Source organism: Gemmata obscuriglobus (assembly GCF_008065095.1).
In the GTDB taxonomy this organism is placed as follows: Bacteria; Planctomycetota; Planctomycetia; order Gemmatales; family Gemmataceae; genus Gemmata; species Gemmata obscuriglobus.
In genome coordinates this window covers 2238287-2295957 of record NZ_CP042911.1, presented here as the reverse complement: position 1 = coordinate 2295957, position 57671 = coordinate 2238287, and the positions used below count along the sequence as shown (strand labels likewise).

The 57671-nt window shown below is 66.2% G+C and carries 46 protein-coding genes and 2 pseudogenes (1 of these 48 cut by a window edge); 22 read left to right on the top strand and 26 right to left on the bottom strand.

The genetic code is table 11. The annotated features are described in order from the left end of the window. Positions 1 to 61: 61 nt before the first annotated feature. From GobsT_RS09685 to GobsT_RS09670, 4 genes are all read right to left on the bottom strand, one after another. Positions 62 to 1507 (bottom strand): KamA family radical SAM protein, encoded by a 1446-nt coding sequence (locus tag GobsT_RS09685; RefSeq protein ID WP_010036402.1) that lies wholly within the window; start codon positions 1505 to 1507, stop codon positions 62 to 64. Between the two features lie 314 nt (positions 1508 to 1821). Next, positions 1822 to 3522: an ArnT family glycosyltransferase gene (locus GobsT_RS09680; protein ID WP_010036406.1), complete on the bottom strand. Its 1701-nt coding sequence runs from the start codon at positions 3520 to 3522 to the stop codon at positions 1822 to 1824. Positions 3523 to 3750: 228 nt separating this feature from the next. Continuing rightward, positions 3751 to 5034, bottom strand: a complete 1284-nt coding sequence (locus tag GobsT_RS09675) for a Glu/Leu/Phe/Val family dehydrogenase (protein WP_010036409.1) — start codon at positions 5032 to 5034, stop codon at positions 3751 to 3753. A 212-nt stretch (positions 5035 to 5246) separates the two neighbouring features. Further along, positions 5247 to 7586 (bottom strand): DUF6311 domain-containing protein, encoded by a 2340-nt coding sequence (locus GobsT_RS09670; RefSeq protein WP_010036411.1) that lies wholly within the window; start codon positions 7584 to 7586, stop codon positions 5247 to 5249. A gap of 61 nt (positions 7587 to 7647) precedes the next feature. Here GobsT_RS09670 and GobsT_RS09665 point away from each other — a divergent pair, with 61 nt between their 5' ends. Both GobsT_RS09665 and GobsT_RS09660 read left to right on the top strand, forming a co-directional pair. Beyond that, complete coding sequence (locus GobsT_RS09665) at positions 7648 to 8502, top strand: SDR family oxidoreductase (protein ID WP_010036413.1); 855 nt, start codon at positions 7648 to 7650, stop codon at positions 8500 to 8502. A 148-nt stretch (positions 8503 to 8650) separates the two neighbouring features. Next, the gene (locus tag GobsT_RS09660; protein WP_010036415.1) at positions 8651 to 9760 is read left to right on the top strand and encodes a 3-keto-disaccharide hydrolase; all 1110 of its coding nucleotides are present in this window, start codon (positions 8651 to 8653) and stop codon (positions 9758 to 9760) included. 126 nt (positions 9761 to 9886) lie between these two features. On the opposite strand, the gene GobsT_RS09655 is transcribed toward GobsT_RS09660, so the two are convergent. The 4 genes from GobsT_RS09655 to GobsT_RS09640 form a co-directional block, all read right to left on the bottom strand. Next, entirely contained in the window at positions 9887 to 11641 is a 1755-nt protein-coding gene (locus tag GobsT_RS09655; protein ID WP_010036418.1) for a Gfo/Idh/MocA family protein, read from the bottom strand. A 122-nt stretch (positions 11642 to 11763) separates the two neighbouring features. After that, on the bottom strand, positions 11764 to 13155 hold the full coding sequence (locus GobsT_RS09650) for a DoxX family protein (RefSeq protein WP_010036420.1): 1392 nt from the start codon (positions 13153 to 13155) through the stop codon (positions 11764 to 11766). Next, complete coding sequence (locus GobsT_RS09645) at positions 13152 to 14279, bottom strand: FAD:protein FMN transferase (RefSeq protein ID WP_010036423.1); 1128 nt, start codon at positions 14277 to 14279, stop codon at positions 13152 to 13154. The genes GobsT_RS09650 and GobsT_RS09645 overlap by 4 nt, the downstream gene beginning before the upstream one ends. Before the next feature lie 147 nt (positions 14280 to 14426). Continuing rightward, positions 14427 to 15866 carry a DUF4912 domain-containing protein gene (locus tag GobsT_RS09640; protein ID WP_081471499.1) on the bottom strand — a complete coding sequence of 480 codons (1440 nt, stop codon included), beginning with the start codon at positions 15864 to 15866 and terminating at the stop codon, positions 14427 to 14429. Positions 15867 to 16363: 497 nt separating this feature from the next. Between GobsT_RS09640 and GobsT_RS09635 the strand changes: the two genes are divergently transcribed. From GobsT_RS09635 to GobsT_RS09580, 12 genes are all read left to right on the top strand, one after another. Then, entirely contained in the window at positions 16364 to 16768 is a 405-nt protein-coding gene (locus GobsT_RS09635) for a hypothetical protein (RefSeq protein WP_148087679.1), read from the top strand. Beyond that, a complete protein-coding gene (locus GobsT_RS09630) occupies positions 16765 to 17001 on the top strand; it encodes an AtpZ/AtpI family protein (RefSeq protein ID WP_010036431.1) in 237 nt (78 codons plus the stop codon). Before GobsT_RS09635 ends, GobsT_RS09630 begins: the two co-directional genes overlap by 4 nt. Positions 17002 to 17099: 98 nt before the next feature. Continuing rightward, on the top strand, positions 17100 to 17978 hold the full coding sequence (locus GobsT_RS09625) for a F0F1 ATP synthase subunit A (protein ID WP_010036434.1): 879 nt from the start codon (positions 17100 to 17102) through the stop codon (positions 17976 to 17978). 197 nt (positions 17979 to 18175) lie between these two features. Continuing rightward, positions 18176 to 18388, top strand: coding sequence for an ATP synthase F0 subunit C (locus GobsT_RS41000; RefSeq protein WP_050790231.1), 213 nt, complete (start codon positions 18176 to 18178; stop codon positions 18386 to 18388). A 42-nt stretch (positions 18389 to 18430) separates the two neighbouring features. Next, positions 18431 to 19021, top strand: a complete 591-nt coding sequence (locus GobsT_RS09615; protein ID WP_010036438.1) for a F0F1 ATP synthase subunit B family protein — start codon at positions 18431 to 18433, stop codon at positions 19019 to 19021. 148 nt (positions 19022 to 19169) lie between these two features. Then, positions 19170 to 19778: an ATP synthase F1 subunit delta gene (atpH, locus tag GobsT_RS09610; protein WP_010036441.1), complete on the top strand. Its 609-nt coding sequence runs from the start codon at positions 19170 to 19172 to the stop codon at positions 19776 to 19778. Then, positions 19768 to 21492 (top strand): F0F1 ATP synthase subunit alpha, encoded by a 1725-nt coding sequence (gene atpA, locus GobsT_RS40835; RefSeq protein ID WP_010036445.1) that lies wholly within the window; start codon positions 19768 to 19770, stop codon positions 21490 to 21492. The genes atpH and atpA overlap by 11 nt, the downstream gene beginning before the upstream one ends. A 63-nt stretch (positions 21493 to 21555) precedes the next feature. Then, on the top strand, positions 21556 to 21822 hold the full coding sequence (locus tag GobsT_RS09600; RefSeq protein ID WP_010036447.1) for a hypothetical protein: 267 nt from the start codon (positions 21556 to 21558) through the stop codon (positions 21820 to 21822). Between the two features lie 26 nt (positions 21823 to 21848). After that, positions 21849 to 22754, top strand: a complete 906-nt coding sequence (gene atpG / locus GobsT_RS09595) for an ATP synthase F1 subunit gamma (RefSeq protein ID WP_010036451.1) — start codon at positions 21849 to 21851, stop codon at positions 22752 to 22754. Positions 22755 to 23095: 341 nt separating this feature from the next. Further along, positions 23096 to 23581, top strand: a complete 486-nt coding sequence (locus GobsT_RS09590; RefSeq protein ID WP_010036453.1) for a DUF1569 domain-containing protein — start codon at positions 23096 to 23098, stop codon at positions 23579 to 23581. A 34-nt stretch (positions 23582 to 23615) separates the two neighbouring features. Further along, complete coding sequence (gene atpD, locus GobsT_RS09585) at positions 23616 to 25055, top strand: F0F1 ATP synthase subunit beta (RefSeq protein WP_010036454.1); 1440 nt, start codon at positions 23616 to 23618, stop codon at positions 25053 to 25055. 91 nt (positions 25056 to 25146) lie between these two features. Beyond that, complete coding sequence (locus GobsT_RS09580; RefSeq protein WP_010036456.1) at positions 25147 to 25566, top strand: FoF1 ATP synthase subunit delta/epsilon; 420 nt, start codon at positions 25147 to 25149, stop codon at positions 25564 to 25566. Between the two features lie 55 nt (positions 25567 to 25621). Here the strand turns inward: GobsT_RS09580 and GobsT_RS09575 are convergent, their stop codons facing one another. The 5 genes from GobsT_RS09575 to GobsT_RS09555 all read right to left on the bottom strand — a co-directional run bounded on the left by GobsT_RS09575 (position 25622) and on the right by GobsT_RS09555 (position 32267). Continuing rightward, positions 25622 to 26293, bottom strand: coding sequence for an RNA ligase family protein (locus tag GobsT_RS09575; RefSeq protein ID WP_010036459.1), 672 nt, complete (start codon positions 26291 to 26293; stop codon positions 25622 to 25624). A 342-nt stretch (positions 26294 to 26635) separates the two neighbouring features. Further along, positions 26636 to 28588, bottom strand: coding sequence for a 2,3-oxidosqualene cyclase (locus GobsT_RS09570; RefSeq protein WP_010036461.1), 1953 nt, complete (start codon positions 28586 to 28588; stop codon positions 26636 to 26638). A gap of 9 nt (positions 28589 to 28597) precedes the next feature. After that, entirely contained in the window at positions 28598 to 29914 is a 1317-nt protein-coding gene (locus GobsT_RS09565) for an FAD-dependent oxidoreductase (RefSeq protein ID WP_157506598.1), read from the bottom strand. Between the two features lie 337 nt (positions 29915 to 30251). Next, entirely contained in the window at positions 30252 to 31256 is a 1005-nt protein-coding gene (locus tag GobsT_RS09560; RefSeq protein ID WP_081471972.1) for a Kelch repeat-containing protein, read from the bottom strand. A 42-nt stretch (positions 31257 to 31298) separates the two neighbouring features. Continuing rightward, positions 31299 to 32267 (bottom strand): DUF1559 domain-containing protein, encoded by a 969-nt coding sequence (locus tag GobsT_RS09555; RefSeq protein ID WP_033199914.1) that lies wholly within the window; start codon positions 32265 to 32267, stop codon positions 31299 to 31301. A gap of 332 nt (positions 32268 to 32599) precedes the next feature. Here GobsT_RS09555 and bfr point away from each other — a divergent pair, with 332 nt between their 5' ends. Continuing rightward, complete coding sequence (bfr, locus tag GobsT_RS09550) at positions 32600 to 33085, top strand: bacterioferritin (RefSeq protein ID WP_010049679.1); 486 nt, start codon at positions 32600 to 32602, stop codon at positions 33083 to 33085. Here bfr and GobsT_RS09545 read toward each other — a convergent pair. Beyond that, entirely contained in the window at positions 33043 to 33348 is a 306-nt protein-coding gene (locus GobsT_RS09545) for a (2Fe-2S)-binding protein (RefSeq protein WP_081471971.1), read from the bottom strand. The genes bfr and GobsT_RS09545 overlap by 43 nt on opposite strands. A 156-nt stretch (positions 33349 to 33504) precedes the next feature. Between GobsT_RS09545 and GobsT_RS09540 the strand changes: the two genes are divergently transcribed. The 3 genes from GobsT_RS09540 (at position 33505) to GobsT_RS09530 (ending at position 36923) form a co-directional block, all read left to right on the top strand. Further along, positions 33505 to 35193, top strand: coding sequence for a sigma-54-dependent Fis family transcriptional regulator (locus GobsT_RS09540; RefSeq protein WP_081471970.1), 1689 nt, complete (start codon positions 33505 to 33507; stop codon positions 35191 to 35193). 209 nt (positions 35194 to 35402) lie between these two features. Then, on the top strand, positions 35403 to 36440 hold the full coding sequence (locus GobsT_RS09535) for a DUF1559 domain-containing protein (protein WP_010049675.1): 1038 nt from the start codon (positions 35403 to 35405) through the stop codon (positions 36438 to 36440). Positions 36441 to 36512: 72 nt separating this feature from the next. After that, the gene (locus GobsT_RS09530; protein WP_148087678.1) at positions 36513 to 36923 is read left to right on the top strand and encodes a hypothetical protein; all 411 of its coding nucleotides are present in this window, start codon (positions 36513 to 36515) and stop codon (positions 36921 to 36923) included. A gap of 106 nt (positions 36924 to 37029) precedes the next feature. Here the strand turns inward: GobsT_RS09530 and GobsT_RS09525 are convergent, their stop codons facing one another. The 5 genes and pseudogenes from GobsT_RS09525 to GobsT_RS09510 form a co-directional block, all read right to left on the bottom strand. Continuing rightward, positions 37030 to 38475 (bottom strand): glycoside hydrolase family 10-like protein, encoded by a 1446-nt coding sequence (locus GobsT_RS09525; RefSeq protein WP_010046417.1) that lies wholly within the window; start codon positions 38473 to 38475, stop codon positions 37030 to 37032. A gap of 10 nt (positions 38476 to 38485) precedes the next feature. Beyond that, positions 38486 to 39400: pseudogene (locus GobsT_RS40995) on the bottom strand (N-acetylglucosamine kinase); the annotation flags it as partial. A gap of 90 nt (positions 39401 to 39490) precedes the next feature. Then, a pseudogene (murQ, locus tag GobsT_RS40990) lies at positions 39491 to 40369 on the bottom strand (N-acetylmuramic acid 6-phosphate etherase); the annotation flags it as partial. A 62-nt stretch (positions 40370 to 40431) separates the two neighbouring features. After that, positions 40432 to 41964, bottom strand: a complete 1533-nt coding sequence (locus GobsT_RS09515) for a sodium:solute symporter family transporter (protein ID WP_010046419.1) — start codon at positions 41962 to 41964, stop codon at positions 40432 to 40434. Between the two features lie 38 nt (positions 41965 to 42002). Further along, a complete protein-coding gene (locus GobsT_RS09510) occupies positions 42003 to 43175 on the bottom strand; it encodes an exo-beta-N-acetylmuramidase NamZ family protein (protein WP_010046421.1) in 1173 nt (390 codons plus the stop codon). A 158-nt stretch (positions 43176 to 43333) separates the two neighbouring features. Here GobsT_RS09510 and GobsT_RS09505 point away from each other — a divergent pair, with 158 nt between their 5' ends. Continuing rightward, positions 43334 to 46804: a response regulator gene (locus tag GobsT_RS09505; protein ID WP_010046423.1), complete on the top strand. Its 3471-nt coding sequence runs from the start codon at positions 43334 to 43336 to the stop codon at positions 46802 to 46804. A 13-nt stretch (positions 46805 to 46817) separates the two neighbouring features. Here GobsT_RS09505 and GobsT_RS09500 read toward each other — a convergent pair whose 3' ends face one another. Continuing rightward, positions 46818 to 47189 (bottom strand): hypothetical protein, encoded by a 372-nt coding sequence (locus GobsT_RS09500; RefSeq protein WP_010046424.1) that lies wholly within the window; start codon positions 47187 to 47189, stop codon positions 46818 to 46820. A gap of 82 nt (positions 47190 to 47271) precedes the next feature. On the opposite strand from GobsT_RS09500, the gene dapF reads away from it, so the two are divergent. Both dapF and GobsT_RS09490 read left to right on the top strand, forming a co-directional pair. Further along, positions 47272 to 48114, top strand: coding sequence for a diaminopimelate epimerase (dapF, locus tag GobsT_RS09495; protein WP_010046429.1), 843 nt, complete (start codon positions 47272 to 47274; stop codon positions 48112 to 48114). After that, entirely contained in the window at positions 48111 to 49910 is a 1800-nt protein-coding gene (locus GobsT_RS09490; RefSeq protein ID WP_148087677.1) for a glycosyltransferase family 87 protein, read from the top strand. Before dapF ends, GobsT_RS09490 begins: the two co-directional genes overlap by 4 nt. Positions 49911 to 50004: 94 nt before the next feature. Here the strand turns inward: GobsT_RS09490 and trpC are convergent, their stop codons facing one another. Then, on the bottom strand, positions 50005 to 50805 hold the full coding sequence (gene trpC, locus GobsT_RS09485; protein ID WP_010046434.1) for an indole-3-glycerol phosphate synthase TrpC: 801 nt from the start codon (positions 50803 to 50805) through the stop codon (positions 50005 to 50007). Between the two features lie 265 nt (positions 50806 to 51070). On the opposite strand from trpC, the gene GobsT_RS09480 reads away from it, so the two are divergent. Continuing rightward, the gene (locus tag GobsT_RS09480; protein WP_010048156.1) at positions 51071 to 51520 is read left to right on the top strand and encodes a hypothetical protein; all 450 of its coding nucleotides are present in this window, start codon (positions 51071 to 51073) and stop codon (positions 51518 to 51520) included. Positions 51521 to 51610: 90 nt separating this feature from the next. On the opposite strand, the gene GobsT_RS09475 is transcribed toward GobsT_RS09480, so the two are convergent. The 5 genes from GobsT_RS09475 to GobsT_RS09455 all read right to left on the bottom strand — a co-directional run. Beyond that, complete coding sequence (locus GobsT_RS09475; RefSeq protein WP_010048157.1) at positions 51611 to 51976, bottom strand: TIGR03066 family protein; 366 nt, start codon at positions 51974 to 51976, stop codon at positions 51611 to 51613. 331 nt (positions 51977 to 52307) lie between these two features. Next, entirely contained in the window at positions 52308 to 52724 is a 417-nt protein-coding gene (locus GobsT_RS09470) for a PIN-like domain-containing protein (protein ID WP_010048158.1), read from the bottom strand. A 9-nt stretch (positions 52725 to 52733) separates the two neighbouring features. Continuing rightward, positions 52734 to 53534 (bottom strand): DUF433 domain-containing protein, encoded by an 801-nt coding sequence (locus tag GobsT_RS09465; protein ID WP_109571180.1) that lies wholly within the window; start codon positions 53532 to 53534, stop codon positions 52734 to 52736. A 291-nt stretch (positions 53535 to 53825) separates the two neighbouring features. Then, on the bottom strand, positions 53826 to 56750 hold the full coding sequence (locus GobsT_RS38710; protein ID WP_010048161.1) for a sulfatase-like hydrolase/transferase: 2925 nt from the start codon (positions 56748 to 56750) through the stop codon (positions 53826 to 53828). Between the two features lie 60 nt (positions 56751 to 56810). Continuing rightward, a protein-coding gene (locus GobsT_RS09455) for a DUF1501 domain-containing protein (RefSeq protein WP_010048162.1) crosses the window boundary here: on the bottom strand, positions 56811 to 57671 show its 3' portion. It continues 429 nt past the right edge of the window; the window shows 861 of its 1290 coding nt (coding positions 430-1290); its start codon lies beyond the right edge, outside the window — the gene reads right to left on this strand; the stop codon is at positions 56811 to 56813.

The following is a 57671-nucleotide window of genomic DNA, read 5'->3' as shown; positions in this document are numbered from 1 at the left end:
CGGACCCGGGAACCAACGAACCCCGGGCGCCGCCCGGGGTTCGGCTGAGGCACGGCTGCGGTCAGCCGTTGGACGCGATGTTCCCGTTGCCGTTCCCGCTGTTCAGGAGCGGGAGCGGAATGATCGGCCGCATCGCCGCGCCGTCGCTGTTCGCGTCTCGCTCGCCGCCCCCACACCCGTCGCGCACTACCCGCGGCTTGCGCCGCGCCATGCGCTCGTTGCCCTCGGGGATCAACGACCCCTTATCACCCTGGAGCAACCCGCTCACGCCCTTCGTCGTGGTCGGCTGGCCCGCGGACATCGGCTTGTCGTCGGCCTTATACCGGACGATCATCCCCTCGTAGTTCCGCAGCACCACCACGTCGTCGGACATGGAGATGAGGTAGTTCGGCAGGATCGGGATCTTGCCGGAGCCCTGCGGGCCGTCCACCACGTAGGTCGGGATGCCGATCCCGGACATGTGCCCGCGCAGCCCCTCCATGATCTCGAGCCCCTTCCACACGCTCGTGCGGAAGTGCCCGGCGCCGGTCACCGGGTCGCAGTGGAACAGGTAGTACGGCCGCACCTTCGCCCGCAACAGAGCGCGGAACAGCGACCGCATCGTGCCCACGTCGTCGTTCACGCCCTTGAGCAGCACGGTGTGGTTGTTGATCGGCACCCCGGCGCGGAGCAGCGACTTGCACGCCCGCACCGCCTCGGGGGTCACCTCGCGCGGGTGGTTGAAGTGGGTCTGAACGTACACCTTCTCGGCCGAGCCGAGGAGGTCGATCAGTTCCGGGTCGTAGAGCCGCTGCGGGAGCGTGACGGGGACGCGGGTGCCGACGCGGATCACGTCGACGTGTTTCATCGCCTTCAGGCTTTCGAGGTAGTACCGCAGCTTGCCCATCGGCAGCGTGAGCGGGTCGCCGCCGCTCACGATCACGTCCTTGATCTCGCGGTGCTCGCGCACGTACTGGATCATGCGCTCGTCGTCGGCGCTGACCCCTTCCCACCCGCCGCGCGTGAGCGTCGCGCGCTTGCGGGTGCAGTACCGGCAGTACATCGTGCAGTTCGGGGTGGTGACCAGCAGCGCGCGGTCACTGTAGCGGTGCGTCAGCCCCGGGACCGGTGAGTCCTTCTCTTCTTCGAGCGGGTCGTCGAGTTCGTGCCCCGAAGCGCTTTCCGCCTCCAGGGGCGACGGGACCGACTGGAGCCGGATCGGGTCGTTGGGGTCTTCGGGGTCGATCAGGGAGAAGAAGTACGGGGGGATGGCGAGCTTGTACTCGCTCTCCAGTTCGCCGAGCGCTTCGAGCTCTTCTGGGGTGAACGACAGAAGGGTGCGCAGTTGGCGGACCGAGCGGATGGAGTTCTGGGTCTGCCAGCGCCAGTCGTCCCACTGGGCGTCGGGCACGTCCTTCCAGAGCGGGTGCCGGCGCGGCTGACTCGGGGGCTCTTCGTCCTCGAACCCGCTCGCGGCCGGTGCGACCGCGCGCTCGATGAGCGGGTGTCGGGCGTCGGACTCGAACATACGCCGGGTGACTCCAGGGGTCCACCAGTCCCGGGCCGGCGCCACGCGGCGGCCGGCTTCTCGGGTGCGCCCCGCACCCGGATCGGGTCCGAGCGAGAACGCTTTAAGAACGAATCGTAACGCGGGGTCTCTGAAAAACAAGTTGCACGCCGAGCGAAACCGTGCGTGTTCGGCGCTTTTTTCGCGCCCTCATCACTACACCCCTAACGGTTCCGCGCGCCCCGTCCGTAACCTCTCGCCCCGCTTCACACGAACGAGGTTGACGCAGTCAGATATCCCATCCGCACAGAAGTATCAACACGAACGCGCGAGTATTATTCGAGCGCCGGCGACCCGTTTTGCCCGTCGCGGAAGTCGTACAGGGTGAACGTCGCCGTGCGGGCGACCGGGCGCCGCGCCTTCAGGCACCCGAGCGCCACCACCTTCTCCGGCGGCGCGTCCGGGTGCAGTGACGCCACCGTGTGCCCCACCGCCAGCACCCGCGAGCCTACCGCTGCACGAAGTTCTCGTTCGTTTGTGATCGCGGGCTTGAACGATTCCGGCGAGAACTTCTGAAACGGCGGCTGATTCACCGCCGGATCGGTGCCGAAGTACCAGACACAAATGGGCGGCTCCCCGTTGGCCGCGTGCCACTCCTTCAGTTCCGGCAGCCCGTGCCCCCAGTCCACGTTCGAATCGGTGACGAGCCGGTACCCTTCCTTCGGCCCGCCGTGCGCCTGGTTGATGTACCCAAGACCGTGCGGCCACACCCACAGCGACGTGGCGGCCAGCGCCAACACCGCCGGTGCCGCGAGCCGCGTCGCGCACCGGGGGTACCCGCGTGCCAACGCGACCGCGAGCGCGACGTACCCGATCGCCACCACCGGGAACGCGAGCCGCACGCCGATCTGGAGCTTCGCCGTTAGCAGCGCCGCGAGCAGCAGCAGCGCCGCGAACGTCAACGGGTTCGCGACCGCACGAGCCCGCAGCAGCGCGACGAGCGCCAGCGCAAAAATCGGGAGCGGCACCTTCATGAGCAGCACGTGGGGGAAGTACCACCGGTAGCTCTCGGGGTAGTAAACGCCGTCGAGGAACGTGGGCCGCCCCTGGGCGTTGTGCCACCACTGGAACGCGAACGCGCACGCGGCGTAGGGCACTTGCCCCGATCCGATCCCCTCGGCCCACTTCGCGTACCGCTCTTTCAGCGGCTCGCCCGCGGGAACGCTCGCGGCCACTTTCACGAAGGGCTTGTCGTCCTCGTCCGGTACACCCAGGAACGCGAACGCGAACGCAATTCCCACGGCGAGCACGCCCGCGGCGTTGAGCACCGACCGCAGCACCGCACCCGCCACTTTTCGCCCCCACGCCTTCAGATCACCGCCCGACGGGCGGGACAACGCCCCGGACGCGCACCGGAAGCACACCTCCAGCACCACGAGGATGATGCCGCCGTAGAGCAGCGCGGACAACTTCGACACCGCCGCCACACCGAACCACAGTCCCGGCAGCAGCAGCCGCTTCCAGCAGCCGCCGGTCTGCCCTGCGTACACGGCGCGGGTGTACGCCATCAGCGTGGCGCACACGCAGATGTCGGTGGTAGCGACCGACGCGTGCCCAAGGAAGTTGGGATCGGTAGCGAGCAGTCCGGCGGCGATGCGCCCGGCCCACGGGCCGCCGACAGCCCGCCCGAGGCGCCACCCCGAGAAGATGAGAAGCCAGAACCAGCCCAGCGTGACGGCTCGTGCCCACCGCAGCTTTTCGATTTTCGATTCGCCGGGACCGAATTTTTCACCCGTCCGGCATTCGTACACGAACAGCGGCAGGGTGAGCGCATCGATCGGGAGCGGCATTACGCCGTTGACCGCGCAACTGCCGTGCGCCCACCCGCGCCAGCCGCCGTCCTCTCGAACCCAGCCGCGCCAGGCGTCCATCCCGGCGTCGAGATAGAACGGCTCGTCGTAAGTTACGCCGAGCTTCGGCGCGGCCGTGAGGCACCACGCCGCCGACCACGCGGCCAGCACCGCGAGCCAAACCACGTCGGGCCACCGGGACGGATGTGGCGAAGACGAGGAGGGGGTCGCCGCAGACGGAGTCGGGCCGGCGCTCAACATCGGTCAGGTCCGAGAGACAGGCGTGGGGCTTCACATGAAGCGCGAAGTGATGATACGAGTGGGACGAATAAAAAGGCAGCGGCCGACGAACGCGAAGGGCGCGGATCAAGCCCCCTTCGCGTTTATCGGCCAACCGTCTGCTTTTTGTTTTGCTTACGGGTAGAGCCCGCGCTTCTGCTTCTCGGTCGCGACTTTTTGCACCCCCAAGCTCAGCGCCGCGAGGCGGTTCCCGAAGTTCCGCGCCTTCGCCTCGGCCCGCACCCGGTGGAACGCCCGCAGCATCTGCTTCTTGAGCTGCGAGTTGACCTCCTCCTCGTCCCACATGAACTGGGCGAGGTCCTGCACCCACTCGAAGTACGACACCGTCACGCCGCCGGCGTTGCACAGGATGTCGGGGATGACGAAGATGTCGCTGTTCGAGATGATCGCATCGGCTTCAGGGTCGGTGGGGCCGTTGGCGGCCTCGGCGAGCACCCGGCACCGGAGTTGACCGGCGTTCTCGGCGGTGATGACCCGCTCCAGAGCGGCCGGGACCAGGACCGTGCAGGGCGTGGTGAGCAGCTCCGCGTCCGGGATCGCTTCCGCTCCCGGAAACCCGACGATGGTCTTGCGCGGGTTCCGGGCCGCGTAGTTCAGCAGTTGCGGGATGTCGATCCCGCGGGCGTTGCGGATCGACCCGTACCGGTCGCCGACCGCGACCACCTTCACCCCGAGTTTGACCAGTTCCTCGCAGGTCACCGACCCGACGTTGCCGAACCCTTGCACGACGGCCGTCGCGGTCTCGGGGCGGATGTCGAGTTCGTTGAACGCCTCCGTGATGCAGTACACCACCCCGCGCCCGGTCGCCTCCTTCCGCCCGACGCAGCCGCCGAGTTCCACCGGTTTGCCGGTGACGATCTCGGGGCACGCGTACCCCACCTTCATGGAGTAAGTGTCGTAGATCCACGCCATGGTCTGCTCGTCGGTGCCCATGTCGGGCGCCATCACGTCGACCCGCGGCCCGATGATGTTCTGGATCTCGTCCGTGAACCGCCGGGTGAGTCGCTCCTTCTCCCCGCCCTTGAGTTCGGCGGGGTCCACCGCGATGCCGCCCTTCGCCCCACCGAACGGCAGGTTCATGATCCCGCACTTCCAGCTCATCCACATGGCCAGCGCGGCGACTTCGCCCAGGTCCACGTTCTTGGCGTACCGGAGGCCCCCTTTGCTCGGACCGCTGGTGAGCGAGTGCTGAACGCGGTACCCGACAAAGGTCTCCGTCCGCCCGTCCTCCATCCGCACCGGGATGGCGACGACCTGCGACCGCTTGGGCGTCATGAGACGGTCGGTGAGGCCCGGATCGAGGCTGATGGCGCGCGCGACGTTCCGCAACTGCTGGCACGCCATCAAGTACGTGGGCGACGTAACGAACGGATTCGAGGCCGGGTTTCCCGGGGGCATAGCGGACATGTGCGTACCTCAGACGGAAGGAGAGGAGGACCGTAGCAGGCACTACGGGATTATACGTTGCGAGCGGGTCGGACTTTCATTCGCCGCCGGCCGGTTTCCTCTCCGAAGTGCTTCCGAAGGAATGAGTTTGCGCGCGTGAGCAAACAAACTGGGCGGGAAGCGAAAAATGGCAGCGGCTCCGGCAGCCGGCCGCCCCTCTCCTATTACTTCTCCACGATCCGGAGGTGTCGGATGGAATAGCAAATCTTCCGGTGGTCAAACGGCACGTACGACTCCGGCGGCGTGCACCGGATTCGGAGCGTCGAGCGCCCCGGCGGCAGCTCGATGTTGTGGAACGCGTGCCCGTACCCGTCGGTCTTACGTTCGAGGTCGAACTCCGGCCACTGGAGCCCGGGCATCCCGCTGAACGAGAAGTGGAACACGCCGTCCACCTCCACTCCAAGGGTGAACGAAAAGTCGATCCGCCGGGTGCGGTCCGCCGGGTTCACGAACATGAGGTGCGCGTCGTAGCTGCCCCACCGGATCTGTTCGTTGTCGTCCACCTGGTCGTACACGATGAACCCCTTCAGGTACAGCGGGGCGATCCACTCCCGCTCCTGCGTCGCCTGCTGCTCGAACGCCGTAGGTCCGACGAGGTCGCGGTACGCGTCGCGGTACGGGCGCAGGTCGAGGAAAAACTGCCGCCCGTCTTCGTGAGCGACCTCCGGCAGCGTGAGCCCCTTCTTGCGCACGAGGTCCGCGTACAGCGTGTGAACCCGGTCGATCGGGTTGAACGCCGACGCCGGCTCGCTCCGCGCCGGGTCCGCCTTGCGCGGGAACCCGCGGCTGTCGATGAACAGGCCGTCGAACCCGCGCACCACGATCCGCCGGAGGAACTCCTCCGGCGGCTGGAACGCGACGTCCTTCAGCCACATGTCGGTCTCGCGCCGCTTCACCGTCCCGAAGCTCCAGCTCAGGGTGTCGGTCAGGAGGTACCCGCGGGCGTGCTCGTAGGCCGCGACCCGCTGCACGGGCGGGCTCTCCGGGTACGCCACATACGGAAGACAGAACACCCGCGCGCCGGGGCACTTCTCTTCGACCTTGCGGAAGAACCGCTCGTCCGCGCGGAACCGCTCAGCATGGTCCCGCACCATCGCCATCCCGTGCGGGTTGAACCAGTTCCAGCCCCACGGCGTCTGGTCGAAGTAGCCCAAAACGAGCAGCGCCGCGAGCGCCGGGTAGCGGAGCCGCCTCGCCCGCGCCCCCGTCCGGGTGAGCAGGAACCGGTCCGCCCACCACACGCTCATGAAGATGCACAAGAACCCGATGTACACGCTGATCCGCGCGTACGCGCGGATCTGGGCGGTGACCAGCAGGTTAAACAGCGACCCGAGCCCGCCCACGGTGCCGAGCAGCACCAGGAACAGCACCAGCGCCGCGAGCGGGGCCTCCGGCCAGCGCCGCCGGCGCGGGAACAGTGCCAGCACCAGCAGCCCCACCAAGCCGCCCCCGCCGACCGCCCCCAGTGACCCGCCGCTCTCGCCGTCGGCCGGCCGGTTCGCCGCGTACAGCGCGCGGAGCCGCGACAACTTCGCGACGTTGTGGTCGGTCGCCGGGAGCACCAGGTGCGAGAGCTTGAGCGCGTACAGTTCGGCCTCTTCGGGGCCGCGGTCGGTGATCGGGTTCACCCCGTTGCGGGCCTGGTACGCCGCCGTCGGATAGTGATACGCGACCCCGACCGCCACCACCGGCGCGATCACCCACGCCGCCGCGGCGACGGCCTTCCAGGTGTGGAACATCACCACCGCGTACAGGCCCACGAACGCGTACACCGCGCACGCGAAGAACGCGTAGTACGCCCCGGCCGACGCGGTCAACGCGCCAACGACCAGGGTCCACAGCGCCCCGGGTGCGAACGGCCGGAACCGTCGGGAGCCGTCCGGCGCGAGCGGGAACAGAAGCAGTTCGCCCTTACAGATGGCAAGCGCCGGCACCAGCGACAGCGGCACGACCCAGTACGCCGACAAAAAGAAGTGGTACTGGAACCGCTCCTGGTGGTACGGGAGGAACGCGTACAGCAGCGCGCCAACCGCCGCGGCCGGGAGCGACAGTTTGAGCCACCTCAGCACCGCCATCCCGGTCAGCGCGGTAAGCGGGTAGGTGAGCAGGTAGTACAGGTTGTACGCAAGGAACACGTCGGACGTGAGCCGCCCCAGCACCCACAGGAACGCGAAGTGCAGATAGTCAATGACCGGGAAGTCGTACAGCTCCTGCCCCCCCGGCGCGCCCAATCGGTCGTTGTGCCAGTGGGTGCCGTGCAGGATGATGCTCTTCACCCACGGCAGGTACAGGAGGGAGTCGAGGTCGTAGTAAAACGGTGCCCCGAGGTCCTGCTCGGCGATCCGCAGCCCGGCCGACACAAGAACCAGAGCCAGCAGCGCGGTACCCGCGTACCACGCGAGCCGCTCGCGGCGTGACGGCACCGCAGCAAGATCGGCCGGGGCAACCGGTTCGATCACGGAGAGAAGCGAGGCACTGGGCTCGGTCGCGGACGGCTCGGACATTCCGGGTCTCAAAGGCCGAAGGCTAGCTGGCACTCCGAATAGTTAGTGCAAGAGGCGCCTAATGTCACCCCTGGTTCATACGTCCGAGCCGCGCCTGATCATCGGGTGCGGGTATTTGGGCCGCGTGGTCGCAGCGCGCTGGCTCGCGCGCGGGCACCGTGTCGCGGCCCTCACTCGCAGCAACGCCGAAAAACTACGAACCGTCGGCGTCGAACCGATTACGGGCGATGTGCTCGATCCCACAAGCCTTCGCGCGCTGCCGACCGCGTCCACCGTGCTGTACGCCGTGGGCTTCGACCGCACCGCCGGGCGGCCGATGCACGAGGTGTACGTGACCGGGCTGGCAAACGTCCTCCGCGCGCTCCCGCCGTGCTCCCGGTTCGTTTACGTTTCCAGTACGAGCGTCTACGGCCAGAGCGACGGCGGTTGGGTGGATGAAACGAGCCCGACCGCGCCGACCGAAGACTCCGGCCGGGTCGTACTCGAAGCGGAGCAACTCCTGCGGACACACAAGCCCGATGCGATCGTCCTCCGTTCGGCCGGTCTGTACGGTCCGCACCGGCTCCTGCGCCGACAACCGGTTCTGAACGGCGAACCGCTGATCGGCGACGCCGACAAGTGGTTGAACCTGGTTCACGTATCGGACGCGGCCGACGCCGTACTGTTCGCGGAAGGAAAGGGCCACCCGGGCGAAACGTACAACCTCGCGGACGGCGTGCCGGTCACGCGCCGGGACTTCTACACGCGGCTCGCGGAGTTACTGAACGCGCCAGCCGCGAAGTTCGAGCACAAGCCGGAACCGGGCGCGCCGAACCGCCGCATCAACGCCTCGAAATTCCGCGACCTGGGTTGGGCGCCGCAGTACGCCAGCTACCACGACAGCTTGACCGCGGCCGTCGCGGACACAACGATGTAGCCCTTTGCTTCCCCTGGGACCGCGGGCGTCCCGCCCGCTGCGACGCGGGTGATGTCGCAAGACACCAATTCGCCCAACAATACAGGCCGTTCCATAGCGGGCGTCCCGCCCGCGGTCCCAGGGAACAGCCACCTTCCCGGAGACCTTCATGTTCCGACTGCTCACCGCACTCGCTCTACTCGCGAGCGCATCACCCGCGTTCGCAGCCGACGCCGATCAACCGAAGCCGAACACACTCACGACAAAGGAGATCGCGGACGGCTGGGTGCTGCTGTTCGACGGCGAGACCAACTTCGGGTGGAAGATCGAAGGGGCCGCGGAAGTGAAAGACGGGGTGCTGATTCTTGGGAAGGGCAAGAAGACGATTGCGCATCCGTCGGCAACGTTTCCGCATTTCGAAACGCACATTGAATGGCAAGGAAAGGGAATTGCTCACACCGGCACGTACCAACTCACGATCGACGGACCAACTGCGGGTAACGACACCAATCGGTGGGCCGGCCTTCATCTGCAACGAGACCGACGACCGGGTATGGGGTACGCAGGGTACGAGGTGTCAGGCGGCCTCTGTTCTGACAAACAGGTCAAGGAACCTCGCCCCGAAGCCACGACCGCACCCGTGTTGATTGAAACCGATGGGAAAAACGAAGTCCGGATTCGGACCGCGAAACTTCGGCCCGATCACGCGACTCTGCTCTTCAACGGCAAGAACCTCGACGGCTGGAAGGTGAACACGGCTGACCCGAAGCGGGCGGCGTCGAAATGGGCGGTGACAAAGGACGGCGAACTCTCCGTGAAGAACGGTCCCGGTGATCTCGTCACCGAAAAGGAGTTCGACAACTTCGTGCTTCAGTTCGAGTGCAAGACGCTCGGAAAGGCCCTGAACAGCGGGATCTTCTTCCGCTGCATCCCGGGGCAGTACCAGAACGGGTACGAGGCCCAGGTTCAGAACGCCTACAAGGACGGCGACCGGACCAAACCGGCCGACTTCGGCACCGGGGCCATCTACCGGCGCATCGCGGCGCGGAAGGTGGTCAGCAACGACAACGAGTGGTTCACGATGACCGTCGCCGCCAACGGCCGGCGCATCTCGACGTGGGTGAACGGTTACCAAACGGTCGATTGGCTCGACGAGCGCAAGGAGAGCGACAACCCGCGTCAGGGCTTCCGGGCCGCGAAGGGGCCGCTTTCGATCCAGGGCCACGACCCGACCACGGACATCCTGTTCCGTAACATTCGAATCGCTACGCTGCCGTAGTCTCGGTCGCAGGTCAGTCGGAAGTCGGAAGGCCCGAAAGTCGTGAAGTCGAAGACGCCCGGTATGGATGTCTTCGACTTCACGATTTTCGGGCCTTCCGACTTCCGACTGACCTGCGACTTCCGATCAAGCCTTCTTCGCGTGCTTGTCTTCGGGGGTAGCCGCCTCGTCCACTTTGAACCACGCGTCCTCGAACACGATGCGTTCTTTCTTGGCCATCGCCATGTTGGACGTCAGCGCAAGGATCGCGTCGGCCATTGCGACTTCGCCGTGGCACCGCGGGATGATGTCCTTGTGGACGAACTCGCCCTTCTCGTTCTTCGTGTAATCGACCTTCCCGCCGCGCTTCTGCCACTCGCGAACGCAGTAGGCGAAGTGCTCCATCTCGGTGCGGTAGCCGCGCACCGGTGTGTCCCACGCGCTGGCGCCGGGCGCCTTGCTGATTGCCGCGCCGCCCCCGCCGCCCCAGGTCGAGGTCGATTCCATCGCGGCCTTACCGCCGCCCGCGCCGCTCACCGTCACACGGGTGTCACGCCCACCGCTCCCGGCTTTACCGGGCTCCGGTTCCTTGTAGAGGTACACCTCGGCTTCTTTCGAGATGATCATGGTGCCGCGGCTGCCCATGATGCACTCGCCGTAGTCTTCAAAGCTGTTGGTGTTGAACGACGAGTACGTCACGATGACGATGTCGCTCTCGTCCTTCCCGCCTTTGCCCGCCTTCGGGTGCTTCGGCCCGGGGAACTCGAACGTTACGAACACCCCGTCATCGCTCTCGCGGTCATTCTTGCCGGGACCGTAGAAGAACTTCCCGCCGATCCCGCTCACCGCGATCGGGTGAACGTGCCCCAGAATGATCGACGACGCGTCGAGTTGGTGGCTGCCGAGTTCGGCCATCAGCCCGCCGCCGGTTTTCTCGTACAGACGCCACCGCACGAGCTCGGTGACGCTGTCGTACCCGCACTCCTTGAGCTTCGCGGCGCCGCCGTCGGCAAGGAACGGCTCGGCGTCTTGCTTCAGCACCGGCTTGCACCACCCGTCGCGCAGCTCGGGCGGCTCGAATTTCTTGCCGTTGATGTCAAGGCCGGTGGCGAACTTCTCCTTCTCGGCGGCGGTGGCGCTGAACGGCCACGAGTTGTTGCGCGGCCACTGCGCCCGGATGTGTTTGATGTCACCGAGTACGCCGTTCTGAATCACCTCAAGGGCATGGGCGTACAGGGTGCTGTAGTGGCGCTGGTGGCCGACCGATAGCAGCAGCCCGCGGTCCTTGGCGTACTTGATCATCTCCTTGCACTTGCCGATAGTGCGCGCCATCAGCTTCTCGCACAGCACGTGCAGCCCGGCGTCCATGCACGCCTTGGCGATCACGTCGTGCGTGTGCAGCGGGGTCGCGATGATGACCGCTTCTAGCCCGAGGGACTTCGCGTCCGCGAGCAATTTGCTCACGTCGTCGTAGCGCTTGATGTTCTTGGCCGACGCCTTGCCGTATATGTTGTTGAGCCCCTTCCGCGGGCCGTTCTTCTCGCCCTCGAAGATCCGGTCCAGGTTCGACGGGCGGATGTCGCACACCGCGACGATTTCGTTGAACTCGGGGTTGTGGTCGCCGACCAGCACCCCGCCCTCGTCCCCGGTGCCGATAAGGGCGGTGCGCACCGCCCGGCTCCCCTTCCACGAGCTGTACCCGTAATACACGGCGGCCGACACCGGCACCACGGCGCCCGCCGCGAGACCGGCCTTGAGAACGTCCCGGCGATCTGGCTTATTTGGGTCGGTGCCGCCGGTGACCATCGAATTCATCTTACCGGCGCGGGCGAGGTCACCGGTCACTTGCTCGAAGTTCGCCTTACCGGCGGCCTTCTGCTCGGGTGTCAGGTCGAGAGCCATATTCCGAAGCTCCAGGGAAGGTTCGCGGTGCCCCCAGCGGAGAAGCGAGAGGGCGGACGATCGGCGGTGCGGCTAATGTTGGGCGTCGGGGCGGCGCGGTCAAAGCGGTCCTGGGCAAGGCACTAAGCCGGACGTTCGGGTTTGTACTTGCAGAACGGCCGCAGCACGATCGCGTCGAGCCCGAGCCACCGGCCGGTCGGGTAGGACGCGAGTACGAGCAGCGCCAGCGCTTCGATCACGTTCTTGTTGACGAACACCGGGTTGCCCTCGGTGCCGGGCGGGAGCGGGTACCACGGGAACGGCGGGTGCGCAAGGTACGTCGTCACCAAGAACCCGCACGCGAGCAGGCACGCCAGCCGGGTCAGCAGCCCGAACATCACGCACGCGCCCACACCCACCAGAAACCACATTGTAACCTTATCCATCAGTTGTCCGCGACTCGGTTCGGCAGGTATTTCGACGATCTTGCCGGCCGAAATCGTTTTCCGAAGGTCGGCCGCGTAAGTGTTCGCGTCCCGGGCCAGATCGGCTTCCGTACTGATGAGGCTCTGACGCAGTTCGGCGATCCGCTTCACGTCGGTGCCGGTCCCGTTACCGAGCCCGTCCGCCTGCGGCGCCTCCGCGGCGTGAAGAGAGGCGCGAAGCGACTCGAGGTAATCGAGCCGTTGCGGGGCGTTACGGGGGACGCCACCGGTCACGAACTTCACGGTCACGTCCGCCGCGTCGACACCGTACACCCATCGGGCGTAAGCGGCCTTCGCTTCGAGGATGCGTTTGGGCGCCAGATCGGCGAACTTCTCCCCCCGCTCCTTCGCTTCCTTTTTGGCCTTCTCGGCGTCCGCCTGAATCTTCTTGCGTGCCTTCTCGGCGTCCGCCTTGATCTCGGCTTTATTGGCCTCGGTCTGGCGGGCCTGTAGCCCGCGCTGCACGGCGCCCCACAGATCGGGACCGTCCCACCGAACCGAGTTTACGCGAACGCTCTCGAGTGCCTTCTCCTCGGCGGCTTTAGCATCCTTCAGCGCCTTCTCGGCGGTCTTGTCCGCGTCTTTCGCGTCCTGCTCCGCTTCGAGTTTGATGCCTTCCTCGGTGGCTTTGAGCACGGCGTCCGTATCGAACGCTTTCGCCACGGCCTCGGGGCACGCCGCGGCCTGCTGCTCGGTGCTCAGGTTCTTGAATTCGGCGGGGCTGATCTCTTTTGGGGCCTTCACTTTTGCGGCAATATCGGCCGCCGGGTCTGAGAACTCGCGCCGCATCTTCTCACCGATCGGCCCCGGCGCGACCTTGAAGTACGGCTCGCTGCTGAAGGGGCGGTTGGTGTCGGTCGGGCCGGTGTACGTCGAGTGGATCTTGTGGAACCCCTCGAACATGAAGTGCCAGCCGATCGCCAGCCGCAGGGCCAGCAACAAAAAGACGCGGGGCGACCAGCGGTTTGTGGCGGTCGCAACGATGAGTGAGAGCACCGTTCCGATAAGCCCCGCGTAAACCACCGCGGCCAGGGTCGGGGTCAGGTTCATTGCGAGTGATCCACGTGAGCCGTTGGAGAGAAGGCGCCAGGAGCGATGTTGAAGGCCAAAAGACCGCTCTGGCCCCCTCTCTCTGAATCAAAGGGTGAGCAAGGCACATCGCTCGCCGGGGACGAGCGCGGCGCGGATTCGGACTTCTCTCCCTTTCGACCGGGGAGAGACATCAAGCGGGTCGATTCATCCGGCAGCACCACCGCCCCGAGCGCCGGTCGCAATCGCGTCAGCGATTCCGCGCCGGAAGCTCCGAGCACGAACGCGGCCGTTGACATCGCGTCGGCCTCAGCAGCCGTGGGGGCAATCACGCTCGTGCTCGCAGTGCCCGAAGCCGGCCACCCGCGACGCGGGTCGAGCAGGTGCCCCAGTTTTTGTCCTTTGTACTCAAAAAATTGGAAGGTGGCCGCCGAGGTGCCCAACCCGGCGTCGCGAAGGTACAGCGTGCCAAGTGAGGCGTTCGCTTCATATGGGTGTTGAAGGTCGATCGGCCAGCCCCGCGTGTCTCCTGGAGGGAACCCGATCGCGAAGGCGCTACTGCCGCCCGCGTGCAGCAGCGCCGACCGCACCCCCCACTTCACGCGAAGCAGTTCCGCCGCGCGATCCAGCGCATAGCCCTTGCCGACTGCGCCGAAGTTCAGTTCCAACCCGCGCACGCGAAATTTTACTGCCAGGCGAGCCGGATCGAGCAGGACGTGCCGGGTGCCACTTGCACGCATCGCCTCGTTACGCGCGGGTTGTGTGGGAACACTGGGTTCGCGACGAAAAAAGCCCCATGCCTTCGTCAGCGCACCGGTGGCGATATCGAACGCGCCCCCCGTTTCCTTCGTCCACCCCGCGCAACGTGAGAGCAACGCAAACAGGTGCGACTCGACCTCAACGAAACCGTCGGCCGCAGTTTGGTTCAGTTGAGATACTTCGGAGTCGTCGCGGTAAACGGTGAGTTGAGCCTCGAGTTCGTCGATGAGGTCCAAAGCGTCTTCGGCCGCTGCAACGGGATCATGGTGTGTGCCGACGGGAATCGCGACCTCGAACCGGGTCGCCATCGCGCGCCGCGACACCCGCACGAGAGCAAACTCGCTCGGGACTTCTGGCTGGTCGGAGAGGAAAAAATCAACAACCATAAGAACCCAACAGATTGGCCGCGAAGGAAAGCAAAAAAGCACAAAAAGGAATCAAGGCAGAGTTGAAGAAATTCAAGCTCTTGTCCTTGGTTCTCTTTTGTGCTTCTTCGCGGTCATTCCTCTTCTGTCTCTCCTGCAGCGCGGCGATCAAACCTCGTTCATCTGGTCGTGAATCATCGGGTCAAGGTGCTTGGTGTTGCGTTCGACCGCGAGCACGATGGTCCGCTCTTCGACGCCATCGGCACTGGCGGCGACGGCGGGGATGATTTGCCGGCTGTCCGGAAGGTTGAACGTCATCCGGAAGGTGCCGTCGGAACTCAGTTTGATCGGGTCGTTGTTGAGCGTCAGGTGCGCGGACGGGTCGGTACGGCCGAACACGATCAGCTTCGCGTCGATCTCGAAGAAGAACTTTTTCACACTGCCCGGCGGGATCGCACCGGTGCCGAACGCGGTCTGCTTCGGCGGCCCGAGCGGTCGACCGAGGCGCTCTTCGTACAGCTCACGCAGTTCGGAGCTGCCTGACGACTCGAACCCGGTGGACATCGCCAAAATGCGTTCGGCCTTCCGCTTCGCGTCGTCGTCGTCCCACCCACCGAGGTCGAACCCTTCACCGGCCTCCCCCGTGCCCGCCTTCGGCGGCGTCACCACGTTCGACCGGGCCAAGACGTAGAAATCGCCGCGGCGGGAGACGTATCCGATGTCGGCACGGTACGCGCGGCCGACGCCCGAGACATCAATGTACCACGTCTGCCCAGTCCCCTGGATCGTCACGTCTTTGACAGGGGTTTCGCTGGTGCTGGTGGTGTCACCGCTCGTCACATCAAACAATCGGATAATGAGTTTCGCACCGTGCCAGTCCTGACGAAGAGCCGCCTCGGCACGCTGCATGGAATGAGTGGTCAGCTCCCAATACGCATTGAGCCAGTAGGGATTCGGAACGGTCAGAAAGATACGATCTTTGGTGGCCGTGTTCAGAGAGCGGGCCGCTTCTTTTGAGGTATCTCGTGTTGGAAGCAGTGACTTCGTCGCAGTCTTGGCAGGCGTAGTGGTTTTCTGAATCAGCGGCTTCGTGACTGCCGGCGGAACGGGCTTGTGACTGCCGTTCGTCGTCGCCTTTGTAACAGGCGAGGCGACAGTCGGAGTCGGTTTAGTTTTGGCAGGAGCAGGCTTCGGAGTCGGAGCAGCCTTTGCGACAACTTTACCCTTGTCGGCCGGCTTCGGGGTGGGTTTGACTTTCTTCGCCTTTGTCACCTTCGCCGCCACTTTTGCCACCTTCACCGGGGGCTTAGCGGACTTCGGAGGCGATTTATCCGGCACGGAGCTGGAGCTTTTAGGCGCCGACTTTTTAGCGAGCGCCTTGATGAGAGAGGGTTTGTCCATCGCTTCCCATCCGCGAACGCCGTTTCGCTTGGCCAAATCGGCCAGTTCCTTCTTGGACCGGTCGTTCAACGTGCCAGCAGTCTTCATCGGCGAGCCACTCCCCCGCGTCGCGTGAGCGGTTGTGGAACGTTGTTCTTCGGGAGCATCCGTGCCGGCGCAACCGCGAACCTCGGACCCATATCGGGTTCGAGTAGCCCGGCCGGGCATTCTAAGGGCCGTCAATGTCCGGCCATGGGCCGAACCGCTGAGTAGAAGCGGCCCCTCTGTCGACCGAGCAGGCGAGACCGGAACCGAGGCAGTGTGGTGGGCCTATTTCGACTCGTTTCCGAATTCAGGAAAACGGGCGAAAAGTCCGGGTGCTGAGCGTCCCTAACTCGTTGCTCATCTTAGAAAAACACCGACTACGCTGTCAACGTGATTCTGTCGCCGGAACTGGTTCCGGCGACAGATTTTGCCGCGAGATGTCAGAAACCAGGCCGGCCGATCGCACAAAAATCAGGCACACAGAACGCACTCGTCTAGCACAAGCATCACAAGCCAGTTCGCGACAACCGTCTACGCGTCGAGCATAAACCCGTGTCTTTGAAAGCTCCGAAGCAATGGCGCCACGCTTGTGAAATTTTTCACGAGATGCGGATTGACTTTGTCACCCCCCTGCTCACAATACGCCCGTAGTTGAACGAATTCCGACCAGGACGCGCGACGTGCGACCAGCCCGAAAGGTTGTCGCTCTGGTAGCCGGGAGCGCACTCGGCGCCGCTACTGGGCTGGTGGTAGCCGAACAGCTCGAATGGGCATCGGGAACAGGAGCGGCGCTAGCAGCAGCGGTTGCAACCGCGATGTGCGTGACAACGGCAGTGGCCACACTCGTGTTCGCGGAGAAGGTGTTCGAGCGGGCACCGCTGCTTGGTCCCATGGCAGTGCTGCTCGGAACAGGGATGCGGATGACCGTGGCGGTCGTCGGGGTCGTGATGCTCGGTCAGGCTCTCAAGCCTCACGGCATCCCGCCGGACCAGTTCGCCAGATGGGTCGCGTACTTGTACATCGTCACTCTCGCACTCGAATGCGGGTTATTGATGACCGGCCGTCAATCGGGAGGGACGCGGTGAGCCGATCTCCGGGCGGGCGAGACGCCAGCGACTATCGCGGGCTCGCTATCGCCGGCACCGCGGTTATGGAATTAGTAGCCCCGATCGTCATCGGGGTCTGGCTCGATCAGCGGTTCGGTTGGTCTCCTTGGGGACTGGCAGTTGGCGGGGTTGTCGGATTCGCCGGCGGCATCGCGCATCTGCTGTTCATGATGAAGCAGGCCGACCGACAGAAGCCCGGTGGCTCCAACTAACGGTTGATTCGGTCTGGCGGAACGAACCTTACTTGAAACGTGCCCAGACTCGGGCACCCGGGCAATGAAAGCCCGAGCGGACCAGAGGATCGCAGAACATGGCCGCAAACGCGCTCGAACACGTTCTCGACCATGAAAAATGGCTCGGGCCGTTCTCCAAGTATCAAGTTCTACTGGTGGTTGCGGCCGCCTGCGTTGCGATCCCGTACATCTTGCTGGCCCGCCGCACCCAGGACGGAACGCCGCCGCGTGGGCCGTTCTGGAATTTCCTCGAAATGCTCCTGCTGTTCATCCGGGACGAAGTCGCCCGGCCGAACATCCACTCGGGGCATGAACACCACCACGACGAGCACGACGAGCCCCACGGGATCTCGGCGGCTATCGCGGACCAGACGCACCCGCACCCGCCGGTCGCGCAGCCGCACGTCCACTACGCGGACCGCTACGTGCCGTTCCTGTGGACGCTGTTCCTGTTCATCCTCGCGTGCAACCTGCTCGGCATGGTACCGTTCCTCGGCTCCCCTACGGCCGAATTGAGTATCACGCTTGTGCTGGCGCTCAGCGTGTTTCTCGTCACGCATGTGTCCGCCGTCCGCAAGTTGGGTGTCGGCAAGTACGTGATGTCGTACATCCCGCGACTGAAGGCCGACAACCTGCCGATGACGATCTTCCTGACGGTCGCCATCGTACCGCTGATCGCCGCGATTGAGGTGATGGGGGCGTTCATCAGGGCCGCGGTGCTCGCGATCCGTTTGTTCGCGAACATCTTCGCCGGCCACGTCGCCCTCGGTGCGATCCTGCTGTTCGCCGTGGCCGACCCGATCCAAGGCGGGCTGTCGCCGGGCGGCACCGTTGCGGCGGTCGTGATGGCGACCGCGCTGAGCGTGCTGGAACTGTTCGTCGCGTTCCTCCAGGCGTTCGTGTTCGTACTGCTGTCGTCGATCTTCCTCGGAATGCAACTGAACCCGGAACACTAACCCGTAGCCGCCCGGCCGCGAGTCGGGACACGCTTTCCACCCCGTTTGAAAGGGACCGTCAGATGAAGTTCGCTTACCGGTTCGCGCTCGCCCTGATCGCTCTGGCCGCCTTCGCCGCCGTTCCGGCCCTCGCGGCCGATCCGGCCGCTCCCGCGACCACCACCGCGGCCGCTTCCAACAACAGCCTCGGCGCTGGGATCGGTGCGGGTATCGGTGCCGGCCTCGCCATCCTCGGCGCCGGCCTGGGCATCGGCCTCATCGGGTGGTCGGCCCTGTCCGCCATCGCCCGCCAGCCGGAGCAGAAGGGCGCGATCCAGGTCAACATGATCGTGCTGGCCGCGCTCGTCGAAGGTGCCGCCATCATCGCCCTGCTGGTGATTTGCTTCGGCCTCGTCAACAAGATCTCCTAAGCGACCGGCCCCGAAACTGTGTCCGACGAGAGGTGGCAACACATGACGACCACATTCATCCGGGCGGCTTGCGCGACCGCGGCCGTCCTCTTGTTGCCGACTCTCGCGCTGGCGGCGTCCGAGGGCGGCGGTTCGACGAACGTGCTGAAACCGGACCTCGTGAACTCGATCGTCACCGTGATCGTGTTCGTGGCTCTGCTGGCGATCCTGTACGCGTTCGCCTGGGGGCCGATCCTTAAAGGCTTGCAAGCCCGCGAGGCGGCCCAGTTCCAGGCCATTGAGGACGCCAAGAAGGCCAAGGAAGACGCTGCGGCTCTGCGTTCCAAATTGGACGCCGAGTTGGCGGCAGCGGCTCAGCAGGCCAAGGCCATTGTGGACGAGGCCCGGCGCGACGCCGAAGTGTTGAAGAAGACGCTAGCAGAAGAAGGGCGCAAGGAAGCCGAGGCCGAGCGAGAGCGGGCACGGCGGGATGTCGCCATCGAGCGTGACGCGGCCCTCAAGGACGTGTACACCAAGGCCGTCGAACTTGCGACCCTCATGGCAACCAAGGCGGTTCGCCAGCAAGTGACCGTCGACGCCCAAAGCGAACTGGTGAGCGCCTCCATCGCGGAACTCAACGCGACCAAGGCATGACCGGGCGAAAACCCAGGGGCACACGCCCCTGGCTACAAGGGGCCGGCCCGTCTTGAACTCCGAAAGCGTTCTCCGGGTTCAGGGCGGCAACTGTCTTGTGGCACCAGCGGCGTGAGTGTCTGGACCGAAGCGAACCGGAACCGCGATCATGGCAAACGTCGAAGTCAAACACGAAACCGTTCTCGACGCCGGCACGACTAAGTCGCGACTGGCACGGGTGTACGCCGAGGCGCTGCTCGCGTCGGCCCAACAGGTGTCCCCCGCGGCGCCCACTGAACTGGCCGCCGAACTGACCGCGTTCGTCGATGCCGTGGGCGCGGACGCGACCGTTGCGAACATGCTCGTCAGCCCCGTGGTCGGCAAGAAGGTTCGTGCCGCCGCCCTTGAAACGGCGTTGAGCGACCGCGCGTCGCGCACGCTCCGCGGTCTGATCGCGACGCTGCAACAGAACAACCGCTTGGCCCTCCTCCGGCCCGTCGCGGCCGCGTACCGGCGGCTCATCGCGGAGCAGGCGGGCCAGGTGCCGGTGAAAATCACCGCCGCGGTCCCGCTCACCGACGACCAGATGGCGAAGCTGACCGAGAACCTTAAGAAGCTGCTGAAACAAGACCCCGTGTTGAACGTGCGGGTGGACCCCGACCTGCTCGGCGGGCTGGTGGTGCAGGTCGGCGACTCGGTCGTCGACACCTCGGTTCGCACGCGACTCCAGACCCTCCGGACACTCTTGCTCGACAAGGGCGGTAGCCATGGCAACTAAAATCAACGCCAGCGAAATCATCAGCGTCCTGAAGAACTCGATCTCCACCTTCGACCGGAAGGTGGAGACCCGGGCCGTCGGGCAGGTGCTTGAAGTCGGCGACGGCATCGCGCGCTGCTACGGCCTGTCCGAGGTGATGGCCGGCGAGCTGGTGGACTTCCCGCAGGCCGGGGTGAAAGGGCTCGCGTTCAACCTCGAAGAGAGCTCGGTCGCGGTCATCATCCTCGGCGACTACCTGAAGGTCACCGAGGGGATGGAGGTCCGCACCACCGGCGAGCTGCTGTCGGTGCCGGTCGGCGAGGGCCTCATCGGCCGCGTCGTGGACCCGCTCGGCAACCCGCTCGACGGCAAGGGGCCGATCCAAACCACGAAGCGCCGGCTCGTTGAGTCGCCCGCCCCCGGGATCGTCGACCGCCAGCCGGTGAAGCAGCCGCTCCAGACCGGGATCAAGGCCATCGACGCCATGACCCCGGTGGGCCGCGGGCAGCGCGAGTTGATCATCGGCGACCGCAAGACCGGTAAGACCGCGATCGCGCTCGACACCATCATCAACCAGAAGGAAGAAAGCGTCGTCTGCGTGTACGTCGCGTGCGGGCAGATGGAGTCGAAGGTCGCCGGCGTCGTCGAGATCCTGCGCAAGACCGGCGCGATGGATTACACCATCGTCGTGGTCGCCAGCGCCGCCGACGCCGCCCCGCTCCAGTACCTCGCGCCGTACGCGGGCACCGCGATGGCCGAGTACTTCATGTACGAGCAGGGCAAGGACACGCTTTGCGTGTACGACGACCTCTCGAAGCAGGCCGCCGCGTACCGCCAGCTCTCGCTGCTGGTGCGTCGCCCTCCGGGCCGCGAGGCGTACCCGGGCGACGTGTTCTACTGCCACTCCCGGTTGCTCGAGCGGTCCGCAAAGCTGGCCGAGAAGTACGTCATCCTCGACGCCTCGACCGAGGACAAGGACGCCGCGGCCCATTGGGGCATCAACAAGGCCGGCAAGCCGACCGAGCGGCGCGGCCCCGGCGACACCGGTATGGTGTACGTCGGCCCGGGCGACCGCGGCGGGCTGGAGCAGGCCAAGCACGACCTCAAGAACTTCCCCGGCGCGAAGATCGCGAAGATCGCCGGCAGCGGCGGCTCGCTCACGGCGCTCCCGATCATCGAGACGCTCGAAGGCGAAGTGTCCGCGTACATCCCGACCAACGTGATCTCGATCACCGACGGTCAGATCTACCTCCAGCCGGACCTCAAGAACGCCGGCGTGCTCCCGGCCGTGGACGTCGGCATCTCGGTGTCGCGCGTCGGCGGTAACGCCCAGATCGGTGCGATGAAGCACAAGACGGTCGCGGGCGGGTTGAAGCTGGCGCTGGCCCAGTTCCGCGAGTTGGAGGCGTTCGCCCAGCTCGGTACGGACCTCGACAAGGACACTCAGGCCCGCCTCGACCGCGGCTACCGCATGGTCGAGATTCTGAAGCAGGGGCAGTACAAGCCGATGAACGTGATCGACCAGATCATGATCATCTACGCCGCCAACACCGGTGCCCTGGACAAGGTCGACCGCCGCAAGGTGAAGGACTGGGAAGACCAGTTCCTGAAGTTCATGAAGGAGCAGAAGCCGGAGAGCCGGGCCCTGCTCGCCAAAGAGAAGAAGATGAGCGACGACGTGGTTAAGGCGCTCAACGAGGCGATCGCGGCCTTCCAGCCGCAGTTCAAAGCCTAATAGTTTGTCCCCCCGGAGTGTCGGGGTTACTGTCCCACCGGTTCACCACAGCGAAAAGGAGGCATGGCTCAGTTTCTCTGGATCGATTGGAACCAAGCGAAACTGGCCATGCACCACCTGTCGACCGACGAGGTGGAGTTCGCGTGGGAGCACCGGCGAGACGTTGCCGAGTGGGACGAGCCCGAGCCGGGCGTCGAGAGTTACGGGCGGGTGCCGAACGGGCGGTGGGTGAAGATCATCTGGCGCCACAACGGTCTCGGCGATGAGGACCTGGTCTTCGTGATCACCGCGTATCACGTGCCGGTTCCGCCGGGGCGGATCAACCACTAAACACCAAACACGAAACACCAACGCCGATGGCAAACCTTCGTGTACTCGTGAAGCGCCGCAAGGCCGTGCGGAACATCCGCAAGATCACGAAGACGATGGAACTGATCGCGACCGCCCGCTTCAAGAAGGCGCTCGACCGCGCCACCGAGGCGGAAGCGTACACCCGCAAGATCGCGGAGCTGGCCGCCGACCTCAGCAAGAACGCGGGCGACGTGACGCACCCGCTGCTCGCCACCCGGCCTGTCAAGAAGACGGTGGTGCTGGTCATTACCGCCAACCGCGGGCTGTGCGGCGGGTACAACGGCAGTGTGCTCCGCGAGGCGCTGCCACTCACACGCCAACTGACCGCGAGCAACGCCCCGTTCGACCTCGAGGTCTCGGGCAAGCGCGGCATCGCGTTCTTCAAGTTCCAGGGCGTGCCGCGGACCCGAGAGTACACCAACTTCGAGGACAAGCCGAGCTTCGCTGAGGTGGATGCGGTCGCCAGCCGGTACGTCGACCTCTTCATCTCGGGCCAGATCGACGAGGTGAAGGTCGTTTACACCCGGTTCGTCAGCGCCGCGAAGCAGCAAGCCGTTGTTGAGACACTGCTGCCGCTGTCGTCGGTCGGTGTCGAGACGCGGAAGAGCGCTCCGGCCGCGACCGAAAACGCGGCCGGCGGGACCGACGCGAAGGTCGAATACGAGTTCATCCCGAACGCCGCCGAGATCCTCGAAGAACTGGTTCCGGCCGCCCTGAAAGTGCGCCTGTTCAAGATGTTCCTCGACGCCGCGGTGAGCGAGCAGATCGCCCGCCGGATCGCGATGAAGGCCGCGACCGAGAACGCCGGCGACCTCATCAAGGACATCACGCGGCTGTACAACCGCACGCGCCAGGCGAACATCACGAAGGAAATCTCGGAGCTGATCGCCGGCTCCGAAGCGCTAAAGTGAGATCACGATGGGAACGATCCGTGAACGGTGTCTGTTCCTGTTCGGTATCAGTGTGCTTCTGGGTCTATTTTTCACTCCCACAGGTGTTACTCACGAGCAGCATCAGGAGCTAGATAACACGCGAGTCGTCGAGCGCCATTACGCGACCGGATTGTCGTTCAGCCCGTGGCACGAATACGTTGAACGAACTGAAACGGCGAGAACAGAGAGTGGCGGGGTTTCGCACCAAGGCGGTGGGGCCGGCCGAGTGATTCTGGCTTCTTGGTCTTGGCTCCTGTTGGCCGCTGCCGCTGTGTGGTTTTGGGTCAGAGACATGAGACTGCTCGGTCTTCGGAGGCCGAATGAGTTCCCCAAAAGCCATCCGCCGGAAGGTGCCCTTCGCGACCCTGGATGAAGCCGTCGCGGATGCCGAGAACTTGCTCGCAAAGGGGTACGTCAGGGCCGGGAACTGGGATTTGGCGCAGGTGTGTTTTCACTTGGCTGAGTGGCTCCGCTATCCGATCGAAGGGTTCCCGAAGCCGCCCCTGTTGATGCGCCCGGTGTTTTGGCTCGCCCGAAGCACAATCGCCCCGCGGATGTTACAGAAGACACTCGCCAAGGGTGAGATGCCACCCGGCGCCCCGACCCTGAAAGAATCGGTTGCCCCGCCCGGCAGCGACCCGAGTATTGCGGTGGCAAAATTGAAAGAGGCGGTCGAGCGGTTCAAGGCGTTCCCGGGTCCGTACCGCCCGTCGCCACTGTTGGGCGTGCTCGACCGTGAGACCGGACACAAGGTGCAACGCCTTCACTGCGCGCACCACCTGAGTTTTTTGATTCCACAAGCGTAGCGCGGGCTCACTCGCCCTCCCGAAGAGAGAGAACATGGTCACCACCGCGACGAATAGCAAGCTCGGCAAGATTGTGCAGATCATCGGCTCCACGTTCGACGTGGAGTTCGAGGAAGGCCACCTGCCCGCGATCTACAACGCGCTGACGATCACCACGAAGTCCGCGAGCGGCACCGAGATCAGCCTCACCGGCGAGGTCCAGCAGCACCTCGGCGGCAGCCGCGTCCGCTGCGTCGCGCTGGGCAGCACCGACGGCCTCGTCCGCGGGATGGACTGCACCGATACCGGCGCTCCGGTGTCGGTGCCGGTGGGGCTGGGCACGCTGGGCCGCGTGTTCAACCTGCTCGGCCAACCGATTGATGGCGGCGGCGCGGTCCAAACTACCGAAAAGCGGGCCATCCACCGCGAGCCGCCGAAGTTTGACGAACTGTCCCCGAAGTCCGAGGTGCTCGTCACGGGAATCAAGGTCATCGACCTCCTCACCCCGCTGGCGCGTGGCGGTAAGGCCGGGCTGTTCGGCGGTGCCGGGCTGGGTAAGACGGTCATCCTCACCGAGCTGATCAACCGCATCGCGAAGGTCTATAAGGGCTACTCGGTGTTCGCGGGCGTCGGCGAGCGGACCCGCGAAGGTAACGACCTCTGGCTCGAAATGCAGGAAACGAAGACCGACGCCAGCGCGGACGCCAAGAGCGTTCTCGAGAGCTGTGCGATGGTGTTCGGTCAGATGAACGAGCCGCCCGGGGCCCGTCTGCGGGTCGCGCTGTCGGCCCTGACGATGGCCGAGTGGTTCCGCGACGTGACCGGGACGGAAACGCTGCTCTTCGTGGACAACATCTTCCGCTTCTCGCAAGCGGGCTCCGAAGTGTCCGCGCTCCTCGGCCGCATGCCGAGCGCCGTGGGTTACCAGCCGACGCTGGCCACCGAGATGGGTGAACTCCAGGAGCGCATCACCACGACCAAGAACGGGGCCATCACGTCGGTGCAAGCCGTGTACGTGCCGGCCGACGACCCCACCGACCCGGCCCCCGCGAACACGTTCCAGCACCTGGACGCGTTCATCTACCTCGAGCGGTCGATTTCGGAAAAGGGCATCTACCCGGCCATCGACCCGCTGGCCTCGAACAGCCGTCTGCTCGACCCGCAGTTCGTCGGCGAGCGGCACTTCGCGGTGGCGGACCGCGTGAAGCGGATCTTGCAGCGGTACCGCGAACTGCAGGACATCATCGCCATCCTCGGCGTCGAAGAACTGAGCGAAGAGGACAAGAAGGTTGTGGAGCGGGCGCGCCGCATCGAGCGGTTCCTGAGCCAGCCGTTCTACGTTGCGGAGCCGTTCACCGGGAAGTCCGGCAACTTCACCACCCTCGAAGACACGATCCGCAGCTTCGAGGAGCTGTGCGATGGCAAGTGGGACCACATCCCCGAGAGCGCGTTCCTCTACGTGGGCAAGATCGACGAAGTAGGCGCCGCGAAGTAAGTGGGTCGGAGTCACAGGGCGAGGAGCGGTTCGTTCGCTCCCGCCTCTTGTGAATTCCGCACCCCTCACCCTCACTCCTCACTGTACTCCCATGGCCGAACCGACTTCGCGCAACCTCAAGGTGGTCGTCGTTACGCCCGAAAAGGCCGTACTCGACGACACCGCAGACATGGTCATCCTGCCGATGATCGACGGCGAGCTGGGCGTACAGCCGGGCCGCTCGCCGCTCATCGGCCGGCTCGGGGCGGGCGAGCTGCGTCTCGTCACCGGCTCCACAACGAAGCGTTTCTTCGTTGAGGCCGGTTTCGTCCAGGTGCGGTTGAACGTGGTCACCGTGCTGACCGCCAGTGCGAAGGCCGCAGCGGCGATCACCGCCGAAATGGTAACGGCCGCCGCGAACGAGGCCGCCGCACTGCCGAGTTCCACCGCGATCGAACGAGCGAACAAGGCGAAAGCCCTCGACCGCGCCGCCGGACTCAAGAAAGTGGCAGGCAAGACCACATCCGCCTGATACTGCCGCAGCAGTAACACACGCGAAGCGACCGCCATCGGTCGCTTCGCGTTTTTCATTCCCAGAATTCGTTCCATCTCGTTCCGAATGCCTTCTTCAGGCGCTCAAGGTACTCATAGGTCTTCACCTTCACCATCCACACGTCCTCACCGCCCGGCCCTCCCTTACACACAACGCCCTCCGCCAAACCGTACTTCCCTTCACGAACCGCTTCGAGGAACGTGCCGGTCAACTTCCCCTCATAAACGACGCGAGGCGTCGGCAGGTGACCGAAGTCGGTCACGAATGTCTTCGGTACAGCAAACCCGTATCCCTCCGCCCAAACGTCGAACAGGACGAGCCGTTTCGGATCGTCGGGCTTGTGTGCGCCTGCAAACGAGTTCGGCCCCAGAAACTCGGTGAACACCTTCACTGTGATAAAGGAGGCGTAGTTCGGGTGCTCCCGCAAAAGTGTGTCGAGCGGTTCGGCGAGTGTGTTGATGAACGCCGGCGCGGCCTCTTCCAGTCCCGGGTGCGCGAGGTTGAATGCGGCGATGCCGTCGGGTGTCAGGTTGAACTCGTCGCGACGTGTGCCGAAGGCGTGCCAGCCGAAGTCGCGTTCCCAGCACCAATGCAGGTTGGTGCCGTCGAGTTTCTCGAACGCGACACACCGATCATTCGGGGCCGCTGCGCTGCCGGGAATTTTCGGGTAGTGCAACATGGTGCCCAGGAGACACTCTGGCACCACGAAGGGTTCAACTTCCTTCGCTACGTTCGCACGTTTACCCACGTTCCACGTGGAACATTTTACAATCGGCAAATGCACGAACCCCGCGGCACGAGCCACGGGGTTCGGAGTTGACGGCGTTAACTTCTCTTCCTGTGGCGCGGAGCGCTCACGGCACCGCCGACCGGTCCGCCCCCCGGACGGTCCAGGAACCACGATCGGCGGGGTTGTTCCAGACCTGGACCGTCCGGGGGGCGGACCGGTCGGAAGCGGTGCTGGAACAGCGCTCCCCGCGCGGGGTGTGAAGGCAGAAGCTCGGCTGACGCAACATCAGCCTGTCGCAGAGCGACGAGCTAAACGCCATCAACTTTTCGCAGTTGTACCCGAAGCCAGTGCGAGCGCCCATGTCGGAAAGTACGCGCGATACAGATCGTAATCGAGCATCGCCGTTCCGAAGAACACCCCATTAACGGCCTCGCGCGGGTACGAGCCGTCGGCCCGCTGGCGTGACGCGAGCCACGCGGCCCCTTTTTGCACGGCCGGGTGCCCGGTCCCGACGGTCTCGCACAACGCTACAATCGCCCAACTCGTCATCGTGGCCTGCGACTCGGGGTGCTCGACGTACTCCTGCCGAAGACAACCGTGGTAGTCCTCGCCCCAGCCGCCGTCCCGCTTTTGGGTAGCGATGAGCCAGTTCGCGGCCCGTTGAAGTGCCCGGTGGGAGGGCGCGTAGCCAGCGGCACGAAGCCCGCGCACCGCATGGAACGTTCCGTAGGTGAGGTACACCCCCCACGCTCCGGGGAACGCGCCATCCGGGCGCTGCCGGCTCAACAGGAACCGGGCGCCGCGGTTCGTCGCCCGGGTGATGCGTCCGGCCGCGTGGTGCGGGATCGCCTTTCGGAACCGCCCGAGCGCCACGAGACACGACCCCGTACATTCGATGTACGACTGGTCCGTCATGCACCGGGTGAACATCTCCGACGGGTTCATCCGTTCGAGCCAGCGCGGGCTGCGGGCGCGTTCGTAGGAGCCGAACCCGCCGTCCCGGTTCTGGCGCGTCAGCATGAACTCGGCGGCCTGGATCAGCCGGGCGTCCGGGATGCGTTCCTCGGGTGCCATGCCGTGCGTGTGCGCACTCAGAACGGCCGAGAGCGCTTCCGCGGTGCAATCACTCACCGGCCACGCGTGCCCCCCGTCGCCAAGGCACCAGCCGCCGCGGGCGGTGTCCGGGAACGACGGATCGCGACCCGCAACCGACTTCGACATCTGGTGCGCGGCCAGGAACCGATAGCCCCGATGGACCACATCGCGGTACACGGAGGCCACCGCCGGGTTCGCGAGCAGCGCCTCCAAGGCGAACCCCGTGTCCCAGGTGCGTGTACTGCCGCCGGAGTACCGCAGCCCGCGCTCGGGGTCGTCGAAACGATAGAACTCGAACCCGCTCACGCACTTGGCGATCACCTCGCGGTCCGCGCCGCGTGCGAACAGCGCGAGTGCGTTGAGCGTGCCGTTCACCGGCGACAGGGTCAGATACCCGTTCGCGTCGAGGTCCAGGTCGATCAGGTCCGCGCACCGCTTGAGTGCCGCGCGGCGCAGCCCGGGCAGCGCAACGCGATCGTACCAGCCCATCACACGCTCGGCGACCCGGATGAACAGGTTCGGCGGCTCGAAGGCGTCGGTTTCGGCGAGGCGGTAGCGGTACTGGCGGAACGACTCGGGCACCGCCAGCGGGCCGTACAACTCGCGTTCCAGTTCCGCGCGAAGCGGGCCGAGGTCGAACGTCGCGTGCGCGCCCTGGAGCAGCGACATCACCAGGTACACGTACCGCGTGTGGCAGTAAAAACGGACCGGATGGACGGGGAACGCTTTGGGTAGCAGCGCCAGTTCAGGGAGCAGCGGGCGCAGCCCGTCGCGGCCGTACAGCCCGAGCAGCGTGAGCCAGAACTTACCCCACGTCGGCGCGGACAACACCCCGCCCGGTTGCGCGTGCAGCCAGCCGCGCGCCTTCGCGGTGACGGCGTGTTCTGCACTCACACCGAGGCACCGCGCCGCGACGTACACGAGCGTGGTGACGAACACCGAGCCGGGGTGTTCCGGGTGCAAGCCGAACGCGCCGTTCGGCAGTTGGGAGAACTCGAAGTGCCGGATGATCTTGGCCGCGTCGGCGTCCGAGAAGGGCATCCCGACAACGTGCCGCGTGATCGCGACTTGTGCCGTGACGACCGGGCACCAGATCATCTCGCCTTCCCAGCACCCGGCGGGCTGCTGGGTCTCGGTCAGGCGCGCGGCCGCGCGGGCAGTGGGATCGTGCGGCATCAGACGGCATCAGTTTGTAAGAGCCTCGCGGGCGAACCATCCGGCCCAGCTCGCAAATCCGGCAACGGCCCCCGCCGTGTACGCCAGCGGGCGGCGGGCGGCGCCGGTCACTACTTGGCGCGAGGCCGCGACCAGCAGGCGCGCGAACGTGACGCCCAGCGCCGCACGACGGGTCTCGCGCACCGCCAGCAGGCGCATCGTGTCGCGCCGCGCTGCGGCCGACGTGCGCCAGGTGTGGTACACGGCTTCCCGCAACTCGGTACTTCCCGCGTCGGCGCCGACGAACAGATCGTAAAGACCCATCGAGAGCAGTTCCGGCACGCGCCCGCCGGCGCGCCGGGCGCTCGCGTACTCTTCCACCGAGCCGGCCCGCGCCAGGGCCACCGCGTCGAGGAACCCCACCGACATTCCAACGGCACAGAGCGGGTGGCAGTGCCCCACGGCGTCGCCGACGAGGGCGACGCCCTTCCGGCCGTACTGCCGGCGCCGCATCCACTGGTTCGCCGCAACCGAAGGCGCAGCCTCGGCGAGCGCCCGCGCGCAGGCTTCGCGGAGGGGGGCCGGAACGCAGTTCTGGTACGCCGCGAGCAGTTCGGTCGGGTTCCGCACCCACGCCACCCGGTCTGCGGGCACGTCGAAACACATCCGGGCCTGCCGCTCGTCCACGCGGAACGCCAGCACCGGCCCCGGCCCGCCCAGGAACACGTTCCCGTACCCATCAAATGGCAGCGACCGGGCGTCGATCAGCACGCCGAGCATGTACGACACCGGGCGCGAGCCGCTTTCGTACCCAAGTGACTGCCGCACAACCGATTGCCGCCCGTCGGCCCCGACAATCAACCCCGCCGCGATTTCGACAGTTCGTTTGCGGTCCGCGCTCGTCACGGTGAGCGTGCCGCGGCTCACCGTCGTGGCACGGTATCCCGAAAGCGCGGTTATGCCGGGTGTGCGTTCGACGACTTTCTGAACCGCGTTGATGATGAGGTGGTGCTGGCACCCGATCCCGCGTTCGCCGCCCACGTAGGGGAGGACGATCGGATCGGAGCCTTTGGGGAAGATGGCGAACCCGTGCCCGGCGGCGTGCGGAATGTGATCGCGCGCGAAGTCGACCCCGAGGTCGGCGAGGATCGTGGCACCGGTGGGGTGCAGCCACTCGCCCCCGAGCCGATGGGACTGCGCGCTCGGGTCGATCAGGCACACCCGAGCCCCGGCGCGGGCGAACGCGAGCGCCGAAGCGCACCCGACAGGGCCGCCACCGACGACCGCGACATCCGCGCTAACGCGAGTGGGAATGGAGCCGGATTCTTCCGAACCGTGAAAGTGCATGAGACCAGCCGCCGTCGCCGTGCGGAGCGAGAACCCTGACGTGAACATCTTATCGCATCCCGCGCGGCAAACCACAAGGCCAAGCTCGCCGCGTCAGACCGCGTCGTGCTTGCTCGCACCGCGCGGCCCGCGAACCCCTCATGTACAAAACATTCATCACTTTGTTTCGGCCCGTTGCACCGTGAAACGTGTTCTGCCGAACCACGAACGGGGTAACGCTCACTCGGAACCGTAGAGCGCTCACGGCCCGGGCGATCGCAAAATGCGATCGCCCGGGCCGTGAGCGCGCAGTTCAGTTCCGCCCGTCGGCTGTTGCGGAACGGGCTCTTGGCGTTGGTCAGTTCCCACTGACCGGTTCGCCCTTCACCGCGATCGGAAGCACTTCCAGCGCGTCGACGTTGCCGCTGTTGCTGGCGCCGCCGAGCAGCACCACGTGATCCGCGCCGAGCGGCACCAGCCGGGCGACCATGCGGCCCTTTGCCGCGGTGCCGATCCGCTCCCACTTGTCCCCGGCGTCGGTGAGCCGGTACAGCGCCCCGGACGACGTGCTCATGATCAGCTTTCCGCCAGCGGTGCAAGCGGCCGGCGAGAACGCCGTCCGGTCGGTGCCGGGGAACTCCGGCCCGGTGCTCCACTTGCCGGTTTCGACATCGAACACGTCCACCTTCCGGTCGGTCCCTTCGGCGCCCAGCCCGGCGAGCACGTACACCTTGTTGCAGACCGCCGCCGCGGTCAGGGCGCGGCGCTTGAACGGCTGCGGGACCGACTTCCATTCCGGCTTCGCGCTTGCGAGGTCGAGGACCAGGGCCGTGTCGTGCCACACCGGCTTCTCGCCCTTCCCCCGCATCTGCCACCCGCCGACCACAACCAGCTTGTCACCCACCACCACGACGTCGTGCGACGAGCGGCCGGCCGGCAGCGCCGCGAGTTCTTCCCACTTGCCGGTTTTCGGGTCGAACCGGGCGCACTCCGCGAGGGAGGTGTTGTCGGACGGCTCGCCGGGGGCGTTCTTCGGCTGCATCCCGCCCACGCGGTACACCTTCCCCTTATGGGCCGCCAGGTTCACGCCCTGAAGAATGGGTCCGCCGGGCAGCTCTTCCCACTTCGTCCCGCCGTCCAGTTTGAGACGCGAGAACGTGCCCAGCACGGACGTGGTGTCGTAGCTGTGGGTCTTACCGGCGTGCCCGCCGTACACGTACACGTAGCCGTCGCACGCGATCGCGCCGAAACTCGACACCGCCTTCGGCAGCGGCGGCAGTTGCGGCGCCTTCGCCACATCGGCTCCGGCTACATGCGCAGCGCCGGTCAGTACCGCGAGGCACAGGATTGAAGCTCGCACCATCTTGCAATTCCCTTTGTGAGGCTTGTGTCTTTTGGGAGGATATTAAGGGAGCGTCGCGACTTCACCGCCGTTGCGAGAGCCGAGCGCTTTAAAGGTGTTCGCGTCGATACCGTCGCGGAGGAACTGCACGGACCCGTCGGCCATCACGAAGTTGGCCCCGCCGCCGTGCTCGCTCCGGAACGTGCCCGTGCTGGCGCCGGCGTAAGACCCGTCCCGCAGGTTCAGACCGCCGTTCGTGCCGGTCCAGTTGTAGAAGTACCCGTAGGCCCACACCGGCCCGTTCGTTGAAGGGACACCGGCGGGCTTGAAGTCGCACTCGCCCGCAAGCAGCGTGTTCGAAGCGCCGTCGGTGATCCCGACGATCGTGGTCGGCGAGTTCCCGCCCGGGTCGCGCTGCGATGGGTCGGCCGAATACTTGGCGTTGCGGATCGGCAGAACCACGCCGTCGCACGCCTTACCCACATAAGCGCCGTAGGTGGCGTCGTAACAGGTCGCCGTACCGGAGGAGAACACGTAACTCGAAGGCGCACGGTTCTCTCCCGAGCCGGCCGGCCCCAGCGCCCCGCCTTCGGTGGCGCTGGGCGGGGTCATCGACGGGCAGGTGTACGTCGGGATCTGCATCCGCTGCAACATCGCGTTGGTGTATCCGTCACCGTCACTGTCGTCGGTACTGTGACGGGGCAGCTTCGGGTTCCATCTTTTCGCGACGTTGTCTTGCTCCAGGTACGGCAAGATCAAGATCCACCCGGACACGTAACTGGCGACCTCTTCACCCGTCTGGTAGTAGCTCACCGCGTAGGGGAACTTGCTGTTGGAGTCGTGGTAGTTGTGAGTTGCCAGTCCGATCTGTTTGAGGTTGTTCTGGCACTTCATCCGCGCGGCCGCGGCGCGCACCTTCTGCACGGCCGGCAGCAGAAGCCCGATGAGAATCGCGATGATCGCGATCACCACCAACAGTTCGATCAGCGTAAAACCGGCGCGAGCGGGCGCGCGCCCTGCGGCTCGGGACATGGAAAGCTCCGTCAGCGGCATCCGGCGCTCCCTCGGTACGGGAGCGGGACGTAGGTAGGGAAACCTCTCCGGGGGTGCCGGAGAACTCACCGACCGCGTCGCGTACGGATGGACGGCAGAGAGCCGTGCCGACGGAAGCTAGCGGAACGGACTAGTTATGAGAACCAGTCTCAACAAGGCCACTATCAGCCTAAGCGGGCAAGCGTACTCGTCAAGTCGATATCGCAGAAAAACGGTACGGATTCCCCGCGCGTGATTCGCGCCGCGGCCGGCCGAAAATCGCTAAGACGATTCCGACGCCAGCTTTTCCGCACTCGCCACAAGGAGCCGTGATGAAGGGCAACCAAACGGTCATCGACGCACTCAACCGGGCGCTCACCATCGAGCTGACCGCGATCAACCAGTACTTCATTCAGTCCAGGATGTGCAAGAACTGGGGGTTCATGAAGCTCGCCCACAAGCACTACGAGGAGTCCATCGGCGAGATGAAGCACGCGGACAAGATCATCGAGCGCGTCCTGTTCCTCGACGGGACGCCCGAGATCGCCCGGTACGACGTGATCCGCGTGGGCACCGACGTGAAGGAGCAGTTCGAGTACGACCTGAAGCTCGAGACCGGCGGCGTGGTCGCTTACAACGAACTCGTGGACCTGTGCATCAAGGTGAAGGACAACGGGACGCACAAGCTCGCGCTCGAGATCCTGCACGACTCCGAGGAGCACGTGGACTGGCTCGAAACGCAACTCGGGCTGATCGAGAAGATCGGGCTGGAGCGCTACTTGGCCGAGCACATGTTCGGCGACGACGACGAGGCGTAAACGGCGAGGTACGCGTTCACCTCGCGGTGGCAGCAGTTGCACCCGGTCCCGGCCTCGGTCGCCCGGCGCACCTCTTTCACGGTGCGCAGCCCGAGTTCAACGATCGCGCTGATAAGAGTCTGCTCGGTCACCTGGAGACACCGGCACACCACCCGGTCCGGACAACTCCCCACGGCCGGGCACGTGCGACACGAACCGGTGCAATCCTCGGCCTGGTTCAGCTCCATCGGCCCGCGCCCCATGCTACTGAGATGCAATCTCATGGCATATTAGTTGCGCGCCGATCTGCCTGCAACACCGAAGGTGCGAAAAAGCCGGCGGTGCCGGTTCGCCCTGTCACTCCGGATGCCGATTTCTCAGCACTGCCCACTTCTCCGCGTTAAAATTCTGTCGTCCTACTCGCACCATCGGTTCGGCACATGACCCCACAACCGCCCTCACCGCCCCCCGCGGCCGGGAGCGGCTCTGGCCCCGACTCACCCGGCGCTCGGCTCGTTCGTGCGCCGGTCGCCGAGCGGCCGGCGGTGCTATTGGCCGTCGCTCAGGCGGTTGCGGCCCACACGGACCTCGCCGCGCTGCTCCGCGACCTGTCACAGGCGCTCGGCCCCCACCTCCCCAGGGGGTATCTCAGCTTCGCACTACTCGAGCCGCACTCGCACGCCGGCAAACTCCAGTTCCTCGAACCCGTCGGCGGCGGCCCGGCCCCGAAGTCCGCCGACACCCCGACCGAGCTGCCCGCCGGCGAGTCTCCCACCGCGCACGTGTGGGACACCCAGGAGCCGCTCTGGCTCGACGTAACAGCCGACGGCCGGTTCCCGGTACTGCGGACCGCGTTCGCCAAGCAGGGCGTGCGGTGCGCGTGCTTCGTGCCCCTCACCACCCCGCGGCGCAAGCTCGGGGCGATGGCGTTCACCAGTTACCTTCCGGTGAGCCCCGCCCCCGATGACATCAACTTCACCCTTCAGGTGGGGCGGTTGGTCGCGCTCGCGGTCGAAGGCGCGCTCACACGCCAGGAACTGGAGCGGGCCAACGCCCGGCTCGCGGCGGAGAAGCTGTACCTCGAAGAGGAGATCCGCGCCGACCGGCGGATGCACGAGGTGGTCGGCGACAGCCGGACTCTTCAGGAGGTGCTGAAGCAGGTCGAAGTGGTCGCGCCGACCGACTCCGCCGTGCTCGTCACCGGCGAAACCGGCACCGGCAAGGAACTCGTCGCACGGGCCGTCCACCGGTTGAGCGCCCGGAGCGAGCGGACGTTCGTGAAGCTGAACTGCGCCGCCATTCCCACGGGGCTGCTCGAAAGCGAACTGTTCGGGCACGAGAAGGGAGCGTTCACCGGCGCGGTGGAGCGGCGGCTCGGGCGGTTCGAACTGGCCGACGGCGGCACCCTGTTCCTTGACGAGGTCGGCGACATCCCGCAGGAACTCCAACCGAAACTACTGCGGGTGCTCCAAGAGCAGGAGTTCGAGCGGCTCGGCAGCGCCAAAACCGTTAAGGTGAACGTGCGGCTGGTTGCGGCGACGCACCGGAACCTCGCGAAACTGGTGGCGGAGGGGAAGTTCCGGTCGGACCTTTACTACCGGTTGCACGTGTTCCCGGTTCACTTACCGGCGCTGCGGGACCGGCGCGAGGACATCCCGTCGCTGGTGCGGCACTTCGTGGCGCTGTTCGCTCAGCGGTTCGGTAAGCGGATCGAAACGATCCCGGCAGAGGCGATGGCCGCGCTGGAGCGGTACGCGTGGCCGGGGAACGTGCGCGAGCTGCAACACCTCATCGAACGTGCGGTGATCCTTACGACCGGTTCGGAACTGCGTGTGCCGCTCGGTGAACTCACGCCCACAACAGCCGAGCCGCCCTCCCACCCACGGCCCGCGGTCGCACTCACGATCCCGCCAACCTCCCCCGCAGAGCCCCCGCCGCAATTCAATGCGCTCCGTGAAAGCGAGCGCGATCTGATCCGCCGGGCGCTCGACCGGTGCGGGTGGGTCATCGGCGGCCCGAACGGCGCCGCCGCGCAGCTCGGGCTGAAGCGCACTACGCTTTTGTCGCGGATGAAGAAGCTCGGGCTCACGCGAGACGGCGGCAATGTCGAAATTTCGACACCCGAGTGACGACGCGACGAAATTTCGACACCGCTCCCGACGGCTCTCCCGCTCGCTTCACGCCCTCCCCGCAATAAGTGGGCGAAAGTCTCATCACGACACAGTCCAGAGGCGTTGCTCCACTCTTCGCGCGCTGCACGTGGGCATTGGTATGCGACGTGCAATACATCTAACACTCTCTTCGTTCGTTACTCGCGTTATTACTCCCGAGGATCGTCATGTCGCGTCCGCGCCGGGGCTTTACGCTCATTGAGTTACTCGTTGTCATCGCGATCATCGCCATCTTAATTGGCTTGCTGCTGCCCGCCGTCCAGAAGGTGCGTGAAGCGGCCGCCCGGATGAAGTGCCAGAACAACCTCAAGCAAATGGGTCTGGCCGCCCACAACTACGAAAGTGCAATGTCGACCCTGCCACCCGGGAGGGGCCGGCGCCCGCTGACCCCAACCTCGGGCTACTCCCTTCCATCGGTTCAGGCCTCGATCCTGTCATACCTGGAGCAAGCGAACAAATATAACCTGTTCAACTTCGACGCAGACGTGCACTCCGCTGCGGCCAACGTTCCGGCCCAAAACCAGGACGTTCCGAGTTACCTGTGCCCGAGTGACGCGTCGAGCAAGACCTACTACTCGGCCGGTCGCTCCAACTATTTCGGCAGCATCGGGGCGGTCGCCGACCGGCGGTTGGAATCGGACAGCAAGTCCGGCATTTTCTCCTTGACCTCAGTGCCCGCCCCGCCAACGTGGCCGAAGGGTAAAACCATCACGGCGGTCTCCGACGGTACGAGCAACACGGTGATGTTTGCGGAGGTAAAGCGGGGCACAAAGGCCTTCGACGAATCGAACCAGTACGACGACACCAGCGTCCTCAACAGCGGCACCGGGGGCACCGGGTGGAACGTGTACGACGGACGGGCCGTCCCGCTCTGCGCGGCGAGCATCACGATCACCCCGTCCACGCACATTTTCAGTTGGGGCCGGAACGTCGGTCACCAGTACTACCGCGACCTCTTCACCACCTCTGTCTACTCACACACGCTGCCACCGAACTGGAACAAGAAAGTTTCCACGGGACAGAAGTACGGTTGTGGCCTCAGCAATTTGGAGGTGATGCACCTACCGGCTTCGAGCTACCACTCGGGCGGTGTGAACGTGTGCATGGCTGATGGCAGCGTCCGATTCGTTCAGGATTCAATCGACTTCGCCACGTGGCAAGGAATGGGCTCGTCCAGCGGCGGGGAAGTGCTCGCCAACTTCTGACCTCGAAATGTAACGGCGCGCTCTCAGACGGCTCGGAACTGTCGGGGCGTGCCGTTCGCGTTGGAGCAACGAATGCTGCGGTATACACCTCGGTGGATGACGGTCCTTCTTGTGTCCTCGATTCTCGCCGTAACCGGTTGCGGCGGGGGCGAATCGAAACCGACCGGGATGATCGGCCCGTCACCCGATCAAGGGCTTGAAAACCTGAAGGTGTTGTTGGAGCAATACCAGCAGGATAAGGGCCGCCCGCCGGCCAAGATGGACGAGATTATGTACCTAGAGCCGTCTTACCCTGCCGGTGTTCGAGGGTTGGTTACCGAAACCTACGTCCTCATTTGGGGCGCGAAACTCCAGCCCGGGAGCACGGGTGTTGTCGCTCACGAGAAAGCGGCCGCGGAAAAGGGTGGGGTCGTCTTGCTTCAGGACGGCACTGTCAAGCAAATGACCGCCGCCGAGTTCAAAGCCGCTCCCAAAGCGAAATAACGATAAGCCGCCAACGAAGCGAGCCGCCGGGGTTCCTCCCGGCGGCTCGCTTCGTTGACGGTGAGCCTCAATCAGAAAACTGCCGCGACAACCAATTCCGTGCCGGCTACTTCACCTCGACCGGCTCGCTCTCACGTCCGATCCGGTCCAGCGCCGTAACCACGATCCTTCCCGTCTCGGGCACTGCAATCGCACCAGACGCGTCAGAAACGCTCACGGCCCACCGATCGCCCGTTTGGGCACGCACGGCCACGAATCGCGTTCCTGGGGCCGTTTTCACGCGAAGAACGGCCTTCCCGCCAGTCACCTCCCGAACCGCCTCCGGCTTCGCGGGCGGCTCCCCTTGGCTGAGCCAGTTGGACGCGGGCACCAAGGCCGGTTCGGCGTAGACCTGCTTCAGTTCGTCCGCAATGCCGCCGGTGTTGCGCACCAGGGCTTTCGCACTGAAGTGAACCGCGCCGTCGGTGTCGCTGCGCTGACGAGTCACCGCGATCTGGTCGGCGATCTCCTTCGCGTTCCACCCCTTCGCGGCGCCGGTCACGCGGCTGGTGTACAACCCGGGCCACAGGTGCCGCTTCTTCGTGTTCTCACCCGCCCACCAGTCCAGCAGCTTCGGGAAGCTCTGCTTCTCCTGAGCGATCGGCCAGTAGAGTTGCGGCGTGAAGTAATCGACCCAGCCCTCGTTGAACCACAGTTTCGCGTCGGCGTACAGTTCGGCGTACTGGTCCAACCCTGCGATGCCCGCGGGGTGCCCCGGGCGCCAGATGCCGAACGGGCTGATGCCCACCTTCACCCACGGCTTCGCCTTCTTGGTCTCCTCATACATCCGGCGGACGAACACGTTCACCGCGTCGCGGCGCCAGTCGTCGCGGGACAGCTTGCCGCCCTGCTTCTGGTATGCCTCCCAGGTGTCGTCGTCGGGGAACGGGATCACCTTCCCGTCGGTGCCCTTTTCCTTGTACGGGTAGAAGTAATCGTCGATGTGGATGCCGTCGATGTCGTACCGCTTCACCACGTCCAGGAACACGCGGAGCGAGTGCTCCTGCACCTCGGGGTTCGTGGGGTTCATCCAGGCGTGCGTGCCGTAGGGCTTCGCGAGGTCCGGCCGCTTCCTGGTCAGGTGATCGGCCGGTGCCGGGGACTTCGCCGACGGATGGCGTGCCCGGTACGGGTTGAACCACGCGTGCAGTTCCAGCCCCCGCTTGTGCGCCTCGGTCACCGCGAACGCGAGCGGGTCGTACCCGGGCGCCTTCCCGATCTGGCCCGTCAGGTACTCGCTCCACGGCTCCAGTTCCGAGGCGTAGAGCGCGTCGGCCATCGGCCGCACCTGGAAGATGACCGCGTTGAGCTTCAGTTCGACCGCGTTATCGAGGATCGCGAGCAGCTCTTTTTTCTGCTGGTCGGCGGGCAGCCCGGGCTTGCTGGGCCAGTCGATGTTCGAGACGGTGGCGACCCAGACCGCGCGGAACTCGCGTTTCAGAGCGGGCGGGTCCGCGGCGCGCACGGGCGCGCAGAGGCCCAGGGCCGTGAGCCCGAGGAGCAATCGCAGCATGAAGCACCTTTTAGGAGACGCGAACCGATCGGCCGAAGGCCCGGCGGACGGCCCCTTCGGCCGGTTCGCGAACGAATGACAGCGGATCGGCGGTGAGCCCGCGGTCCGCGAGCGCGGCGCGGAAGCGCTCGCGGTAGCAGCCCGCGCCGAACACCCCGCCGGCGAGGGCGACCGGGAAGGACGCGCCGAAGCCCAGCGCTTTGGCGGCAGCAGCGGCGGCGGCGGCGAGTTCGCCCGCGGCCTCGCGCACGATGTGATCGGCGGCCGGGTCGCCCTCTTCGGCAACGTCGAGCACCACCGGGGCGAGTGCCGCGAGCGCCGCCCGGTCGCACCCGCGGTACACGAACTCGACCAGCTCTTGGGGCCGCGCCAGTTTCAGCGCCGCGAGCAGCCGCTCCGTCAGCGGCGTGGGCGCGATACGGCCGTCGGCCGCGCGGACCGCGGCGCGGAGCCCGGCGAGCGCCAGCGAGTATCCACTCCCCTCGTCGCCGAGCAGCGGCCCCCACCCGCCGGCGCGGGTCGTTGTGCCGTCGGCGCGGCGGCCGTAAGCCATCGAGCCCGTCCCCGCGACCACCGCGACGCCGACCCCGTCGGGGGTCCCGGCGGCCAGCAGCAGGGCCGCGTCTTCGACCACCTCGACGGCCGCCGAGAGCCGCACGCGGGCGGCCCACTCCCGCACGATTTCCTGGTCGCCGGGGCGTCCGGCGCCGGCCAGCCCGAGGCACGCCGCGCGCACCGAGGCGCGCGGCAGGTGCGCCGCGGCGAACGCCTTTGTGGTGGCCTCGTTGAGCGCCGCCAGGGCCGCGTCCGTGCCCACCGCGTGCCGGTTCGACGGCCCGGCCTCGCCGCGCCCGAGCAGTCTCCAGCCGCCCTCGGCGCCGGCGTCCGGCACCGCGAGGAGTGCCACCGTACCCGTGCCGCCGCCGTCGATCCCAAGAACCACGTTCTCTGGAGCGGCCTTGGCGTGACCGTTCTTGTGGTGGTGCCCGTTTTTGCCGTTGGTGCCGTTGGTCGTGATGGCGGCCCGCACGAGGCCGTTCGTGCGTTGAAGCCGGTCACGCGCGTCATCGGCCGAAACGCCCGCGAGCTGAGCAACCAGAGCGGTCTTCAGCTCGCGCCCGCACGTCTCCAGCAAGCGGTCGGCGGCGGTGTGGTCCAGCCCCGTCGCCTCCCGAACGATGCGGTTGGTCCGCACCCGGAGCTTTTCGTTGGTGGCGCGAACGTCCACCATCAGGTTGCCGTAAGTCTTGCCCAGTTTGACCATTGCGCCGGTGCTGAGGACGTTGAGCACGAGCTTGGTCGCGGTCCCGGCCTTCAGCCGCGTCGACCCGCTGAGCACCTCCGGGCCGACCACCGGTGTGATCGCAAGATCCACGCGAGAAATGATTTCCGCCCCCGGGTTGCACGACAACCCGATGGTGAACGCGCCAACCGAGCGGGCGTAATCGACCGCGGAAAGCACGTAGGGGGTGCGACCGCTCGTCGCGATCCCGACGAGCACGTCGGCCGCCGAAAGCGCGATGCCCTTGAGGTCCGTGACGCCGAACTCGGGGTTATCTTCGGCCCCCTCAATGGCCCGCGTCAGCGCGCCGGAGCCGCCCGCAATCAGTCCAACTACCAGCCCCGGAGGCACGTTGAACGTCGGCGGGCACTCGCTGGCGTCGAGTACGCCGAGTCGACCGGACGTGCCCGCCCCGATGTAGACGAGCCGCCCACCGGCCCGGAGCCGGCCGGCGATGACTTCGACACCACGCGCCAGGGCTTCGGCCTGCGACGCCACCGCCGGAACGACCGCCGCGTCCTCGCCGAGCATCAGCCGCACGAACTGAAGTGATGAAATCTCATCGAGTTCGGTCGACGCCGGGTTGCGCGCTTCGGTTTGCAGGTGGTCCATGGAAATTCGCCGACCTCCGGGTCGCGTCGTCGGACTGATGGTAGCTGTCGAAGTGAACCCGGCTATGCAACGGACGTGCCGCGTTTGCGGCGCCAGGTGACACAGTACGCGATCACTTGCAACGCGAGCGCGACCAGCACCGTCGTTCCAGCACCGATCGGGGCGAACCACGGCCACGCGATCAGCGCCCCCTTATAGAAGGAGGGCACCGGCAGGTCCGCAGTTATTCCGGACGACGGGAGCCACACCGCAAACACCGTTGCAAAACCGCACACCAGACCCGTCAGTGCGGCCCAGGATTGAACAAACCGTTTTGTACTACCCAGAAGGAACAATCCGAGTAGGAGTCCGGTCGTGAACCCGGCGACCGCGAGCACCTGCTCGACCACGCTCTTGTTCCCGCCCGCCTTGTACGCGCCGTAAGCCACTCCCATCTGCGCCAGCCCCCACGCCGCGGTCATCACACGCGAAAGCAGCACGTAGTGCCCTTCCCCCCGGTTCGGCCGCAGCGGCCGGTAGAAGTCGGTCACCACCGCGTTCGCCGAGCTGTTCAGCGACGACGACAGCGTGGACATCGCCGCGGCCAGCACCGCGGCGACCAGCACCCCGACCACGCCGGTCGGGAGCTTCGTCACGATGAACAGCCCGAACACCTCGTCGTTCCGCTTCCCGGCGGCCTCCGGGAACTGTCCGCCCTCTAACAACAGGTACATCCCGACGCCGACCGCGAGAAACAGCAGGAACTGGGCGAGCACCACGAACCCGCTCAGCACCAGCGCGAGCCGGGCCTGCCCGAGCGACTTCGCGCACAGGTAGCGCTGGACCATGAGTTGGTCGGCGCCGTGGCTGGCCATCGAGAACACCGCCCCGCCGATTACCCCGGCCCAGATGTTCAGGGCAACGGTGGGCCGGAACTCCGCGTCGATGAGCCGGAACTTCCCAACGGCCTCCCCTTCGGTCAGGAACTGGTCCCACCCGCCCGGCAGGAGCTTCAGCACGAACACGCCCGCGAGGACCGCCCCGGCGATCTTGATGATGAACTGGATCAGGTCGGTCCAAATGACGGCCTTCATGCCGCCGAGGTAGGTGTAAACGATCGTGACCACGCCCACAACAATAATCGCCGGCGTCACCCCGCCGAGCACGAACTGGAGCAGCAGCGCGGTGAGGAAGATGCGGAGCCCGTCCGCAACGGTCCGGGTGAGGAGGAACAGCCCGCTGGCCACCCGCTGCACGGACGGGTCGAACCGCTCCTTGAGCACCTGGTACGCGCTAAAAAGCTCGCCGTTCATGTACTGCGGCAGCAGCAGCCACGCGACCAGGCACCGCCCGATGATGTACCCGAACGACAACTGCAGGAAGGTGAAGTTCCCGCCCGCGGGGTTGAACGACAGACCGGGGACGCTCAGGAACGTGACGGCACTCGTCTCGGTGGCGACGATGGACACGAGCACCATGAACCAGCCGATATTGCGCCCGCCGACGAAGTAGGTGCGCAGGTCCTTCTGCGCGCGGGTGAACCACACGCCGAGGAGCGTCATCCCGAGGACGTACACCCCGACGATAGCGAGATCGAGCGGTAAGAGTTGCGGCATGAGGAGTGGTCCGGCGGAAAAGCAGTAGAGCGGTCTGATCAGTAGAGCAAGGACGGCTCCCGCACCTGGCGGAAGTCGGCCTCTTCGGCGTCCCACGCGCTCGCGACCTGGCGCCACGAGGCGCCGGCTTCGAGCGCGAGCCGTTCACGGTCGCTGCCGAACAGCAGGTCGATCGCGGGGCGGTCCGAAACGAATTCGTATTCCTCGGTCCGCCATGCGAACCGCGTGCCGGACAGCGCACACATTACCGCGAGAACCGCCAACCCTGTTCGGACCGGTAAAAAGTTCGCGCGGTCGGTGACGTGGAGCTGAACGCCGCCGCAGTCCTGCCCCGCGAACTTCTGAAATGTGGGCCGGAACCACGCGGGGCGGAACCGCACCCCGGGCAGGCGCTCGGCCTCCAGGCGCCGGGCCAGTTCCGCCCCGTCGAGCCACGGCGCGCCGACCAACTCGAACGGCCGCGTCGTCCCGCGCCCTTCGGACAGGTTGGTCCCCTCGATCAGGCACAGCCCCGGGTAAACGGTCGCGGTGTCGGGGGTGGGCATGTTCGGCGACGGAAGCACCCACGGTAGGCCCGTCCGTTCGAACTCCAGGTCGCGCCCCCAGCCCTCACACGGAATCACTTCGAGCTGAACGTTCGGCACCCGGTGCTTTTGATAGAAGAGTGCGAGTTCGCCCATCGTGAGCCCGTGCCGCGTGGCAATGTTGTGCGGCCCGACGAAGCTCTCGAACCCCGCGCGCAGCGCGGGACCTTCCACCGCGAGCCCGCCGAGCGGGTTCGGCCGGTCCAGCACCACCACCGCCACGCCGCTCTCCGCGCACGCCTCCAGGCAGTAGAGCATCGTCGCCTGAAACGTGTAGTACCGCGTCCCGATGTCCTGAAGGTCGATGACCAGCACGTCGAGCCCGCGGAGCTGTTCGGCGGTCGGCTTGAGGCTCTCGAAGGTGCTCCCGTAAAGGCTGTGGACGCGCAGCGCGCCGGCGTCCGCGTGCCCGACGCCGATGAGGTCTTGCGCGGTGCCGTGGAACCCGTGCTCCGGGCCAAACAGCGCGCGGAGTTCAACGCCGGGCGCCCCCGCTAGAAGTTCCGCAGCGTGCCGCAGCCGGACATCCACCGACGCCGGGTGGCACACGAGCCCGACCCGGCGGTCGCGGAGCGGGGCGAAATCGGAGGCGCAGAGAAGGTCGAGGCCACTCCGGACGACCGGCATCGTGGGGCTCCCATCGGGTCGGGACGAGTTGCCGTTGTAACGAATTTCCGGCCCCGCGACCGCCGGCCCGTTCGTTGCCCCGAACGCGGCGCGGCACTACATTCCCCCAACGCCCCACGGCGCCGAGCGGCGCAAGAATCTTACAGAGGCACACAGATATGCCCAACAGCGCCGCAAACGGTCGGCCGGAGCGGTTCGGGGGCGATGTCGGGCTGTCCGCCGGACTCGGCACCGTAGTGCTCTTCTTCGTGATCAGCGGGGCGATCTCCTACCTCAACACGCGCACGCTCAGCCGCGGCATGGAACGGGTGGCCCGCACGCACGACACCATCACGACCCTTGAGGACGTGATGTCGCTGCTGAAGGACGCCGAAACCGGGCAGCGCGGATTCGTTCTCACCGGCGACGAGCGGTACCTGGCGCCGCACACCGCGGCGGTCGGCAACATCTACACGCGGCTGCAAGACCTCGAGCGGCTCACCGCCGACAACCCGGAACAGGCGGCCCGCGTCCCCGCGATCAAGGAGCACGCGCGCACCAAAATTCGGGAACTCGAAGAGACCATCGTCGTGCGCCGCACCAAAGGGTTCGAGGCCGCCCGCGCGGCTGTCGAGACCGACCGCGGGAAGAACGCGATGGACAGCGTCCGGGCACAGGTCGAAGCAATGGAGCAGACCGAGCGCGAGGTGCGCAAGGAGCGGCTCGCGGCGGCCGGGTCCGCGTACACCGTCACCGTCGTCAGCGGGGTGCTGAGCGGGGTCCTCGGTGTGGCGCTGTCCGGCGTCGTCGGGTATCTGGTGCGGCGGTCGGTGCGGGCCGGGCGCCGGCAGGAGTGGCTGCTCGCGGGCCAGACCGGGCTGTCGCAGGCGCTGGTCGGCGACCGGGCGCTCGACGTCCTCGGCGAGCGGGCGCTGGCGTTCCTCGCGGAATACCTGGGCGCGCACGCCGGGGCGTTCTTCGCGAAGGACGGCGGCACGTTCCGCCGCGTCGCGACCTACGGGGTCCCGGCGGGCGGCGCGCCGGACCGGATCGGCCCCGACGACGGGCTGGCCGGGCAGGCGATCAAGGCCGGCCGGTCGTTCCTGCTGCGCGACCTCCCGGCGGGCTACCTGACGGTCGGCTCGGCGCTCGGGCGCGGCACCCCCGAGCACCTCGCCGTGGTCCCGCTGACGGAAGACGGCGCGGTCAACGCGGTGATCGAGCTGGGGTTCGTCCGCGCGCCGCGGGGCGATGCCGCCGAACTGCTCGACCGCGTCGCCGAGGACGTGGGGCTGGCAGTCCGGTCCGCGAACTACCGCGCCCACCTGAAGGACCTGTTGGAGGAGACGCAGCGCCAGAGCGAGGAGCTGCAGGCCCAGACCGAGGAGCTGCGCGTCTCGAACGAGGAGCTGGACGAGCAGGGCCGCGCGCTGCGCGAGACGCAGACCCGGCTCGAGCAGCAGCAGACCGAGTTGGAGCAAACGAACGTCCAACTGGAGGAGCAGACGCAACTGATGGAGGCGCAGCGCGACGAGGCGACCCGGGCCAAGAGCGAGCTGCAGGTCCAGGCCCGCGAGCTGGAGCGGGCCAGCCGGTACAAGTCCGACTTCCTGGCCAACATGTCGCACGAGTTGCGGACCCCGCTGAACTCGTCGCTGATCCTCGCGAAGCTGCTGGCCGACAACCGCGACGGGAACCTGACCGCCGAGCAGGTGCGGTACGCGGAGACCATCCGGGCCGCCGGCAACGACCTGCTGGCGCTCATCAACGACATCCTGGACCTGTCCAAAATCGAGGCCGGGCACATGGAGGTGCGGCCCGGCCCGGTGCCGCTCGCGAGCCTCGCCGAGGACCTCACCCGGGTGTTCCAGCCGATCGCGGACGAGAAGAAGCTCGGGTTCGCCGTCCGGCTCGCCCCGGGGTGCCCGGAGGGGATCGAGACGGACCGGCAGCGGCTCGAACAGGTGCTCAAGAACCTGCTGTCGAACGCGCTCAAGTTCACCGAGTCCGGGGAGGTGGCGCTGGAGGCCAGCGCGGCCCCCGGGGACCGGATCGCGTTCGCGGTGCGCGACACCGGGATCGGGATCGCGGAGCACCAGCAGCAGATGGTGTTCGAGGCGTTCCGTCAGGCGGACGGGACCACCAACCGCAAGCACGGGGGCACCGGCCTGGGGCTGTCGATCGCCCGCGAACTGGCCCGGCTGCTGGGCGGCGACATCCACCTGGCGAGCGAGCCCGGGCGCGGCAGCACGTTCACCGTGACCATCCCGACAACGTACAACCCGGCCCACGTGCGGCCCCGCGCCGAAGCGCCCGCCGCCCCGCCCGCACCCGCGCCGAGGCTCACGGTTCCGCCCTACACGCCGGCGGCGGTCGCGGGCCAGCCCCCGGCCCCGGCGGCGCCCGCCCGCGTGCCCGCCGCGCGGCGGGTCGAGGACGACCGCGAGAAGCTGTCCGGCGACCGCAGGGTAATCCTCATCGTGGAAGACGACGCGCCGTTCGCGCGGATCGTGGTGGACCTCGCGCACGAACTCGGGTTCCAGTGCCTCGTCGCCGCCACCGCCGAGGAGGGGCTCGCGGTCGCCGTCCAGTACCGCCCCAGCGCGGTGGTGCTGGACGTGGGGCTGCCCGACAACTCCGGGCTGTCGGTGCTGGACCGGCTGAAGCGCGACGCGCGCACCCGGCACGTCCCGGTCCACGTCGTCTCCGCGGGGGACTACGCGCAAACCGCCCTGGCGCTGGGCGCGGTCGGGTACATGCTCAAGCCGGTGCAGCGGGAGCAGCTCGCGGGCGCGCTCCAGCAACTGGAAACGCGGCTCGAGCGCCGGCTCCGCCGCGTGCTCATCGTGGAAGACGACCCGGTCCAGCGCGACAGCCTGTGCCGGCTGCTCGGCACCGCCGACGTGGAAACCGTCGCCGTCGGCACCGCGGCCGAGTGTCTGGAGCGGCTCAAGACCGCCACGTTCGACTGCATGGTGCTGGACCTGTCGCTCCCGGACGCGTCCGGGTACGCCCTGCTGGAGACCCTCAGCGCGGAAGACGCCTACTCGTTCCCGCCGGTCATCGTGTACACGGGCCGGAGCCTGTCCGCCGACGAGGAGCAGAAGCTCCGCAAGTACTCGAAGTCGATCATCATCAAGGGCGCGAAATCCCCCGAGCGGCTGCTGGACGAGGTGACCCTGTTCCTGCACCAGGTGGTGTCGGAGCTGCCCTCCGAGCAGCAGCGGATGCTGGAACAGGCCCGGAACCGCGACGCCGCCCTGGAGGGCCGGCGCATCCTGGTGGTGGAAGACGACGTGCGGAACGTGTTCGCCCTCACGAGCATCCTGGAGCCCCGGGGCGCGATCGTGCAGATCGCGCGGAACGGCCTGGAAGCGCTCCGGGCGCTCGACGGCTCTGCCGGCCACCCGGACCGGTCCATCGACCTGGTGCTGATGGACGTGATGATGCCCGAGATGGACGGCCTCACCGCGACCCGCGAGCTGCGCAAAAAGCCCGCGTGGAAGAAGTTGCCCGTCATCATGCTCACCGCGAAGGCGATGAAAGACGACCAGGAGCAGTGCCTGGCGGCCGGGGCGAACGACTACATGGCCAAGCCGCTCGACGTGGAGAAGTTGCTCTCGCTGGTCCGCGTGTGGATGCCGCGGTGACCGCGGTCGCGCGTCAAAACGGAATGGTGTCGTGTCGCGCAGGCGGAACCGGCGGAGCGGGCGGGGCAGGCGGGCGGCCGCGGCGGGGCAGCCGCCCCTTCCGAATCAGCGCCGCCAGCCCCGTGACGTGCTTGCAGTACCCCCACCGCAGAAAACCCAGGCACTCGCACGACGTGTCCTCGGGCCGCCCGACGCGGACGTGGTACAGTTCCCCCTGCCCGAGCCGGTGAACCGCGAACCCGCGCCCGCCGATGTCGCACCGGATCTCGCAAAAGGTGTAGAACTGGGACGCACCGTTCAGCGCGATGCAGAAGACGCCGATCCCGTCCGCGTTCGGCGGGTACACCAGGCGCACGGTCCGGGCGGGTGGCGTCGCGTTCCCCATGAGGCAATTCTAAACGCGCGGCCGCCTGTTCGGCGCGTCCGCGGCGGTTACAATTGTTGAAATCCACGGGAGAACGCGCGGTATGCAGTTCACGAAGATGCACGGCCTCGGCAACGACTACGTGTACGTCGATTGCGTGCGCCAGAAGCCCCCCGCCGACCCCGCCGCGCTCGCGCGGGCGGTCAGCGACCGGCACTTCGGTATCGGGTCCGACGGCCTCATCCTGATCTGCCCGAGCGAAAAAGCCGACGCCCGGATGCGGATGTTCAACGCGGACGGGTCCGAGTCCGAGATGTGCGGCAACGGGGTCCGGTGCGTGGCGAAGTTCGTCCACGACCGCGGCATCGCGACGAAGCCGCGTCTGAAGATCGAAACCGGGCGCGGGGTGCTCACCCTCGACCTCGAAGTACGAGCCGGCAAGGCCGAGCGCGTGCGCGTGAACATGGGCGAGCCGATTCTGGAGAGCGCGAAGATCCCGACGACGCTCCCGGGCGCCCCGCCGGTGAACGCGAAGCTGGTGTGCGCCGCCCCCACGCCGTGGGAGGTGACGTGCGTGTCCATGGGGAACCCGCACGCCGTGATTTACTGCGACGACGTCGCGAAGGTCGAACTCGAGCAGGTCGGCCCCAAGCTGGAACACGCGCCGGAGTTCCCGCGCCGGATCAACGTCCACTTCGTTCAGGTCCATTCGCCCAACGAGGTCACGATGCGCACGTGGGAGCGCGGGAGCGGCGTCACGCTCGCGTGCGGCACCGGGGCGTGTTCGGTGTGTGTCGCCGGGGTGCTGACCCACCGGACCGGCCGCAAGCTGCTCGCGCACCTGCCCGGCGGCGACCTGGAACTGGAGTGGTCGGAAACCGACAACTGCGTCTACATGACCGGTCCGGCCACCGAAGTGTTCACCGGCGAGTGGCCGACCGCGTGAACCTCTCCTCCCCCCCGCCCGCTCCCGATTACGTCATCCCGGCGCGGTTCTGGGCGTGGCTCGGCACGCCGCGGGCCGTTTCCGGGCTGCTGTGGCTCGCGGCGCTCGTGTCCGCCGGCGTCATCGCGTACCGCGCGTACACGTGGTTCGACGACTCCCCCCTGCTGCCGACCGAGCGGCACCGGGGCGACGGTAACGGCGGACACGCGCAGATCGACTTCGGCGGCCAGTGGCTCATGGGCCGGATGCTCGTCACCGGGCACGGTCAGGAGTTGTACCACCGCCAGCGCCAGTGGGAAGTGTTGCGCGAGGGCTACCCCGAACGGGCCGAAACCCCGCTTCAGCGGGTCGGCCCGCGGACCGATCACTACCTCATCACCGCGCCCCGCCCGGGGGAGCACTTCGCGCACGACGCCGACAACCTGATGGGTTGGTTCATGGGGACCGACAACGACCCCGTGCGCGAGTGGCGGATCTCGGGCGGGGCCGGTGTGGCACCGCTGCCAGTGCCGTGCGGCGACCAGTTCACCGGGGTCGCGCTCGCGGCGCACGCCGACGCGCAGGCCACGAGCGAACTCGTAACGACGGTCCAGAAGCCGTCGATCGGCGGCCCCCTGTACCCGCCGGTCCACGCGCTCTTCTACGCCCCGCTCGGGCTGATCGATGACCCGCAGCGCGCGTATCGGGTGCTCCAGGGGTTCAGTGTCCTCGTGGTGTTCGCGGCCGGGTTGGCCGTGAATCTGCTCACCCGCGGCCGCATCTGGTGGTCGGCCGCGACCCTGGGGCTGCTGCTGTTCCCCGGCACGCGCGGGGCCGTCGACCTGGGACAGAACCCGGCGCTGTCGCTCTGCATTGTGCTGTGGGGCTGGGTGCTGGCGACCCGCGGGCGCCCGGTGGCGGGCGGGATGGTGTGGGGGCTGTTCGCGTTCAAGCCGGTGTGGGGGCTGGCGTTCTTCCTCGTCCCCCTGCTGCTGCGGCAGTGGCGGTTCTGCGCCGCGATGGTGCTGACCGGGGCGGCACTCGGCGCGCTGACGCTCCCGTTCGTCGGGTTGCACAGTTGGTTCGACTGGCTGGAAGTGGGCAAGGAGGCGACCGAACTCTACAAGGTGAACGAAAACTGGATTCACCTGAGCCGCGACCTCCAAGGCATCCCCCGGCGCATCCTGCACGACTTCACCTTACCCGAAAAGGAGCGCGACAAGCCACTAACGAACAGGCTAGCGTGGGGCTTGTGGGGCGTGGTGTTCGGGGGCACGGTACTCGTTTATCTGCGCCGCGGCGACCGCACGAAGCTGACCGGACTGAGCGCCGGGATGCTGTTCCTGGGCGCGTACCTGACGTGCTTCCACTTCATGTACTACGACGTGCTGCTGTCCGCGGTGCCGCTGGTGCTGCTGCTCGCCGACCCGCGGCGTCACTTCCGCACGTCCACGTTCGAGATCACGCCGGCCCCAAGCGAGCCGCCACTCCCACCCGACAGCCGCGGGTTACCCTCTGCGGGCAGGGAACCCGCGATGTTCGGTGCGCGAATGCTGGGGTACGTGAACTCGTTCCCGCTGACGGCGTTGGCGCTGTTGTACCTGATCGAGAACTCGTTGAGCGGACTGGACCTGAATGCGACGGTGGGGGTGGGCTTCTTCGCATCCCCCGCAGCCGACGCGACGACCCTGAGCACCCCGCAGGTGAAAGTCAACACGGGGATCCGCTCGCCGCTCGACACGTACGTGCTACTTGCGTTGTGGGGTTGGTGTGCGTGGCGAGTTGCACGGTGGGATGAGACTTCGGACGGTCCGTAGGACGACACACGTTCGTGCGCCCGCCGCGGCCGTTCACTTCAGGCCGCACAGGTCGGCGTACCTGTGCGGCCACGAGCATTGGAAACAGCCGGGATCAGCCCGCCGTCCCGCCCCGCAGAGCGTCGAGTGCCGCGCCGATGTCGCTGGCGCGCATCAGCGACTCGCCCACCAGCACCGCCCGCGCCCCGGCAGCCCCCAGGCGTACCAGATCGGCGTGCGTCTTGATGCCGCTCTCGCTCACCACGACGCGGTCCACCGGGATTTGCGTCAACAGGTCGAGGGTGTGTTCCAGGCGCGTCTCGAACGTGCGCAGGTCGCGGTTGTTGATGCCGATGATCGCGGCGCCCGAGTCGATCACCCGCGACACCTGATCCGCGTCGTGCAGTTCGACCAGCGTGTGCAACCCGAGCGCAACGGCTTCCTTCTGAAGCTGCGCAAGTTGATTCCCCGGCAGGCACTCCGCGATCAACAGCACCGCATCCGCGCCCGCGCACCGAGCTTCGAGCAGTTGGTAACGGTCGATGATGAAGTCCTTCCGCAGCACCGGGCACTTCACCGCGGCCTTCACGGCGGTGAGATACTCAAGGCTGCCCTGGAAGTATTCCACATCGGTGAGAACGCTGATCGCGGCGGCGCCGTGTTCTTCGTAGGTGGTGGCGATGCGCACCGGATCGAAGTCGGCCCGGATCACACCCGCGGACGGCGACGCCTTCTTCACCTCCGCGATGAGGGTAATCATCCCGAGGCGCCGGATCGCGCTTTTGAAGTCGCGAGTCGGGGCCGCGTCGTCGGCCCGGCGCGCGAGTTCGCCCTCCGGCACGGCCGCTCTCGCGGTCTCGACCTCGCGGCGCTTGGTTTCGACGATGCGGTCGAGAATGGTCGGCTTCGGGTTCATCGGTCTTCGGTGTCCGGTGGGCGCGTGAGTTGGCATTTTACGACCCGCCCCCGACGGCGGGAATCGAACCCGCTCCGGCGGTTGTGGAGGCCGGCACGCGATCTGGTACCGCACCGGTACCAGATCGCGTGCCGGCCAGGCTCGGCCACAGCTTCCCAAAACCGAACGACCGGCCATACATCCAACTAAAACTGTAACGTCATAAAATCCGAACCTCGGGCGGACTCGTCGGGAGGGTGTCGCCTGTCCCTTCAAAGGGTCACCCATGCTCTTTACGCTCGCCGCTTTGCTCGTCGCCGCCGACCCCGTCCCGCCGTCCGCCCCGATCTTCAAACTTATCGGAACGGAACGTGTCGGTGAGCGGTATCGTCTGACGTTCGAGGTAACCAACCCGAACGCCGATCCGATGCCCTACTTCGGGTATACCGCCGACTCGTTTCAACCGAAGATTCCCGACGGGCAAATCTGTCCGCTGTACCAAATACAGTTGCGCGACGAGAAGGAGTGGAAGTCTCATCAACCCGGGTGGTGCAAAACCGGAGTTGGCCCGGTGTCGATCCCGGCCAAGGGAACGGTGACGTTCGAAGCACACGTGCCCGCCGACGGGTGGCGCGAAGTGCGGGTCGGGCTGAGGTGGTCCGAGAACCCCAAGGCGAAGTCACAGACGGCGTGGAGCAGCGCCGTCGACCGCAAGGACATCAAGGCCGGGAAGTGAGCGCGCAAAAAGAACCGGCCACGATTAACGAGGTGTCGCCCATTCACCTCGGCGATCGCGGCCGGAGGGAACGATCCATCCGTCTACGGACTACTTCTTCTCCACCCGCTTCCACGTCACCCGGTTCTTCGGCCCCATCGCCGACACGAGCCCGCCGTCCTTGTACTGGTACCACCCACCAAGGGTCGACCCGCCGCTCGCGGCCTTGTAGGTGACCTTTCCGGCCGCGTCGACCGTGTACGTCCCGTCCGCCATCACCCACTTCCCGTTCTCCGAGCGGAACGGCACCCCGATCGTCCCGTCCGCGCGGATCTCTAGCGGCACCCGGTCCTTGTCCGCCGTCTCCCACTTACCGACCACCGCGGTCTTCACGTCCTCGGCCTTCTTCGGCTCGTCCGCCCGCCCCCACCCGCCGAACGCCACCGCCGCCACGACCATCGCCCACCGCGCCGCCATAAGAGCCTCCCGGAAAGTGGAACCGGACACTCAGAAGACGGCCGAGGCGCCGGGACGGATGTGCGGTACCGCAGGATTTCCGGCACACGACGGGCTGGGGCGACGTGACGCAGTGGCTCACACTCGGGACGCTGCACGAATTGGGTTGAGGCCGTTCCGGCGTCCTCGCTTCCCCGATCCGGTCGATTGTCTTTCCCATTCGGTCACTTTCCGACGCGCTCCTACGATTCAAGCATATCACCAAGTGGGGGTGCTATGCCGCAAGTTACGTTGAGTGGAGGGGAGTTGTAGGTTTTGTCAGAGAAATGCTCCGAGCAGCCGCATCGCTCACTCAGCTATCGTCTTCGTTGGTCGGCGCGAGGCGCGGATAAACGATCTCGATCCCGTCTTGAGTAACGACGGCAAGAAACGGCGGGGCCAGCGCAGTCGCTAATTGTTCCATCGCGTCGAGCTGACTCACAAAAATCTCGGCCATAACCGCTCCACGCATGCTGCCCGAGCTGAGCGTGAACATTCGAGCCGCGGACAGTAACGTTGCCTCACGCTCTCCGTGCCGGCGTCGGATGTTCTTGTCCTTCGTGAGGATCACCCAGCCCTTGGCAGCGACTCGCGGAATCCAGGTCGTGTCTTCAACGTCTTGCGCGAAGTTGTCCGTGTGAATTTCTACGGTGGCCCCGGCCGCTCTCAGCGCCGCAGCCACCGCCTTTCCCAAGCAGATGTCCACATAAAAAGTTGGGCGATCGGCCACCACTCGCTCCTACCACCCGTAGAAGGGGATTGGGGGACCGAACGGGCCGGACTCGAACCGGATCGCCTCATGGATCTCGTCCTCCGGAACGCTGTAATCCTCAGCCAGTTCTGAAGGCGCATCGCCGGCCTGGAATCGCTCGAACAGGGTGTCCGTTGGTACTCCCCGGGCGACCAATGTCGGCCGCCCGAAACGGATCAGCGGGTCGAGGACAATGATCTGGGGCGAGTCCTCATCATCAGACCGCGACAACGGGAAAATGCGGGTCGGGCGCCCGTCCTTCACCTCAACACGCGTCAGCCGGACGGCCAAGTGTTTACGGATGAGCGCCCCTCGCCGCTCGTCCAGCCGCCGAACGAGCGACCCCACGAGTTGTTCCACCTGCTCCTCAGCGGAACCTTCGCCGAACGAAAGCGGGGCGTGCCCGGTGTCTTCCAGCCACCGGATGACCGTGCGGTGCGGTTCCGGCCACATTGTCCGTTCGGATTCTGTTCTCGGCCCGTCTGCCAGAATGCACAACACCCCGGCCCGAACGAACATTCGGGCCAGTGAGGCAAAGGTAATCCGCTGACTTGTTTCCGGGAAATCGGCGGGCGAAAGGTCGTCGTCGAACACATCTGGAGGTGACCGCCCGTGCCAGAACCGGTGATGGAAAAGCTCTGGCTCCAACCATTCGCGGAACCGGCCCGAGAGTGCGGCGACGGACCAGAGCGGCACGCGAAGATAACGTGCCGCATCCCACGAAGTGTAGAGGGGCACCTCGAATGGGTTCTGCTCAAGAGCTTCCGTTTTTTTGCGGGTTTTACCCACGGGCTATTCCGGTAACGGTTTGGGCTTTGTCAGTCAGCTTACTCGAAGGTGGTCTCCGTCTCAACCACCGGTTCGAGCCCCGTTCGAGAACTCGCGATCCGATCGCAAACCCTGCAAGTTAACAGGATTAACAGGATCAAAACCCTAAACCAACAGGGCAATTGTTTTCAGTAGTTCTTACCCGCTCAATCCTGTTCATCCTGTCAAAAGCTCTTCCTGGCCCGCGTACCGTACTTACGCCTCGCCCGAAACAACTCTTCGGATTCATGTGCCGGTCAACGCGCGCTAGCCTCACTCCTTATTGCGCGGAAGCTCGGGCTTGTTCGTCGTTGGGAGGAGCTTCGTCAGTTCCTTCTTCGCGTCGGCGAACTTCGCATCACCGGCGAGGTTGACCCACTCGTATGGGTCCTTCGTGTGGTCGTACAGTTCCTCGCCGCCGTCCGCGTACCGGATGTACCGCCAGCGGTCCGTGCGCACCGCGTGGTTGTTGAGGTGGAAGGTGGTGACCGCGGGGCGGTCCCACTTCGCCCGCGGGTCGCGCAGTAGCGGCAAAAGGTCTTCACCCTCGACGTGCTTGGGTCGCGCGATGCCGCAGATCCCGCAGAGCGTCGGGTACACGCTCATCAGGTCCACGGTGCGGTCGCACACGCCGCCGGGTGTCGTCATCCCAGGTACGACCCAGATGTACGGCATCCGCGTGGCCTCTTCCCACAGCGCGAACTTGCGCCAGTGCTCCTTCTCGCCCAGGTGCCACCCGTGATCGCCCCAGAAGACGATGATCGTGTCCTCCTTGGCGGACGACTTGTCGTAGGCGTCGAGCAGCAGGCCGATCTGCGCGTCGCAGTACGCGATGGTCGCGAGGTATGCCTGCACCGCCTCCTTCCAGCGCCCGGACTTCACCATCGTCGCGTGGTCGCCGTCGGGCTTCGCCATCTTCAGACCGCCCGCGGGCACGTCCTTCAGGTCGTCCTTCTGGGTGGGCGGAAGCTCGATCTGATCGAGTGGGAACAGGTCGTAATACTTCTTCGGCACGTTCCAGGGCATGTGCGGCTTGTGCAACCCCACGGCGAGGAAGAACGGCTTCTCGTGCTTCGCCTGAAGCTGCTTGATGCCGTAGTCCACGATGCTCTCGTCCGGCAGCTTCGAGTCGTCCGTGAGCGAGCGGAACTTGATCCCGCCGACGCCGTCGTCCTTCGAGTCGGGGTGCGGGGTGGTCTTCTCCTTCCCGCCGACGAAGTAGTCGGTCCACTCGCCGTCGCGGTGGACGTTAGCGTGGTAGATCTTGCCCGTGCCGTACACGTTGTAACCCGCGTTCAGGAACTGCGTGGTGAGCGTGAGTTCCTTGCCGATCACGGGCCGCCAGTTCTGGCCGTTGTCGTACACGCCGGTGCTGCCCGGGCGCAGCCCTGACATCAGCGCCGCCCGGGACGGGTTGCACACCGGGGCCGCGCAGTAAGCGTGCGTGAACGTCACACCCATCTTCGCCAGGCGGTCGATGTTGGGCGTCTTCGTCTGCTTGTTGCGCCCCAAGTGCCCGACCCAGTGGTTCAGGTCGTCCACCGCAATGAACAGCACGTTGGGTTGCTTGGACTTCTTCGCCGGTGGGGTGTTGGTCTTCGCCGGTGCAGCGTCCTTCTTCGCCAGGGCGTAGTACGTTTCGGCTTCCTTTTGCCACGCAGCCGCCAGTTCGCGCACCTTCTCGGGCTTTTCTTTCGCAATGTTCTTCGTCTCGGTCGGATCGGCCTTGAGGTCGTACAGCTCCCACTCGGCATCTTTGCCCGCGGCGACGATTTTGAAGTCACCGACGCGCAGCGCCCGGTTGCCCTCGTGCTGCCACCAGAGCGTGTCCCGCTTCACGGTTCCGTCTTTGACGAACGCGGGAACCAGGCTGCGCCCCGCGAAGTCCGGCGCGCTATTGGTGGGGGAAGTGACGGGTTTCCCGACCGCCAGTTCCAGCACGGTCGGAACGACGTCCGCGACGTGCCCGGGGGTACCTCGCAGTTCGCCCTTCGCGTTAATCCCGTTCGGCCAGTGGGCAATGAGTGGTGTGTGGATGCCGCCCTCGTGGACCCACGTCTTGTGCCGACGGAACGGCGTGTTGCACAGGCTCGACCAGCCCGGCCCGATGCTCAGGAACGTGGCCCCGGTGCCGCACTCGGCATGCGGGTCGTGGCCGTCGCCGCGGACCATGATTTCCGCGCTCGCGCCGTTGTCCGAGAGGAACACCACCAGCGTGTTGTCGAACTGCTTCGCCTTCTTGAGCGTCTCCAGGATGCGACCGATCTCGCGATCCATCCGGTCCACCATTGCGGCGTGAACGGCCATCTTGTCGGCCTGGAACGCCTTCTGCTCGGCGGTCAGGTCTTTCCACGCAAGCGGGCGATTCAGCTCATTCGGACCGAGTTTTTTGATCGCCTCTGGAAATGCGTATGGTGGGCCGAGGTCGCGCTCGATCGGGGGGAGCGTGTCGCCCAGCCCGAGGTCCTGCATGCGTTTCCAGCGTGCCTCACGGCGTTCGTCCCAACCGGCGAGGTACCTCTTCCGGTACTTCGCCACGTCCGCAGCGGGCGCCTGAACCGGGAAGTGCGGGGCCGTGAACGCGACGAACTCGAAAAAGGGCTTGGTCGGGTGCTTCTCGAAGTGGCCGGTCAGTTGCTTGATCGCGTAATCGGCAATCGCGGTGCTGGAGTAATAGCCCTCTTTCGGGTCGGCCGCGGGGAGTTGCTTGTCGTCCTCGGTGTGCTTCTTGGGTGCGAAGTGGCGGTCGTGGTCGTTGAGGCTGTACGAGTGTGTGAACCCGTTCTTGAGGGGCAAACCATCGACGTGCCATTTGCCGGAGTGGTACGAGACGTAGCCGTGCGGCGCGATCAGTTCCGACAAGAGGTTCGCCCACGCGGGGCGTGTGCCCTGATTGCCGCTGGGCACGCCCGGCACGGTGTCGCGACGGATTTGCTGGGCGTAATAGCCGGTGAGGATCGACCCGCGGGTCGGCCAGCACCGGGCGGTGTTGTAGAACTGCGTGAACCGCAGCCCGTTCTTCGCGAGCGCGTCGAGGTTCGGCGTGTCGATCTCGCCGCCGTAGCTCCCAAGATCCGAGAAGCCCAGATCGTCGGCGAGGATCAGTAAAACGTTGGGCTTCTGGGGTGCGGCGTCCGCCCCGCGCACCGGCGGGCCGAATGCAACCAGAAAGAGCAGAGCGAGCGCAGCGCGGGTCATCAAATCGCATCCGGGAAAGGTCGGGGCGACGCCCAAGCGTACCCCGACAGTCCGGGCGACTCAAGCGCCGGTCCAGAGCCCGCGGAGCTTCTCCCTCTCGGGCACCCCGAGCGGGAACTTCTTGCTCAGCGGGTGGTCCGTGATCCCCGCCAGCTCGCGCAGCGCGAGGTGAACGTGCTCGGGCCGCACCTTAATGCCCTTGTCTTTGTCGAGCGCCAAGGTTGCAGGGGCGAGCGGCATCGCGAATTGCTTCGCGTCGGTCGCACCGACCACGCGGTTGCCTTTGATCCCGCGCCCCAAAAAGAGCGCGGACCCGATCGACCAGTGATCCTTCCCGTTGCCGGCGTTGTAGTCGGGGGTGCGGCCCATCTCGCTCTGAACCACCACCACGATCTGCTCGCGGATCTTCAGCTCGCCGGCCCGGCGCATTAGGTACGCGACGCCCGCCAGGAACTCCGGGATCAGCTTCATCTGGTCGGCGTCGTTGTTGGCGTGGCTGTCGAACTGGCCGATGGTCAGGTTCGCGGACACGCACACCCCGGCCTTGAACGACGCGAGCGCGATCTCGACCTGCTGCGCCATTCGCTCCTTGGGCGAGGTCGCGGGAATGTACTGGGCCACCCGCTGGAGCGCCTTGGAGTTCACCTGCGCCGCGTACAGCATGTTTTCGGCGCGCTCGGCGCGGGGGAGCCGTGGCGCGGCCCCCGCCGCCTCGTTCGTTTCGCGGAGCGCCTCTTCGATCCGGTCGAGCGCGAATTTGTCGTGGTACGGCGAGCGCTCGTTGCCGTCCATCGCGTCGGCCAGCGCGATCTTCTTGAGCGACGGCAGGTACGGCACCCGCGACATCGCCACAAGGTTGCCGGTCGCCGAGTAGTTGCCGAACGTCAGGAACGCGAGCGGACAGTTCGGACCGCGGCACGC

Excerpts from the sequence above, each read along its gene's own strand:
- GobsT_RS09505 (WP_010046423.1), top strand. The coding sequence starts at position 43,334 with ATGCCCAACAGCGCCGCAAACGGTCGGCCGGAGCGGTTCGGGGGCGAT.
- GobsT_RS09480 (WP_010048156.1), top strand. The coding sequence starts at position 51,071 with ATGCTCTTTACGCTCGCCGCTTTGCTCGTCGCCGCCGACCCCGTCCCG.
- GobsT_RS09590 (WP_010036453.1), top strand. The coding sequence starts at position 23,096 with ATGAGTTCCCCAAAAGCCATCCGCCGGAAGGTGCCCTTCGCGACCCTG.
- GobsT_RS09625 (WP_010036434.1), top strand. The coding sequence starts at position 17,100 with ATGGCCGCAAACGCGCTCGAACACGTTCTCGACCATGAAAAATGGCTC.
- GobsT_RS09580 (WP_010036456.1), top strand. The coding sequence starts at position 25,147 with ATGGCCGAACCGACTTCGCGCAACCTCAAGGTGGTCGTCGTTACGCCC.
- GobsT_RS09545 (WP_081471971.1), bottom strand. The coding sequence starts at position 33,348 with ATGAGATTGCATCTCAGTAGCATGGGGCGCGGGCCGATGGAGCTGAAC.
- GobsT_RS09570 (WP_010036461.1), bottom strand. The coding sequence starts at position 28,588 with ATGCCGCACGATCCCACTGCCCGCGCGGCCGCGCGCCTGACCGAGACC.
- GobsT_RS09615 (WP_010036438.1), top strand. The coding sequence starts at position 18,431 with ATGACGACCACATTCATCCGGGCGGCTTGCGCGACCGCGGCCGTCCTC.
- GobsT_RS09600 (WP_010036447.1), top strand. The coding sequence starts at position 21,556 with ATGGCTCAGTTTCTCTGGATCGATTGGAACCAAGCGAAACTGGCCATG.
- GobsT_RS09640 (WP_081471499.1), bottom strand. The coding sequence starts at position 15,866 with ATGCCCGGCCGGGCTACTCGAACCCGATATGGGTCCGAGGTTCGCGGT.
- GobsT_RS09560 (WP_081471972.1), bottom strand. The coding sequence starts at position 31,256 with ATGGTGCGAGCTTCAATCCTGTGCCTCGCGGTACTGACCGGCGCTGCG.
- GobsT_RS38710 (WP_010048161.1), bottom strand. The coding sequence starts at position 56,750 with ATGACCCGCGCTGCGCTCGCTCTGCTCTTTCTGGTTGCATTCGGCCCG.
- GobsT_RS09660 (WP_010036415.1), top strand. The coding sequence starts at position 8,651 with ATGTTCCGACTGCTCACCGCACTCGCTCTACTCGCGAGCGCATCACCC.
- GobsT_RS09655 (WP_010036418.1), bottom strand. The coding sequence starts at position 11,641 with ATGGCTCTCGACCTGACACCCGAGCAGAAGGCCGCCGGTAAGGCGAAC.
- GobsT_RS09535 (WP_010049675.1), top strand. The coding sequence starts at position 35,403 with ATGTCGCGTCCGCGCCGGGGCTTTACGCTCATTGAGTTACTCGTTGTC.
- atpH (WP_010036441.1), top strand. The coding sequence starts at position 19,170 with ATGGCAAACGTCGAAGTCAAACACGAAACCGTTCTCGACGCCGGCACG.
- atpG (WP_010036451.1), top strand. The coding sequence starts at position 21,849 with ATGGCAAACCTTCGTGTACTCGTGAAGCGCCGCAAGGCCGTGCGGAAC.
- GobsT_RS09475 (WP_010048157.1), bottom strand. The coding sequence starts at position 51,976 with ATGGCGGCGCGGTGGGCGATGGTCGTGGCGGCGGTGGCGTTCGGCGGG.
- GobsT_RS09565 (WP_157506598.1), bottom strand. The coding sequence starts at position 29,914 with ATGCACTTTCACGGTTCGGAAGAATCCGGCTCCATTCCCACTCGCGTT.
- GobsT_RS09665 (WP_010036413.1), top strand. The coding sequence starts at position 7,648 with ATGTCACCCCTGGTTCATACGTCCGAGCCGCGCCTGATCATCGGGTGC.
- GobsT_RS09525 (WP_010046417.1), bottom strand. The coding sequence starts at position 38,475 with ATGCTGCGATTGCTCCTCGGGCTCACGGCCCTGGGCCTCTGCGCGCCC.
- trpC (WP_010046434.1), bottom strand. The coding sequence starts at position 50,805 with ATGAACCCGAAGCCGACCATTCTCGACCGCATCGTCGAAACCAAGCGC.
- GobsT_RS09530 (WP_148087678.1), top strand. The coding sequence starts at position 36,513 with ATGCTGCGGTATACACCTCGGTGGATGACGGTCCTTCTTGTGTCCTCG.
- dapF (WP_010046429.1), top strand. The coding sequence starts at position 47,272 with ATGCAGTTCACGAAGATGCACGGCCTCGGCAACGACTACGTGTACGTC.
- GobsT_RS09685 (WP_010036402.1), bottom strand. The coding sequence starts at position 1,507 with ATGTTCGAGTCCGACGCCCGACACCCGCTCATCGAGCGCGCGGTCGCA.
- GobsT_RS09650 (WP_010036420.1), bottom strand. The coding sequence starts at position 13,155 with ATGAACCTGACCCCGACCCTGGCCGCGGTGGTTTACGCGGGGCTTATC.
- GobsT_RS09515 (WP_010046419.1), bottom strand. The coding sequence starts at position 41,964 with ATGCCGCAACTCTTACCGCTCGATCTCGCTATCGTCGGGGTGTACGTC.
- GobsT_RS09675 (WP_010036409.1), bottom strand. The coding sequence starts at position 5,034 with ATGCCCCCGGGAAACCCGGCCTCGAATCCGTTCGTTACGTCGCCCACG.
- GobsT_RS09670 (WP_010036411.1), bottom strand. The coding sequence starts at position 7,586 with ATGTCCGAGCCGTCCGCGACCGAGCCCAGTGCCTCGCTTCTCTCCGTG.
- GobsT_RS09645 (WP_010036423.1), bottom strand. The coding sequence starts at position 14,279 with ATGGTTGTTGATTTTTTCCTCTCCGACCAGCCAGAAGTCCCGAGCGAG.
- GobsT_RS09500 (WP_010046424.1), bottom strand. The coding sequence starts at position 47,189 with ATGGGGAACGCGACGCCACCCGCCCGGACCGTGCGCCTGGTGTACCCG.
- bfr (WP_010049679.1), top strand. The coding sequence starts at position 32,600 with ATGAAGGGCAACCAAACGGTCATCGACGCACTCAACCGGGCGCTCACC.
- GobsT_RS09510 (WP_010046421.1), bottom strand. The coding sequence starts at position 43,175 with ATGCCGGTCGTCCGGAGTGGCCTCGACCTTCTCTGCGCCTCCGATTTC.
- GobsT_RS09555 (WP_033199914.1), bottom strand. The coding sequence starts at position 32,267 with ATGTCCCGAGCCGCAGGGCGCGCGCCCGCTCGCGCCGGTTTTACGCTG.
- GobsT_RS09540 (WP_081471970.1), top strand. The coding sequence starts at position 33,505 with ATGACCCCACAACCGCCCTCACCGCCCCCCGCGGCCGGGAGCGGCTCT.
- atpD (WP_010036454.1), top strand. The coding sequence starts at position 23,616 with ATGGTCACCACCGCGACGAATAGCAAGCTCGGCAAGATTGTGCAGATC.
- atpA (WP_010036445.1), top strand. The coding sequence starts at position 19,768 with ATGGCAACTAAAATCAACGCCAGCGAAATCATCAGCGTCCTGAAGAAC.